50 protein-coding genes (2 of these 50 running past the window's edge) are annotated in these 57,671 nt (G+C 57.6%); 32 read left to right on the plus strand and 18 right to left on the minus strand.

What is annotated here, in order from left to right; translation table 11 throughout:
• Positions 1-442, plus strand: the 3' portion of a protein-coding gene (locus tag H7K56_RS14310; RefSeq protein WP_021507575.1) for an MFS transporter. Its footprint begins 740 nt before the window's first position; the window shows 442 of its 1,182 coding nt (coding positions 741-1,182); the start codon falls outside the window, past its left edge; the stop codon is at positions 440-442.
• A 153-nt stretch (positions 443-595) separates the two neighbouring features.
• Here the strand turns inward: H7K56_RS14310 and leuD are convergent, their stop codons facing one another.
• From leuD to leuL, 5 genes are all read right to left on the minus strand, one after another.
• Positions 596-1,201, minus strand: a complete 606-nt coding sequence (gene leuD, locus H7K56_RS14315) for a 3-isopropylmalate dehydratase small subunit (RefSeq protein ID WP_058759635.1) — start codon at positions 1,199-1,201, stop codon at positions 596-598.
• A gap of 3 nt (positions 1,202-1,204) precedes the next feature.
• Positions 1,205-2,611 (minus strand): 3-isopropylmalate dehydratase large subunit, encoded by a 1,407-nt coding sequence (gene leuC / locus H7K56_RS14320; RefSeq protein WP_150360689.1) that lies wholly within the window; start codon positions 2,609-2,611, stop codon positions 1,205-1,207.
• Between the two features lie 4 nt (positions 2,612-2,615).
• A complete protein-coding gene (gene leuB / locus H7K56_RS14325) occupies positions 2,616-3,707 on the minus strand; it encodes a 3-isopropylmalate dehydrogenase (protein ID WP_150360690.1) in 1,092 nt (363 codons plus the stop codon).
• Between the two features lie 2 nt (positions 3,708-3,709).
• Positions 3,710-5,272 carry a 2-isopropylmalate synthase gene (leuA, locus tag H7K56_RS14330; protein ID WP_021507571.1) on the minus strand — a complete coding sequence of 521 codons (1,563 nt, stop codon included), beginning with the start codon at positions 5,270-5,272 and terminating at the stop codon, positions 3,710-3,712.
• Between the two features lie 93 nt (positions 5,273-5,365).
• The gene (gene leuL, locus H7K56_RS23540) at positions 5,366-5,449 is read right to left on the minus strand and encodes a leu operon leader peptide (RefSeq protein ID WP_125308910.1); all 84 of its coding nucleotides are present in this window, start codon (positions 5,447-5,449) and stop codon (positions 5,366-5,368) included.
• A gap of 731 nt (positions 5,450-6,180) precedes the next feature.
• On the opposite strand from leuL, the gene ilvI reads away from it, so the two are divergent.
• The 21 genes from ilvI (at position 6,181) to secA (ending at position 31,454) form a co-directional block, all read left to right on the plus strand.
• A complete protein-coding gene (gene ilvI / locus H7K56_RS14340; protein WP_150360691.1) occupies positions 6,181-7,905 on the plus strand; it encodes an acetolactate synthase 3 large subunit in 1,725 nt (574 codons plus the stop codon).
• 2 nt (positions 7,906-7,907) lie between these two features.
• Positions 7,908-8,399: an acetolactate synthase small subunit gene (gene ilvN / locus H7K56_RS14345; protein ID WP_010615603.1), complete on the plus strand. Its 492-nt coding sequence runs from the start codon at positions 7,908-7,910 to the stop codon at positions 8,397-8,399.
• A gap of 197 nt (positions 8,400-8,596) precedes the next feature.
• Entirely contained in the window at positions 8,597-9,607 is a 1,011-nt protein-coding gene (gene cra / locus H7K56_RS14350) for a catabolite repressor/activator (RefSeq protein WP_010615604.1), read from the plus strand.
• 492 nt (positions 9,608-10,099) lie between these two features.
• On the plus strand, positions 10,100-10,558 hold the full coding sequence (mraZ, locus tag H7K56_RS14355) for a division/cell wall cluster transcriptional repressor MraZ (protein WP_021507569.1): 459 nt from the start codon (positions 10,100-10,102) through the stop codon (positions 10,556-10,558).
• A 2-nt stretch (positions 10,559-10,560) separates the two neighbouring features.
• Complete coding sequence (gene rsmH, locus H7K56_RS14360) at positions 10,561-11,502, plus strand: 16S rRNA (cytosine(1402)-N(4))-methyltransferase RsmH (RefSeq protein ID WP_021507568.1); 942 nt, start codon at positions 10,561-10,563, stop codon at positions 11,500-11,502.
• Positions 11,499-11,819 carry a cell division protein FtsL gene (gene ftsL / locus H7K56_RS14365; protein WP_021507567.1) on the plus strand — a complete coding sequence of 107 codons (321 nt, stop codon included), beginning with the start codon at positions 11,499-11,501 and terminating at the stop codon, positions 11,817-11,819. The genes rsmH and ftsL overlap by 4 nt, the downstream gene beginning before the upstream one ends.
• 16 nt (positions 11,820-11,835) lie before the next feature.
• Entirely contained in the window at positions 11,836-13,605 is a 1,770-nt protein-coding gene (gene ftsI, locus H7K56_RS14370; protein ID WP_150360692.1) for a peptidoglycan DD-transpeptidase PBP3, read from the plus strand.
• Positions 13,592-15,079, plus strand: coding sequence for a UDP-N-acetylmuramoyl-L-alanyl-D-glutamate--2,6-diaminopimelate ligase (gene murE / locus H7K56_RS14375; protein ID WP_150360693.1), 1,488 nt, complete (start codon positions 13,592-13,594; stop codon positions 15,077-15,079). The genes ftsI and murE overlap by 14 nt, the downstream gene beginning before the upstream one ends.
• On the plus strand, positions 15,076-16,437 hold the full coding sequence (murF, locus tag H7K56_RS14380; protein WP_104188111.1) for a UDP-N-acetylmuramoyl-tripeptide--D-alanyl-D-alanine ligase: 1,362 nt from the start codon (positions 15,076-15,078) through the stop codon (positions 16,435-16,437). The genes murE and murF overlap by 4 nt, the downstream gene beginning before the upstream one ends.
• Positions 16,431-17,513, plus strand: a complete 1,083-nt coding sequence (gene mraY, locus H7K56_RS14385) for a phospho-N-acetylmuramoyl-pentapeptide-transferase (protein ID WP_021507563.1) — start codon at positions 16,431-16,433, stop codon at positions 17,511-17,513. Before murF ends, mraY begins: the two co-directional genes overlap by 7 nt.
• A gap of 2 nt (positions 17,514-17,515) precedes the next feature.
• Positions 17,516-18,832, plus strand: coding sequence for a UDP-N-acetylmuramoyl-L-alanine--D-glutamate ligase (murD, locus tag H7K56_RS14390; RefSeq protein ID WP_058770622.1), 1,317 nt, complete (start codon positions 17,516-17,518; stop codon positions 18,830-18,832).
• The gene (ftsW, locus tag H7K56_RS14395) at positions 18,832-20,046 is read left to right on the plus strand and encodes a cell division protein FtsW (RefSeq protein ID WP_021507561.1); all 1,215 of its coding nucleotides are present in this window, start codon (positions 18,832-18,834) and stop codon (positions 20,044-20,046) included. The genes murD and ftsW overlap by 1 nt, the downstream gene beginning before the upstream one ends.
• Entirely contained in the window at positions 20,043-21,101 is a 1,059-nt protein-coding gene (murG, locus tag H7K56_RS14400) for an undecaprenyldiphospho-muramoylpentapeptide beta-N-acetylglucosaminyltransferase (RefSeq protein ID WP_150360694.1), read from the plus strand. Before ftsW ends, murG begins: the two co-directional genes overlap by 4 nt.
• A gap of 70 nt (positions 21,102-21,171) precedes the next feature.
• Entirely contained in the window at positions 21,172-22,647 is a 1,476-nt protein-coding gene (gene murC, locus H7K56_RS14405) for a UDP-N-acetylmuramate--L-alanine ligase (protein ID WP_150360695.1), read from the plus strand.
• On the plus strand, positions 22,640-23,560 hold the full coding sequence (locus H7K56_RS14410) for a D-alanine--D-alanine ligase (RefSeq protein WP_058770620.1): 921 nt from the start codon (positions 22,640-22,642) through the stop codon (positions 23,558-23,560). The genes murC and H7K56_RS14410 overlap by 8 nt, the downstream gene beginning before the upstream one ends.
• A gap of 1 nt (position 23,561) precedes the next feature.
• Positions 23,562-24,401 (plus strand): cell division protein FtsQ, encoded by an 840-nt coding sequence (gene ftsQ / locus H7K56_RS14415; RefSeq protein ID WP_058780440.1) that lies wholly within the window; start codon positions 23,562-23,564, stop codon positions 24,399-24,401.
• Positions 24,398-25,654, plus strand: a complete 1,257-nt coding sequence (ftsA, locus tag H7K56_RS14420) for a cell division protein FtsA (RefSeq protein ID WP_013507861.1) — start codon at positions 24,398-24,400, stop codon at positions 25,652-25,654. Before ftsQ ends, ftsA begins: the two co-directional genes overlap by 4 nt.
• 71 nt (positions 25,655-25,725) lie before the next feature.
• Entirely contained in the window at positions 25,726-26,880 is a 1,155-nt protein-coding gene (gene ftsZ / locus H7K56_RS14425) for a cell division protein FtsZ (RefSeq protein WP_021507556.1), read from the plus strand.
• Positions 26,881-26,981: 101 nt separating this feature from the next.
• Positions 26,982-27,899: a UDP-3-O-acyl-N-acetylglucosamine deacetylase gene (lpxC, locus tag H7K56_RS14430; protein WP_127833677.1), complete on the plus strand. Its 918-nt coding sequence runs from the start codon at positions 26,982-26,984 to the stop codon at positions 27,897-27,899.
• Positions 27,900-28,170: 271 nt separating this feature from the next.
• Positions 28,171-28,677: a secA translation cis-regulator SecM gene (gene secM / locus H7K56_RS14435; protein ID WP_058774823.1), complete on the plus strand. Its 507-nt coding sequence runs from the start codon at positions 28,171-28,173 to the stop codon at positions 28,675-28,677.
• 71 nt (positions 28,678-28,748) lie between these two features.
• Entirely contained in the window at positions 28,749-31,454 is a 2,706-nt protein-coding gene (gene secA / locus H7K56_RS14440) for a preprotein translocase subunit SecA (protein ID WP_059010287.1), read from the plus strand.
• Positions 31,455-31,494: 40 nt separating this feature from the next.
• On the opposite strand, the gene H7K56_RS14445 is transcribed toward secA, so the two are convergent.
• A complete protein-coding gene (locus H7K56_RS14445; protein ID WP_227746431.1) occupies positions 31,495-31,833 on the minus strand; it encodes a winged helix-turn-helix domain-containing protein in 339 nt (112 codons plus the stop codon).
• Positions 31,834-32,066: 233 nt separating this feature from the next.
• Between H7K56_RS14445 and mutT the strand changes: the two genes are divergently transcribed.
• Positions 32,067-32,462: an 8-oxo-dGTP diphosphatase MutT gene (gene mutT, locus H7K56_RS14450; RefSeq protein ID WP_058774821.1), complete on the plus strand. Its 396-nt coding sequence runs from the start codon at positions 32,067-32,069 to the stop codon at positions 32,460-32,462.
• Positions 32,463-32,488: 26 nt separating this feature from the next.
• Here the strand turns inward: mutT and yacG are convergent, their stop codons facing one another.
• From yacG to coaE, 3 genes are read right to left on the minus strand one after another with little or no spacing between them, the layout of a single operon-like run.
• On the minus strand, positions 32,489-32,686 hold the full coding sequence (gene yacG / locus H7K56_RS14455; protein ID WP_021507551.1) for a DNA gyrase inhibitor YacG: 198 nt from the start codon (positions 32,684-32,686) through the stop codon (positions 32,489-32,491).
• 8 nt (positions 32,687-32,694) lie between these two features.
• Entirely contained in the window at positions 32,695-33,438 is a 744-nt protein-coding gene (gene zapD / locus H7K56_RS14460) for a cell division protein ZapD (protein ID WP_150360696.1), read from the minus strand.
• Positions 33,439-33,442: 4 nt separating this feature from the next.
• On the minus strand, positions 33,443-34,051 hold the full coding sequence (coaE, locus tag H7K56_RS14465) for a dephospho-CoA kinase (protein ID WP_088516649.1): 609 nt from the start codon (positions 34,049-34,051) through the stop codon (positions 33,443-33,445).
• Between the two features lie 208 nt (positions 34,052-34,259).
• On the opposite strand from coaE, the gene H7K56_RS14470 reads away from it, so the two are divergent.
• The gene (locus H7K56_RS14470; RefSeq protein WP_150360697.1) at positions 34,260-35,300 is read left to right on the plus strand and encodes a GMP reductase; all 1,041 of its coding nucleotides are present in this window, start codon (positions 34,260-34,262) and stop codon (positions 35,298-35,300) included.
• Between the two features lie 30 nt (positions 35,301-35,330).
• Here H7K56_RS14470 and hofC read toward each other — a convergent pair whose 3' ends face one another.
• The 4 genes from hofC to nadC all read right to left on the minus strand — a co-directional run bounded on the left by hofC (position 35,331) and on the right by nadC (position 39,426).
• Positions 35,331-36,530, minus strand: a complete 1,200-nt coding sequence (hofC, locus tag H7K56_RS14475) for a protein transport protein HofC (RefSeq protein ID WP_021507547.1) — start codon at positions 36,528-36,530, stop codon at positions 35,331-35,333.
• On the minus strand, positions 36,523-37,911 hold the full coding sequence (gene gspE, locus H7K56_RS14480) for a type II secretion system protein GspE (RefSeq protein ID WP_058770613.1): 1,389 nt from the start codon (positions 37,909-37,911) through the stop codon (positions 36,523-36,525). Before gspE ends, hofC begins: the two co-directional genes overlap by 8 nt.
• Complete coding sequence (gene ppdD / locus H7K56_RS14485) at positions 37,904-38,353, minus strand: prepilin peptidase-dependent pilin (protein WP_058759497.1); 450 nt, start codon at positions 38,351-38,353, stop codon at positions 37,904-37,906. Before ppdD ends, gspE begins: the two co-directional genes overlap by 8 nt.
• Before the next feature lie 176 nt (positions 38,354-38,529).
• Positions 38,530-39,426 carry a carboxylating nicotinate-nucleotide diphosphorylase gene (nadC, locus tag H7K56_RS14490; protein WP_150360698.1) on the minus strand — a complete coding sequence of 299 codons (897 nt, stop codon included), beginning with the start codon at positions 39,424-39,426 and terminating at the stop codon, positions 38,530-38,532.
• A 182-nt stretch (positions 39,427-39,608) separates the two neighbouring features.
• On the opposite strand from nadC, the gene ampD reads away from it, so the two are divergent.
• Both ampD and ampE read left to right on the plus strand, forming a co-directional pair.
• Positions 39,609-40,160, plus strand: a complete 552-nt coding sequence (gene ampD / locus H7K56_RS14495; RefSeq protein ID WP_010618114.1) for a 1,6-anhydro-N-acetylmuramyl-L-alanine amidase AmpD — start codon at positions 39,609-39,611, stop codon at positions 40,158-40,160.
• A gap of 16 nt (positions 40,161-40,176) precedes the next feature.
• Positions 40,177-41,031: a beta-lactamase regulator AmpE gene (gene ampE / locus H7K56_RS14500; protein ID WP_150360699.1), complete on the plus strand. Its 855-nt coding sequence runs from the start codon at positions 40,177-40,179 to the stop codon at positions 41,029-41,031.
• Here the strand turns inward: ampE and H7K56_RS14505 are convergent.
• From H7K56_RS14505 to aroP, 3 genes are all read right to left on the minus strand, one after another.
• Positions 41,013-41,966, minus strand: a complete 954-nt coding sequence (locus tag H7K56_RS14505) for a glycoside hydrolase family 43 protein (RefSeq protein WP_150360700.1) — start codon at positions 41,964-41,966, stop codon at positions 41,013-41,015. The genes ampE and H7K56_RS14505 overlap by 19 nt on opposite strands.
• Positions 41,963-43,369, minus strand: a complete 1,407-nt coding sequence (locus tag H7K56_RS14510) for a glycoside-pentoside-hexuronide (GPH):cation symporter (RefSeq protein ID WP_031279699.1) — start codon at positions 43,367-43,369, stop codon at positions 41,963-41,965. Before H7K56_RS14510 ends, H7K56_RS14505 begins: the two co-directional genes overlap by 4 nt.
• A 154-nt stretch (positions 43,370-43,523) precedes the next feature.
• On the minus strand, positions 43,524-44,879 hold the full coding sequence (aroP, locus tag H7K56_RS14515; RefSeq protein WP_150360701.1) for an aromatic amino acid transporter AroP: 1,356 nt from the start codon (positions 44,877-44,879) through the stop codon (positions 43,524-43,526).
• Between the two features lie 512 nt (positions 44,880-45,391).
• On the opposite strand from aroP, the gene pdhR reads away from it, so the two are divergent.
• The 4 genes from pdhR (at position 45,392) to lpdA (ending at position 52,455) form a co-directional block, all read left to right on the plus strand.
• On the plus strand, positions 45,392-46,156 hold the full coding sequence (gene pdhR / locus H7K56_RS14520; RefSeq protein ID WP_021507539.1) for a pyruvate dehydrogenase complex transcriptional repressor PdhR: 765 nt from the start codon (positions 45,392-45,394) through the stop codon (positions 46,154-46,156).
• Positions 46,157-46,282: 126 nt separating this feature from the next.
• The gene (aceE, locus tag H7K56_RS14525) at positions 46,283-48,949 is read left to right on the plus strand and encodes a pyruvate dehydrogenase (acetyl-transferring), homodimeric type (RefSeq protein ID WP_150360702.1); all 2,667 of its coding nucleotides are present in this window, start codon (positions 46,283-46,285) and stop codon (positions 48,947-48,949) included.
• Between the two features lie 14 nt (positions 48,950-48,963).
• On the plus strand, positions 48,964-50,856 hold the full coding sequence (gene aceF / locus H7K56_RS14530; protein ID WP_058759501.1) for a pyruvate dehydrogenase complex dihydrolipoyllysine-residue acetyltransferase: 1,893 nt from the start codon (positions 48,964-48,966) through the stop codon (positions 50,854-50,856).
• 174 nt (positions 50,857-51,030) lie between these two features.
• The gene (gene lpdA / locus H7K56_RS14535; protein ID WP_021507536.1) at positions 51,031-52,455 is read left to right on the plus strand and encodes a dihydrolipoyl dehydrogenase; all 1,425 of its coding nucleotides are present in this window, start codon (positions 51,031-51,033) and stop codon (positions 52,453-52,455) included.
• 149 nt (positions 52,456-52,604) lie between these two features.
• On the opposite strand, the gene H7K56_RS23545 is transcribed toward lpdA, so the two are convergent.
• Positions 52,605-52,751, minus strand: coding sequence for a Hok/Gef family protein (locus tag H7K56_RS23545; RefSeq protein WP_021314460.1), 147 nt, complete (start codon positions 52,749-52,751; stop codon positions 52,605-52,607).
• 767 nt (positions 52,752-53,518) lie between these two features.
• Here H7K56_RS23545 and acnB point away from each other — a divergent pair.
• A complete protein-coding gene (gene acnB, locus H7K56_RS14545; RefSeq protein WP_141496256.1) occupies positions 53,519-56,116 on the plus strand; it encodes a bifunctional aconitate hydratase 2/2-methylisocitrate dehydratase in 2,598 nt (865 codons plus the stop codon).
• A 168-nt stretch (positions 56,117-56,284) separates the two neighbouring features.
• On the plus strand, positions 56,285-56,647 hold the full coding sequence (gene yacL / locus H7K56_RS14550) for a protein YacL (protein WP_058774816.1): 363 nt from the start codon (positions 56,285-56,287) through the stop codon (positions 56,645-56,647).
• Between the two features lie 39 nt (positions 56,648-56,686).
• Here yacL and H7K56_RS14555 read toward each other — a convergent pair whose 3' ends face one another.
• Positions 56,687-57,671 carry the 3' portion of an MFS transporter gene (locus H7K56_RS14555; RefSeq protein WP_059010392.1) on the minus strand. Its footprint extends 335 nt past the window's final position, so the window shows 985 of its 1,320 coding nt (coding positions 336-1,320); its start codon lies off the right edge, out of view — the gene reads right to left on this strand; its stop codon occupies positions 56,687-56,689.

A 57,671-nucleotide genomic window follows, 5' to 3' on the forward strand; every position in this document is an offset into this window, starting at 1 on the left:
CCTGCCGGAGAAGCTGGCGGGTCTGCTGATGGGCACCGCCGCCGGGCTGGAGATCCCGATCATGCTGCTGGCCGGCCATTACGCGAAGCGCTACGGCAAGCGCAAGCTGATGCTGCTGGCGCTGGTGGCGGCGATTGTATTTTATCTCGGGCTGGTGCTGTTCCGTTCTCAAACCGCGCTGATGGTGCTGCAGCTGTTTAACGCCGCGTTCATCGGCATCATCGCCGGCATAGGTATGCTGTGGTTTCAGGATTTGATGCCGGGCCGTGCCGGTGCGGCGACCACCATGTTCACCACCTCGATTTCAACCGGGTTGATTATCGCCGGCCTGATCCAGGGGATACTGAGTGAGCGCTTTGGTCATGAGTCGGTGTACTGGCTGGCGTTAGTGATGGCGGTGGTGGCGCTGGTGCTGGCGGCGCGGGTGCGCGATGCGCGGTGAGGGCGGTGTGGAGATTGAAGGTCGCCATCAATGGCGACCCAGCAGGGCATTGCGCATTTCGGGCATGTTTTGCACATTTTTGGTCGCCATAAATGGCGACCAAATTACTGACGCGTTTGCTGTAGGGTGCGCCTTGCTGCGCACCGGGTAACCTTAACGCAGAAACGCTGGCTGGCTGGATTCGTAGCTGGCGATGGACGCTTCATGCTGCAGCGTCAGGCCAATGCTGTCGAGGCCGTTGATCATGCAGTGACGGCGGAAGCTGTCGATTTCAAAGCTATAAACCTTGTCGCCGGCGGTGACGGTCTGCGCTTCGAGATCCACGGTGAAGCGGATGCCCGGTTGCGCGGCCACCAGTTTGAACATTTCATCGACCTGCTCTTCGCTCAGCTTCACCGGCAGCAGCTGGTTGTTGAAGCTGTTACCGTAGAAGATGTCGGCGAAACTCGGCGCAATCACCACGTGAAAACCGAAGTCGGTCAGCGCCCACGGCGCGTGTTCACGCGAGGAGCCGCAGCCAAAGTTCTCGCGCGCCAGCAGGATGCTGGTGCCTTTGAACTCCGGCTTATTCAGCACGAAGCTGGCGGTCGGCTGGGTGCCGGCGTCATCATCAAAACGCCAGTCGTGGAACAGGTGCGCGCCAAAGCCGGTGCGCGTTACTTTCTGCAAAAACTGCTTCGGGATGATGGCATCGGTGTCGACGTTGGCGGCATCCAGCGGGGCCACAATCCCGGTGTGTTGGGTAAATTTGTTCGCCATGGCTTAAGCTCCCTGAGTCAATTCACGAATGTCGGCAAAACGACCGGTTACCGCCGCCGCAGCAGCCATCGCCGGGCTCACCAGATGGGTGCGACCGCCGCGACCCTGGCGACCTTCAAAGTTACGGTTACTGGTTGAGGCACAGCGCTCGCCCGGATTCAGACGGTCGTTGTTCATCGCCAGGCACATCGAACAGCCCGGCAAACGCCACTCAAAACCGGCTTCGAGGAAGATTTTGTCCAGGCCTTCGGCTTCAGCCTGCGCTTTCACCGGACCGGAACCCGGCACCACCATCGCAACCACGCCCGGCGCCACTTTGCGGCCTTTGGCGATCGCGGCAGCCGCGCGCAAATCTTCAATACGTGAGTTGGTGCAGGAGCCGATAAACACTTTATCGATCGCCACATCGGTCAGTTTGATGCCCGGCTGCAGATCCATATAGGCCAGCGCCTTCTCGGCGGAAGCGCGTTCAACCGGATCGGCAAACGAGGCCGGATTCGGGATGGCCTGATCCACGGCCATCACCTGACCCGGATTGGTGCCCCAGGTGACCTGCGGCGCGATATCGGCAGCATTCAGCGTCACGACGGCGTCAAACTGCGCGTCGCTGTCGGACTTCAGGGTGCGCCAGTAAGCCACCGCCTGCTCCCACTGCTCGCCCTTCGGCGCAAACTGCTTGTCTTTCAGATAGGCAAACGTGGTGTCATCCGGTGCTACCAGACCCGCTTTGGCGCCCATCTCAATCGCCATGTTGCACAGCGTCATGCGGCCTTCCATGCTCAGCGCTTCAATCGCCGGGCCACAGAATTCAACCACGTGACCGGTGCCACCGGCGCTGCCGGTTTTACCGATGATCGCCAGTACGATGTCTTTGGCGGTGATGCCCGGCGCAGCTTCGCCCAGCACTTCAATCTTCATAGTTTTCGCCCGGCCCTGTTTCAGGGTCTGGGTGGCGAACACGTGCTCCACTTCGGAGGTGCCGATACCGAACGCCAGGGAACCGAAGGCGCCGTGCGTTGCGGTGTGCGAGTCGCCGCAAACGATGGTCATGCCCGGCAGCGTCATGCCCTGCTCAGGACCGATCACGTGCACAATGCCCTGGAACGGGTGGTTCAGGTCATACAGCTGAATGCCGAACTCAGCACAGTTCTTCATCAGCTCCTGCATCTGGATACGCGCCATTTCACCCGAGGCGTTGATGTCTTTGGTCTGGGTGGAAACGTTGTGGTCCATGGTGGCAAAGGTCTTCGACGGCTGACGCACTTTGCGGCCGTGCGCACGCAGACCGTCAAACGCCTGCGGCGAGGTGACTTCGTGAATCAGATGACGATCGATATACAGTAACGGCGTTTCGTCTGGCGCTTCGTGAACGACATGTGCATCAAATAACTTCTGGTATAAGCTTTTCATTTTGTTATTTTTCCTCGCTGATGTAACCGGCAATGATGCTGCCCATTTCATCGGTACTCACGGCAGGGCCGTCACCGGCCAAATCACGGGTGCGATGGCCCGCTTCCAGCGCACGGCTTACCGCGCGCTCAATGCTATCCGCAGCGGCGTCAGCATTCAGGCTGAAACGCAGCAGCATCGCCAGCGACAGAATCTGCGCAATCGGGTTGGCGATGTTCTGGCCGGCGATATCCGGTGCGGAACCGCCCGCCGGTTCGAACAGGCCGAATCCCTCTTCATTCAGGCTGGCCGAAGGCAGCATGCCCATCGAGCCGGTAATCATCGCGCACTCGTCCGACAGAATGTCACCAAACAGATTCGAGCAGAGTAAAACGTCAAACTGCGACGGATCCTTAATCAGCTGCATGGTGGCGTTGTCGATGTACATATGGCTCAGCTGCACATCCGGATAATCTTTTGCCACTTCGTTGACGATTTCACGCCACATCACCGAGGTCGCCAGCACGTTAGCTTTATCAACGGAAGTCACTTTATTACGGCGCTTGCGCGCAGCTTCAAAGGCGTTGCGGGCAATACGCTCGATTTCGAAACGGTGATAGACCTCGGTATCAAAAGCGCGTTCATGCGCGCCGCTGCCTTCGCGGCCTTTCGGCTGGCCGAAATAGATGCCGCCGGTCAGCTCACGCACGCACAGGATGTCGAAGCCGCGGGCGGCGATGTCGCTGCGCAGCGGGCAAAATGCTTCCAGACCTTTATACAGCGCCGCCGGGCGCAGGTTGCTGAACAGTTTGAAGTGTTTACGCAGCGGCAGCAGCGCACCGCGCTCAGGCTGGCCAGCTGGCGGCAGGTGTTCCCATTTTGGACCGCCGACCGAGCCGAACAGAATGGCATCAGCCTGCTCAGCACCGGCCACGGTGGCGGCGGGTAAAGGTTCACCGTGACGATCGATGGCGATACCGCCGACATCATATTCGCTGGTGGTGATGCGCATATCGAAGCGCGCGCGAATCACGTCGAGAACTTTCATGGCCTGCGCCATCACTTCCGGACCGATTCCGTCGCCTGGCATTACCGCAATATGATAAGACTGAGTCATAGTTACACCGTTTCCTTCTGATCTTTAAATTTACGCTGCAATTCTTTTTCGACCTGCTTTGCCCGCCAGATGTTGTTCAGGGCATTCACCATCGCTTTCGCCGAGGATTCGACGATATCGGTCGCCAGACCCACGCCGTGGAATTTACGCCCGTTGTAGTTGACCACGATATCGACCTGACCCAGCGCGTTTTCGCCGTGGCCTTTCGCGGTCAGCTTGTAGTTCACCAGCTCAGCATCGAAGCCGGTGATACGGTTAATAGCCTGGTAGACGGCATCAACCGGACCGTTACCGGTGGCGGCGTCGGCTTTGGCCTCTTCGCCGCAGCCCAGCTGCACCGACGCCGTCGCAGTGACGCTGGAGCCGGTCTGCACGTTGAATTCGTTCAGCTGGAAGTACTCCGGCTCTTCATTCTGCTTATTAATGAAGGCCAGCGCTTCCAGGTCGTAATCGAACACCTGGCCTTTTTTGTCCGCCAGCTTCAGGAAGGCGTCGTACAGCGTATCCAGGTTGTAATCGGACTCTTTGTAACCCATCTCTTCCATACGGTGCTTCACGGCGGCACGGCCGGAGCGGGAGGTCAGGTTCAGCTGAATTTTGTGCAGGCCAATCGATTCTGGCGTCAGGATTTCGTAGTTTTCGCGGTTCTTCAGCACGCCATCCTGATGAATGCCGGAGGAGTGGGCGAAGGCGTTGGAACCGACCACCGCTTTGTTGGCCGGGATCGGCATGTTGCAGATCTGGCTGACAATCTGGCTGGTGCGGTAGATTTCCTGATGATTGATATTGGTGTGCACGTTCATGATCTGCTGACGGGTTTTGATCGCCATGATCACCTCTTCCAGCGCACAGTTACCGGCGCGCTCGCCCAGGCCGTTCAGCGTGCCTTCGACCTGACGCGCACCGGCCAGTACCGCCGCAATGGCGTTACCGGTCGCCATGCCCAGATCGTCATGGGTGTGTACCGACAGAATCGCTTTGTCGATGTTCGGCACGCGCTGTACCAGCTGACCAATGATGTTGGCGTACTCGCCCGGCAGGGTGTAGCCCACGGTGTCCGGAATATTGATGGTGGTGGCACCGGCGTTGATTGCGGCTTCTACCATGCGGCACAGGTCGTCAATCGGCGTACGGCCACCGTCCTCGCAGGAGAACTCAACGTCATCGGTATAGTTGCGCGCCCGCTTAATCATGTGCACCGCGCGTTCAATCACTTCCGGCAGCGTGCTGCGCAGTTTAGTGGCGATGTGCATCGGCGAAGTGGCGATAAAGGTGTGAATACGGAAGGCGTCGGCCACGCGCAGCGATTCGTAAGCCGCGTCGATATCTTTCTCGACACAGCGCGCCAGACCACACACGCGGCTGTTTTTGATGGTCCGGGCAATGGTCTGCACGGATTCGAAATCACCCGGCGAAGAGACCGGAAAACCGACTTCCATTACATCCACGCCCATCCTTTCCAGCGCCAGGGCGATCTGCAGTTTTTCTTTAACACTCAGGCTGGCCTGTAATGCCTGTTCGCCGTCGCGCAGAGTGGTATCGAAAATTATTACTTGCTGGCTCATGGTCATCTTCCTTTTGCATTGACTTCGCCGGTGCTACGAGCATAAAAAAACCCGCGCAGTGGCGCGGGTTTTTTAACTTTCAGCAGGTTCGAATCAGTTGTTGATTTCGCCCACGAGTCTACCGCGCAAACTGGATGCGTTAAGTAGTAGACCGAGTAGACGAAAAGAACGTGACATGAATCAAACCTCGTAAAATGAGTGCTGCACATATTGGTACTGGATTCGCCTGGCGATGTCAACCCTAAGTGAAAGGGTATTTCTCTGGCCGGAAAAGGGTGATGTGCTGGGATTATCGGTCATCACAGAGCATTGCCATTAATTAACGGTGGCTTAGCGCGTTATGCCACTTAAAAAAATCTTTTAAAAAAGGCGGGTAATTTTAAGTTGCTGAATTATATGTTTTTAGTAAGGCTTATTCGTCAGGTGGAAAAACAAGATAAAGCTTGTTGTTTAGCAGATTGTGATGTGGAAGAGGGATTTAAGAGTTAATCACGCCAGAAACGCGGTAACGGAAAAAATTGTGGGCTAAACACGCTGGCAATATGAAAATCATATTTCTTACAACACGCTGTAAATAATCTGCAAACCAGCATTTTCCTCTGTCCTTATGCCATCGCATTAGTTTATTCCTCCCGGGCGATAATCACGCGTCAGTGCCTTTTTTGCCACTGACAGCGCCGTGCCGCCTTATGACGTTTGCAGGCCGGGTTTTCTGCGGTTATGGTAATCGGCCTACTCTCAAAAGAATCCACGCAGGTAGATTCCCTGTACCTGGAAGACGAAATGAATGGCGTCTTCTGAGCATAAACATAAGGTTTTGATCTTAATTGGCAATAAAGGGACAGATGCGAGCGGCACGCAGGATAGCGTTTGCTGGCGCAGCTGGCTCTCAAGCCTGGAGGCAGAAAATGGAGATGTTGTCAGGAGCCGAAATGGTCGTCCGTTCGTTAATCGATCAGGGCGTTAAGCAGGTATTCGGTTATCCGGGCGGTGCGGTGCTCGATATTTATGATGCGCTGCAAACGGTCGGTGGTATTGACCACGTGCTGGTGCGCCACGAGCAGGGCGCCGTACATATGGCGGATGGCCTGGCGCGCGCGACCGGCGAAGTCGGCGTGGTGCTGGTCACCTCAGGTCCTGGCGCCACCAACGCTATCACCGGTATTGCGACCGCTTATATGGATTCCATTCCGCTGGTGATCCTCTCCGGTCAGGTGCCGTCCTCGCTGATTGGCTATGACGCCTTCCAGGAGTGCGACATGGTGGGGATTTCGCGTCCGGTGGTGAAGCACAGCTTCCTGGTGAAAAGCACCGAAGAGATTCCGACAGTGCTGAAAAAAGCCTTCTGGCTGGCGGCCAGCGGTCGTCCGGGACCGGTGGTGATCGATCTGCCAAAAGATATTCTGAATCCGGCCAATAAGCTGCCGTACGTGTGGCCGGAAACCGTCAGCATGCGCTCTTACAATCCGACGCTGCAGGGCCACAAAGGCCAGATCAAGCGCGCGCTGCAGACGCTGCTGGCGGCGCACAAGCCGGTAATTTACGTCGGCGGCGGGGCCATTACTTCTGGCTGCGAGGCGGAACTGCTGCAGCTGGCAGAACAGCTGAATATTCCTGTCACCACTTCGCTGATGGGGCTGGGCGCGTTCCCGGGCACGCATCGCCAGTGTGTGGGCATGCTCGGTATGCATGGCACCTATGAAGCCAACATGACCATGCACAATGCCGATCTGATCTTTGGTATCGGCGTACGCTTTGACGACCGCACCACCAACAATCTGGCGAAGTATTGCCCGAATGCCACCGTGATGCACATTGACGTCGACCCGACTTCGATTTCCAAGACCGTCAGCGCCGATATTCCGATTGTCGGCGATGCCAGACAGACGCTGACGCAGATGCTGGAGCTGCTGGCGCAGAGCGAGGCGAAGCAGGAGCTCGACAGCCTGCGTGACTGGTGGCAGAGCATTGAAGGCTGGCGCAGCCGCAAGTGCCTGGAATTTGACCGTACCAGCGACAAAATCAAACCGCAGGCGGTGATCGAAACCATTTGTCGTCTGACGCACGGTGAGGCGTATGTGACCTCGGACGTCGGCCAGCACCAGATGTTCGCCGCGCTTTACTATCAGTTCGATAAACCGCGTCGCTGGATCAACTCCGGCGGCCTCGGCACCATGGGCTTTGGCCTGCCGGCGGCACTCGGCGTGAAGATGGCGCTGCCGCAGGAGACCGTAATTTGCGTGACCGGCGACGGCAGTATCCAGATGAACATTCAGGAGCTGTCGACCGCGCTGCAGTACGACCTGCCGGTGCTGGTGCTGAACCTGAACAACCGCTTCCTCGGCATGGTGAAACAGTGGCAGGACATGATTTACTCCGGCCGCCATTCACAATCTTATATGGAGTCGCTGCCGGACTTCGTGCGCCTGGCGGAAGCCTATGGCCACGTGGGCATCGCGATTCAGTATCCGGCTGAGCTGGAAGAGAAGCTGCAGCTGGCGCTTGATACGCTGGCGAAAGGGCGTCTGGTGTTTGTGGATGTCACGGTGGACGGCAGCGAGCACGTCTACCCGATGCAGATTCGCGGTGGCGCGATGGATGAGATGTGGTTGAGCAAAACGGAGAGGACTTAATTATGCGTCGTATTTTATCAGTTCTGCTGGAGAACGAATCCGGCGCATTGTCGCGCGTGGTGGGGCTGTTTTCCCAGCGCGGCTATAACATTGAGAGCCTGACCGTCGCGCCGACCGACGATCCTACCCTGTCGCGCATGACCATTCAGACCGTGGGCGACCAGAAAGTACTGGAGCAGATCGAAAAGCAGCTGCACAAGCTGGTGGACGTGTTACGCGTCAGCGAACTGGGGCAGGGCGCTTACGTCGAGCGTGAAATCATGCTGGTGAAGATTCAGGCCAGCGGGTACGGTCGCGAAGAGGTAAAACGCAGCGCGGAAATTTTCCGTGGGCAGATCATCGATGTGACGCCGACGCTGTACACGGTTCAGCTGGCCGGCACCAGCGATAAACTCGATGCGTTCCTCAACACCGTGCGCGAAGTGGCGGAAATCGTTGAAGTGGCGCGTTCCGGCATCGTCGGGGTATCACGTGGCGATCGCGTAATGCGTTAATACCGCAAAGTTATCATCGGTTTTCAAGCTAACCCGGCGGAATGCCGGGTTTTTTTATTTTATGCGCTTCGGCCGCTTGTGCATGAAAAGCGGTTGCTCAGCGTACTGTTCTGCGGTTAGATGTTACAAATGTTTTACCCTTAGCTACTCTGCGGACATTTTCGCCAGCCCTGGCTTATCAGAATTAAGGTGTCATCGTGAAACTGGATGAAATTGCGCGCCTGGCGGGCGTGTCGCGCACCACGGCGAGCTATGTCATCAATGGCAAAGCGCGGCAGTATCGTGTCAGCGACAAAACCGTTGAGAAAGTCATGGCGGTGGTGCGTGAGTACAACTATCACCCCAACGCGGTGGCTGCGGGCCTGCGCGCCGGACGCACCCGTTCGATTGGTCTGGTGATCCCCGATTTGGAAAACACCAGTTATACCCGCATCGCCAACTATCTCGAACGTCAGGCGCGTCAGCGCGGCTATCAGCTGCTGATTGCCTGTTCCGAAGATCAGCCGGATAACGAAATGCGCTGCATTGAGCACCTGCTGCAGCGTCAGGTGGATGCGATCATTGTCTCCACATCGCTGCCGCCGGAACATCCGTTCTATCAGCGCTGGGTCAACGATCCGCTGCCGATTATCGCGCTGGACCGCGCGCTGGATCGTGAACACTTCACCAGCGTGGTCGGTGCCGATCAGGATGACGCGCAGGCGCTGGCGGCTGAATTGCGTCAGCTGCCGGTGAAAAACGTGTTGTTTCTCGGCGCGCTGCCAGAGCTGTCGGTCAGCTTCCTGCGTGAAATGGGGTTCCGCGAGGCGTGGCAGGGTGATGAGCGCCCGATCGATTTCATTTATTGCAACAGCTTTGACCGCGCCGCAGCGGCGACGCTGTTTGAAAAATACCTCGAAGACCACGCGATGCCCGAAGCGCTGTTTACCACCTCGTTTGGCCTGCTGCAGGGGGTGATGGACGTGACGCTGAAGCGTGACGGCCGCTTGCCAACTGACCTGGCTATTGCGACTTTCGGCGACCACGAATTATTAGACTTTCTGGAGTGCCCGGTGCTGGCGGTAGGGCAGCGCCATCGCGATGTTGCTGAGCGTGTGCTGGAGCTGGTGCTGGCTTCGCTGGATGAGCCACGCAAACCGAAGCCAGGTTTAACCCGTATCCGCCGTAATTTATTCCGCCGCGGACAATTAAGTCGTCGCGCTAAATGAAGCGTCGGGCGAGACGTCGCCCGCGCTAATTTCTCTCATCCATATTTAACCAGACGCACACGGACGTAAAAAAGGGTAAATTATCATCGCTCCGGCTAACGAATTATCGGCGCTGGATTTTCTTATTTGTTTACATCTTCAGCAATCGCCTATAGCAGAGCTGACGCGATGGTGCTGGGCTTCCTTTCAGAAATCCCCTAAAATGCCGCCGCCGTCGCAGATTGGGGCAGAATAATCGCAGCGGTAAAATTGCGCTAATTTTCACCGATAAATCTGACGCAAATTTTTTTTATACTGTTATTCATCAGGTTAATTTTAAATTGACCATTCATTCTCCTCTTATTCTTCTCTCCGGTTAATTTCATTCGGTGTAAAGAGTGATATTCACTTGCCGTTGCGGCTTGACAAGGATTTCATCGGCTCCGTAAACTCGTTTCGTGGTAAAAAGTGGGATAAAGTGGTGAAAACGGGTAACTGAGGGGTAGGGCTGGCATGTTCCGTGGAGCAACGTTAGTCAATCTCGACAGCAAAGGGCGCCTGGCGGTGCCGACGCGTTATCGCGAATTGCTGCTCGCAGAGTCTCAGGGTCAAATGGTTTGCACCATTGACCTCCATCAGCCCTGCCTGCTGCTTTATACCCTGCCCGAATGGGAAATTATTGAGAAAAAACTGGCCCGGTTATCCAGTATGAATCCGAACGAGCGTCGCGTGCAGCGTCTGCTGTTAGGACATGCCAGCGAGTGCCAGATGGATAACGCAGGCCGTTTACTGCTGGCGAACACGTTGCGCCAGCATGCGAGCCTGACCAAAGAAGTGATGCTGGTTGGACAGTTCAACAAGTTTGAGCTGTGGGATGAACAGACCTGGTATCAACAAGTTAAGGACGATATTGACGCAGAACAGTCAGCTCAGGAGCCTTTATCTGAGCGGTTGCAGGACTTGTCGCTATAGCTATGCAGGAAAATTTTAAACACACCACGGTGCTGCTGGATGAGGCGGTTAACGGCCTTAATATCAGGGAAGACGGCATTTATATTGACGGCACCTTTGGTCGCGGCGGTCACTCACGCCTGATCCTGTCGCAGCTTGGCGCGCACGGACAGTTACTGGCGATCGACCGCGATCCGCAAGCCATAGCCGCAGCCGCTGAGATAAAAGATCCACGTTTCTCGATTGTGCACGGGCCGTTTTCAGCGCTGGCTGAGTATGTCGAAGAGCGCGGGCTGACCGGAAAAATCGACGGCGTACTGCTGGATTTGGGCGTCTCTTCGCCTCAGCTGGATGACGCCGAGCGCGGTTTCTCCTTTATGCGCGACGGGCCGCTGGATATGCGTATGGATCCAACGCGCGGTCAGTCGGCAGCCGAGTGGTTGCAGAGCGCGGAAGAGGCAGACATTGCGTTTGTGCTGAAAACCTACGGTGAAGAGCGCTTCGCAAAACGCATCGCCCGCGCCATTGTCGAGCGCAACCGGGAACAGCCGATGACGCGCACCAAAGAGCTGGCCGATCTGATTGCGGCGGCAACGCCGGTAAAAGATAAGTTTAAGCATCCGGCGACGCGCAGCTTCCAGGCGATACGCATCTGGATCAACAGTGAGCTGGAAGAGATCGATATCGCGCTGAAAGGGGCATTAACGGTGCTGGCACCGGGCGGGCGTTTATCCATCATCAGCTTCCACTCGCTGGAGGATCGGCTGGTGAAGCGCTTTATGCGTGACCAGAGCCGTGGTCCGCAGGTGCCGGCCGGGATTCCGATGACCGAGAGCCAGCTGAAAGCGCTGGGCGGACGTGAACTGAAAACCCTCGGCAAGCTGATTCCTGGCGAAGCCGAAGTCAAAGACAACCCGCGCGCGCGCAGTTCGGTCCTGCGTATCGCTGAGAGAACCGCATCGTGATTGGCAATGAGCGTCACAGCCTGCCCGGCGTCATTGGTGGCGATCTGCTGCGTTTTGGCAAGATCCCGCTGCTGCTGCTGATCGCCGTGCTGGTTTCTTCGGTGCTGGTGGTGACCACCACGCATAAGACCCGTCTGCTGACGGCGCAGCGTGAGCAGCTGGTGCTGGAGCGTGATGCGCTGGATATCGAATGGCGCAACCTGATCCTCGAAGAGAATGCGCTGGGCGATCACAGCCGGGTAGAACGGATAGCAACCGATAAGCTGCAGTTGCAGCATGTTGATCCTTCACAGGAAAATATTGTGGTGCAGAAATAAGGAATCGCAGACCTCAATGAGCGGCGCAGGCAAAACGCTGAAGTTAAGAAAACAGGAAGATAAGGCCAGCTTTGTAAGCTGGCGTTTTGCGTTGCTGTGCGGCTGTATTCTTCTGGCGCTGGGCGGATTGCTGTCGCGCGTGGCGTGGCTGCAGGTCATCAGCCCGGATAAGCTGGTGAAGGAAGGCGATTTACGTTCGCTGCGCGTGCAGGAAGTGCCTACCGCACGCGGCATGATCAGCGATCGCGCCGGACGCCCGCTGGCAGTAAGCGTGCCGGTTAACGCCATCTGGGCCGATCCCAAAGAGCTGACCGAGCACGGCGGCGTCACCGTTGATAGCCGCTGGAAAGCCTTGTCGGATGCGCTGTCGATCCCGCTGGATCAGCTGGCGGCGCGCGTCAACGCCAACCCAAAAGGGCGCTTTATTTACCTCGCCCGTCAGGTTAACCCGGCGATTGGCGAATACGTGAAAAAGCTCAAGCTGCCCGGTATTTACCTGCGCCAGGAGTCGCGCCGCTACTATCCCGCCGGTCAGGTCACTGCCCACCTGATTGGCTTCACCAACATTGACGGCCAGGGCATTGAAGGCATCGAGAAGAGCTTTGATAAATGGCTGACCGGCGAGCCGGGCGAACGTACCGTGCGCAAAGACCGCTACGGGCGGGTGATTGAAGATATCTCCTCGGTCGATAGCCGCGCCGCGCACAACCTGACGCTGAGCATCGACGAGCGCCTGCAGGCGCTGGTGTACCGCGAACTGAACAATGCCGTTGCCTTCAACAAAGCCGAATCTGGCACTGCGGTGCTGGTGGACGTGAACACCGGCGAAGTGCTGGCGATGGCCAACAGCCCGGCTTACAACCCCAATAATCTCAACAACACGCCGAAAGACGTCATGCGTAACCGCGCTATTACCGACATCTTCGAGCCGGGTTCCACCGTGAAGCCAATGGTGGTGATGACCGCACTACAGCGCGGCGTGGTGAAAGAGAACAGCGTTCTGAACACCGTGCCGTATCGCGTCAATGGTCATGAGATCAAAGACGTGGCGCGCTATAACGAATTGACCCTTACCGGGGTTCTGCAGAAGTCGAGTAACGTCGGGGTTTCGCGCCTCGCGTTAGCGATGCCCTCCTCAGCGCTGGTAGAAACTTACGCGCGCTTTGGCCTGGGTAAACCGACCAATTTGGGGCTGGTCGGGGAAAGTAGTGGCTTATACCCTCAAAAACAACGGTGGTCTGACATAGAGAGGGCCACCTTCTCTTTCGGCTATGGGCTAATGGTAACGCCGTTACAGTTAGCGCGAGTCTACGCAACCATTGGCAGCTACGGCATCAACCGCCCGCTGTCGATTACCAAAGTTGACCCGCCGGTGGCGGGCGAGCGCGTTTTCCCGGAAGACCTGGTGAAAACCGTGATGCACATGATGGAAAGCGTGGCGCTGCCGGGTGGCGGTGGTGTTAAAGCCGCCATCAAGGGCTATCGCATCGCGATCAAAACCGGTACCGCGAAAAAAGTCGGGCCGGACGGACGCTACGTCAATAAATACATTGCTTACACCGCGGGCGTTGCGCCTGCCAGTCGCCCGCGTTTTGCGCTGGTGGTGGTGATCAACGATCCCCAGGCCGGTAAATATTATGGTGGTGCGGTTTCTGCACCGGTGTTTGGCGCCATCATGGGCGGTGTCCTGCGCACCATGAACATTGAACCGGATGCGCTGCCAACGGTGGATAAAAACGAGTTGGTGAAGAATAAGAGAAGTGAGGAATCAAGTGACAGATCGTAACCTGCGCGACTTGCTGGCCCCGTGGGTGCCTGGCGCGCCGGCGCGTCCACTCCGTGACATGACACTGGACAGCCGCGCTGCGGCTGCTGGCGATCTGTTTATCGCCGTGGCGGGCCATCATGCTGATGGACGTCGATTTATTCCACAGGCCATCGCCCAGGGTGTGGCGGCGGTCATTGCCGAGGCTGAAGGCGAAGCCAGCGATGGTGATATCCGCGAGATGCACGGCGTCCCGGTCATCTATCTGGCCCAGCTGCCGCAGCGCCTTTCCGCGCTGGCCGGGCGTTTCTACCAGCAGCCGGCTGACAAATTAAAGCTGATTGGTGTGACCGGCACTAACGGCAAAACCACCACCACGCAGCTGATCGCGCAGTGGGCCAACCTGCTGGGCGAAACCGGCGCGGTGATGGGCACGGTGGGCAATGGCCTGTACGGTCAGCTGGTGCCGAGTGAAAACACCACCGGTTCGGCGGTGGATGTACAGCATATTCTGCACGACCTGGTCGGGCAGGGCGCCACCGTGGCCGCCATGGAAGTCTCCTCGCATGGTCTGGTGCAGCATCGCGTGGCCGCGCTGCCGTTTGCCGCCGCGGTATTTACCAATCTGAGCCGCGATCACCTTGATTATCACGGTGACATGCAGGGCTACGAATCGGCCAAGTGGCTGCTGTTCTCTGAGCATCAGGTGGGCGAGGCCATCATCAACGCTGATGATGAAGTGGGCCGCCGCTGGCTGGAAAAATTACCGGATGCCGTGGCCGTTACGCTGGGCAACAATCTGCAGCCCGGCTGTCGTGGCCGCTGGCTGCAGGCGACGGCGATCGATTATCACGACGGCGGCGCACACGTGCAGTTCAGTTCGAGCTGGGGCAAAGGCGAGTTTGACAGCCGCCTGATGGGCGCCTTTAACGTCAGCAATCTGCTGCTGGCGCTGGCGACACTGCTGACGCTGGATTATCCGCTCGACACGCTGGTGGCCAGTGCCAGCCAGCTGCAGCCGGTGTGCGGTCGTATGGAAGTGTTCACCGCCGCGCACAAGCCGACGGTGGTGGTGGATTACGCACATACGCCAGACGCGCTGGAAAAAGCGCTGGAAGCGGCCCGGCTGCACTGCAAGGGTCAGCTGTGGTGCGTATTTGGCTGCGGTGGCGACCGTGACAAAGGCAAACGTCCCCTGATGGGCGCGATTGCCGAACAGTTTGCCGATATCGTGGTGATCACCGATGACAATCCGCGGAGCGAAGAGCCGACGGCGATTGTTAACGACATTCTCACCGGCCTGCTCGATCCGGGCCGGGCCCGCGTCATAGCAGGACGAGCGCAGGCGGTCACTCATGCGGTAATGCAGGCCAGCGCCGACGAAATCGTGCTGGTGGCCGGTAAAGGCCATGAAGATTATCAAATCATCGGCAACCGCCGCCTTGACTACTCTGACCGCGACACCGTCGCCCGTTTGCTGGGGGTAATGGCATGATTCCGGTTACGCTGAAAACTCTGGCAGAGATTAGCGGTGGGCAACTGCACGGCAGCGATCTCACTATCGCTGATGTCACCACGGATACCCGTAAAGTCACTCCAGGCAGCCTGTTTGTCGCGCTGGTGGGTGAACGTTTTGATGCGCACGATTTTGCCGCCGACGCTATCGCCAGTGGCGCTCAGGCGCTGCTGGTGAACCGTCGTTTAGCGGTTGACGTGCCGCAGGTGGTGGTCGCTGACACGCGTATCGCTTTTGGTCAGCTCGGCGCCTGGGTGCGTCAGCAGGCGAAAGCGCGCGTGGTGGGGCTGACCGGCTCCTCCGGTAAAACCTCCGTGAAAGAGATGACCGCGGCGATTCTGCGCCAGTGCGGTGAAACGCTGTATACCGCCGGTAATCTCAACAACGATTACGGCGTGCCGATGACGCTGCTGCGTCTTACCCCGCAACACGCGTATGCCGTGATTGAAATGGGCGCGAATCATCAGGGTGAAATCGCCTACACCACCAATCTGGTGCGTCCGGAAACCGCGCTGGTTAACAATCTGGCGGCGGCGCATCTGGAAGGCTTCGGTTCACTGGCGGGCGTGGCAAAAGCCAAAGGCGAAATCTTTGGCGGCTTACCGGTACACGGCACCGCAATCATCAACGCTGACAGCAACGATCTGCCCAACTGGCAGCCGCAGTTTGCTGATAAAACCCTGTGGCGCTTTTCGCCGCAGCCGATGGCAGACGCGGAGTTCCGCGCCAGCGATATCGTGCTGCGCGCTGACGCCACGCTGTTTACCCTGCACACGCCGCGCGGTGACATCGCCGTCGAGCTGCCGCTGCCGGGCCGGCACAATATCGCTAATGCGCTGGCTGCTGCCGCGCTGGCGCTGTCGGTTGACGCGCCGTTAACCGCTATCCAGTCTGGCCTTAAAACCTTACAGCCCGTTCCTGGGCGCCTGTTCCCGATTCGCCTCGCCGGTAATCAGCTGCTGCTGGATGACAGCTACAACGCCAACGTCGGTTCGATGACCGCCGCTGCGCAGGTGCTGGGCGATATGCCGGGCTTCCGCGTCATGGTGGTGGGTGACATGGGTGAGCTGGGCGAAGAAGCCGAAGCCTGTCATCGTCAGGTGGGCGAAGCGGCGAAAGCCGCCGGTATTGATTGTGTGCTGAGCACCGGCAGCTTCAGCCATTTGATTAGTGAAAGCAGCGGCCGGGGCGAACATTTCGCCAGTAAAGCTGAACTGACTGAACGTTTACGCACGCTGCTGTCCCAACATGCGGACATCACTATTTTGGTTAAAGGTTCACGTAGTGCCGCCATGGAGCAGGTAGTACAGAGCTTACAGGAGAAAGGAACATGCTAGTCTGGCTGGCCGAACATCTGGTCGCATTTTATTCCGGCTTTAACGTCTTTTCCTATCTGACGTTTCGCGCCATTGTCAGCCTGCTGACCGCTCTGTTCATCTCTTTATGGATGGGCCCGCGCCTGATCGCCTGGCTGCAGAAACTGCAGATTGGCCAGGTGGTACGTAACGATGGTCCGGAGTCGCACTTCAGCAAGCGCGGCACGCCGACCATGGGCGGCATAATGATTCTGACCTCCATCACGGTTTCGGTGCTGATGTGGGCTTATCCGTCCAATCCTTACGTCTGGTGCGTGCTGGTGGTGCTGGTCGGTTTTGGCGTAATTGGCTTTGTTGATGACTATCGCAAAGTGGTGCGTAAAGACACTAAGGGCCTGATCGCGCGCTGGAAATATTTCTGGATGTCGGTGATTTCGCTCGGCGTGGCGTTCGCGCTGTTCATCGCCGGTAAAGATACGCCTGCCACACAGCTGGTGGTGCCGTTCTTCAAAGATGTTATGCCGCAGCTCGGCCTGTTCTACGTGGTGCTGGCCTACTTTGTGATTGTCGGAACCGGTAATGCGGTAAACCTGACAGACGGTCTGGATGGTCTGGCCATCATGCCAACGGTGTTTGTCGCGGCGGGATTTGCACTGGTGGCCTGGGCGACCGGTAACGTGAAATTTGCCGAGTATCTGCACATTCCGTATCTGCGTCACGCCGGTGAGCTGGTGATTGTCTGTACCGCGATTGTCGGGGCCGGTCTCGGCTTCCTGTGGTTCAACACCTATCCGGCGCAGGTCTTTATGGGCGACGTGGGTTCGCTGGCGCTGGGTGGCGCACTGGGTACGCTGGCAGTGCTGCTGCGTCAGGAATTTTTGCTGGTGATCATGGGCGGCGTATTTGTGGTCGAGACGCTGTCGGTGATTCTGCAGGTGGGTTCGTTCAAGCTGCGCGGTCAGCGTATTTTCCGCATGGCACCGATTCACCACCACTATGAACTGAAAGGCTGGCCGGAGCCGCGCGTGATCGTGCGCTTCTGGATTATTTCGCTGATGCTGGTGCTGATTGGCCTGGCAACGCTCAAGGTACGTTAATCATGGCTGACTATCGGGGCAGAAAAGTCGTCATCATTGGATTAGGCATCACCGGCCTGTCCTGTGTTGATTTCTTCCTCGCGCAGGGCGTAACGCCCCGCGTGATGGATACCCGTGTGTCACCGCCGGGGCTGGACAAACTGCCAGAGCAGGTGGAGCGCCACGTTGGCGGTATCAACAGCGACTGGCTGCTGGCATGCGATCTGATCATCGCCAGCCCGGGCATCGCGCTGGCGCACCCGGCGCTGAGCGAAGCGGCCGACGCCGGCATTGAAATTGTCGGCGATATCGAACTGTTCTGCCGTGAAGCGCAGGCGCCGATTGTGGCGATCACCGGTTCCAATGGCAAAAGTACCGTCACCACGCTGGTGGGCGAAATGGCGCGCGCCGCGGGCTGGCAGGTGGGCGTAGGCGGCAACATTGGGCTGCCAGCGCTGACGCTGCTCAAATCGCCGGCGCAGCTGTATGTGCTGGAGCTTTCCAGCTTCCAGCTGGAAACCACCCACAGCCTGAAAGCGGCGGCGGCAACCATCCTCAACGTCACTGAGGATCATATGGATCGCTATCCGCTCGGCATGCAGCAGTACCGCGCCGCTAAATTACGCATCTATGAAAACGCGGATATCTGCGTGGTGAATGCCGACGATGGCATGACCATGCCGGTGCGCGGTGCCGATCGCCGCTGCGTCAGCTTTGGCATCGACGTTGGCGATTATCACCTCAACCAGCAGCAGGGCAGTACCTGGCTGCGGGTGAAGGGCGAGAAAGTCCTTAATACCGACGAGATGAAGCTGGTCGGGCAGCACAATTACACCAATGCGCTTGCCGCGCTGGCGCTGGCCGATGCGGTGAATATCCCGCGCGCCTCCAGCCTGAAAGCGTTAACCACCTACAGCGGCCTGCCGCATCGCTTCCAGCTGGTGCACGAAGCGCATGGCGTGCGCTGGATTAATGATTCGAAAGCCACCAACGTGGGCAGCACCGAAGCCGCGCTTAACGGCCTGCAGGTGAAAGGTACGCTGTGGCTGCTGCTGGGTGGCGATGGCAAAGGGGCGGACTTTACGCCGCTGGCGCGCTATCTGCAGGGCGACAACGTGCGGCTGTTCTGCTTTGGCCGCGACGGCGATGCGCTGGCCGCGCTGCGTCCGGCAGTGGCGACGCGCACCGACACGCTCGAACAGGCGATGACGCAGATTGCCGCGCAGGTGCAGGCGGGCGACCTGGTGCTGCTGTCACCGGCGTGCGCCAGCCTCGACCAGTTCCGTAATTTTGAACAGCGCGGCGATCGCTTCGCGCAACTGGCGAAGGAGCTGAGCTGATGCGTATTCCCGGAGCCAGTATCGCCAGTTTTATTTCGCTGCGCCTGCGTGATTGGGTGATGGGCGCGCGCGACAACGACGACGCGCCGGTGGTGCTGTATGACCGCACGCTGCTGTGGCTGACATTTGGCCTGGCGATTATCGGTTTTGTCATGGTCACCTCGGCGTCGATGCCGGTTGGACAGCGTCTTAACGACGATCCGTTCTACTTTGCCAAGCGAGATGCCTTTTATATCGCACTGGCGCTGGGGATGGCGTTAGTGACGCTGCGCGTACCGATGGATTTCTGGCAGCGCTACAGCAACGCGATGCTGATGGCCTCGGTGGCGATGCTGCTGATCGTACTGGTGGTCGGTAGCTCGGTTAACGGCGCATCGCGCTGGATCGCGCTCGGGCCGCTGCGTATTCAGCCAGCGGAGTTATCCAAGCTGTCGCTGTTCTGCTATCTCGCCAGTTATCTGGTGCGCAAAGTGGAAGAGGTGCGTAACAACTTCTGGGGCTTCTGTAAGCCGATGGGCGTGATGGTGGTGCTGGCGGTGCTGCTGCTGGCCCAGCCAGACCTCGGCACCGTGGTAGTGCTGTTTGTTACCACGCTGGCGATGCTGTTCCTGGCGGGCGCCAAACTGTGGCAGTTCCTGGCGATTATCGGCTCCGGCATTTTCGCCGTGGTGCTGCTGATTATCGCGGAACCTTACCGTATGCGCCGCGTAACCTCCTTCTGGAACCCGTGGGAAGATCCGTTCGGCAGCGGCTACCAGCTGACTCAGTCGCTGATGGCGTTTGGCCGCGGTGAGTTCTGGGGGCAGGGCCTGGGCAACTCGGTGCAGAAACTGGAGTATCTGCCGGAAGCGCACACCGACTTTATCTTCTCAATTATCGGTGAAGAGTTGGGTTATGTCGGTGTGGTTTTGGCGCTGTTGATGGTATTCTTCGTCGCTTTTCGCGCAATGTCGATTGGCCGTCGCGCGCTGGAGATCGACCAGCGTTTTTCCGGCTTCCTCGCCTGTTCCATTGGCGTGTGGTTTAGCTTCCAGGCGCTGGTTAATGTTGGTGCGGCGGCGGGTATGCTGCCGACCAAGGGCCTGACGCTGCCGCTGATCAGTTACGGTGGATCGAGTCTGATCATTATGTCGACCGCCATCGTGTTTTTATTGCGCATAGATTATGAAACACGTCTGGCAAAAGCCCAGGCGTTTACCCGAGGTGCCCGATGAGTGGTAAACGGCTGATGGTCATGGCAGGGGGTACCGGCGGACATGTGTTCCCCGGACTGGCCGTGGCGCATCATCTGATCGAACAAGGCTGGCAGGTGCGCTGGCTGGGAACGGCAGACCGGATGGAAGCCGATCTGGTGCCAAAGCATGGCATCGACATCGACTTCATCCGCATCAGCGGATTGCGCGGTAAAGGCGTAAAGGCCCTGCTGCTGGCACCGGTGCGCATCTTCAATGCGTGGCGCCAGGCGCGCCGCATCATGAAAAACTGGCAGCCGGATGTGGTGCTGGGCATGGGCGGTTATGTTTCCGGTCCGGGCGGCCTTGCGGCGTGGAGTTGCGGCATCCCGGTGGTGCTGCACGAGCAGAACGGCATTGCCGGGCTGACCAATAAGTGGCTGGCGAAAATCGCCACCACAGTGATGCAGGCCTTTCCGGGCGCGTTCCCCACTGCCGAGGTGGTGGGCAACCCGGTGCGTAATGATGTGCTGGCGCTGCCGCTTCCGGCGCAGCGTCTGGCACACCGCAGCGGGCCGATTCGCGTGCTGGTGATTGGCGGTAGTCAGGGCGCGCGCATCCTCAATCAGATCGTGCCGCAGGTCGCCGCCGAACTGGGTGACGCCATCACGTTGTGGCATCAGACCGGCAAAGGCGCACGGGAGACCGTGCAGCAGGCGTATCAGGCCGCTGGCCAGCCGCAGCACAAGGTCACCGAGTTTATCGATGACATGGCGCAAGCCTATGCGTGGGCCGATGTGGTGGTGTGCCGCTCCGGCGCGCTGACCGTCAGTGAAGTGGCGGCGGCGGGTTTACCGGCGATTTTCGTGCCGTTCCAGCACAAAGATCGTCAGCAGTACTGGAATGCGCTGCCGCTGGAAAAAGCCGGCGCGGCCAAAATTTTCGAGCAGCCGCAGTTTACTGCTGCGGCCGTCGCAGACACGCTGCGCCACTGGGATCGCGCCACGCTGCTGGCGATGGCGAAAAAAGCCCGCCAGGTCGCGATTCCTGATGCGACCGAACGGGTGGCACAAGAGGTTGCGCGCGTCGCGAAGTAAGTTAACCGGTCAGTTTGACTGGCCTGCATCTGAATGCAGGTGCAAACGGGAAAACAGGTAACAGAGACAGATGAATACACAACAATTGGCAAAACTGCGTTCTATTGTGCCCGAGATGCGTCGCGTCCGGCACATCCACTTTGTCGGCATCGGCGGTGCCGGCATGGGCGGTATTGCCGAGGTGTTGGCGAACGAAGGCTATCACATTAGCGGCTCCGATCTGGCGCCCAATCCGGTTACGCAGCATCTGGCCTCGCTGGGCGCGACCATTTACTTCAACCATCGCCCGGAAAATGTTACCGACGCCAGCGTCGTCGTGGTTTCCACCGCCGTGGCGCAGGACAACCCGGAGCTGGTGGCGGCGCGTGAGCAGCGTATCCCGGTGATCCGCCGGGCGGAGATGCTGGCTGAGCTGATGCGTTTCCGTCACGGCATCGCGATTGCCGGCACGCACGGTAAAACCACCACCACTGCGATGGTGACCAGTATTTATGCGGAAGGCGGTCTCGATCCGACGTTCGTCAATGGCGGTCTGGTTAAAGCGGCGGGTACGCACGCGCGCCTCGGCAGCAGCCGTTATCTGATTGCGGAAGCGGACGAAAGCGACGCGTCTTTCCTGCATCTGCAACCGATGGTGGCGATTGTCACTAACATCGAAGCGGATCACATGGATACCTATCAGGGCGATTTTGAGAACCTGAAGCAGACGTTTATTAACTTCCTGCACAACCTGCCGTTTTACGGGCGCGCGGTGATGTGCGTGGACGATGTGGTGATTCGCGATCTGATTCCGCGCGTGGGCCGTCAGGTCACCACCTATGGTTTCAGCGACGATGCGGATGTGCGGGTCGAAAACTACGAACAGCGCGGCGCGCAGGGCCACTTCACCCTGATTCGTCAGGACAAGCCGGTGCTGCACGTGACGCTGAATGCGCCGGGTCGCCATAACGCGCTGAACGCCGCGGCAGCCGTGGCGGTTGCCAGCGAAGAGGGCATTGACGACAACGCTATTCTGGCGGCGCTGGAGAGTTTCCAGGGCACCGGTCGACGTTTCGACGTGCTGGGCGAGTTTGACACCGCAGCCGTTAACGGTAAGCCAGGCAGCGCGATGCTGGTCGACGATTATGGCCATCATCCGACCGAAGTGGATGTCACCATCAAAGCGGCGCGCGCCGGCTGGCCAGAGAAAAAGCTGGTGATGGTGTTTCAGCCGCATCGCTACACGCGCACCCGCGACCTGTTCGATGATTTCGCCAATGTGCTGTCACAGGTGGATGTGTTACTGATGCTGGATGTCTACCCGGCGGGCGAAGCCGCTATTCCGGGCGCGGACAGCCGTTCACTGTGCCGTGCCATCCGCAATCGCGGCAAGGTCGATCCGATTCTGGTCTCCGAGCACGAAGCGCTGCCGGATGCGCTGGCACCGCTGCTGTCCGGCGACGATCTGGTGATTGTGCAGGGCGCCGGCAACATCGGCAAAATTGCCCGCAAGCTGGCTGGGATTCAGCTACAGCCGGCTCTGAACACGGAGGCGCGCCATGGCTGAGAAAGTCGCGGTATTGATGGGCGGTACCTCCGCCGAGCGCGAGGTGTCACTGATGTCCGGCAGCGCGGTGCTGGCGGGACTGCGTGAGATGGGCATTGATGCGCACGGTGTCGACACCCGTGACGTCTCAGTGCTGGACCTCCGGCAGCAGGGCTTTGCCAAAGCGTTTATCGCGCTGCACGGTCGCGGTGGCGAAGATGGCACGCTGCAGGCGCTGCTGGAGTTTCTGCAACTGCCCTACACCGGCAGCGGCGTCATGGCGTCGGCCATCACCATGGATAAACTGCGCAGCAAACTGCTGTGGCAGGGCAGGGGATTGCCGGCGGGCAAATTTGTCTGGCTGACGCGCCAGCAGTATGAGCAGGGGCTGGATGCTGCAGCGCAGGCGTCGATTGACGCGCTCGGACTGCCGCTGTTTGTGAAGCCAAGCTGTGAAGGTTCCAGCGTTGGCATCAGCCGCGTGAACCAGGCGGAAGCGCTGCCAGCCGCGCTGCAGGAGGCGTTTCGCCATGATGATGACGTGCTGGTGGAAGCTTTTCTCAGCGGTGCCGAATACACCGTGGGCATCGTCGGCGACGAAATTCTGCCGTCAATCAGAATTCAGACCGCCAGCGAGTTCTATGACTATGAAGCAAAATACATTTCTGACGATACTCAATACTTCTGCCCGAGCGGCCTGAGTGCGGAGAAAGAGGCGGAACTGCAGACATTAGTGCTGGCGGCGTGGCGCGCGTTAGGCTGCAGCGGCTGGGGACGGGTTGATGTGATGGTCGACGGTGACGGCAATTTCCAGCTGCTGGAAGTTAACACCTCGCCTGGCATGACCAGCCACAGCCTGGTGCCGATGGCGGCGAAGCAGGCGGGATACAGCTTCCCGCAACTGGTGGCGCGCATTCTGGAGCTGGCTGACTGATATGTCTCAGGCGGCACTGCGCGTTAGAAATCGCGAACCTCAGGAGCGTGCGCGCTCCGGACGGAGCAACGGAGCACGGCTGTTTGGCATCGTGTTCCTGCTGCTGGTGATGGGCATCATGGTGGCTGGCGGCCTCGTGGTGCTGAAGTGGATGAATGATGCGTCGCGTCTGCCGCTGTCGAAGCTGGTGGTGACGGGCGAAACCCACTACACCACGCACGATGATATTCGTCAGGCGATTTTATCGCTCGGCGCGCCGGGAACGTTCATGTCGCAGAACGTGGACATTATCCAGCAGCAGATCGAGCGTTTACCGTGGATTAAACAGGTTAGCGTGCGCAAGCAGTGGCCTGATGAGCTGAAGATAAACCTGGTGGAGTTTGTCCCGGTGGCACGCTGGAATGACTCGCACATGGTGGACGCCGATGGCGTTTCCTTCAGCGTCCCGGCCAGCCACATCGGCAAAGAGACGTTGCCGATGCTATATGGGCCGGAGGGCAGTGAGAAAGAGGTATTGGCCGGCTATCACACCATGAGTGATGTGCTGCGGGCCAGTAAGTTTACCCTGAAGGTCGCGTCGATGACGGCGCGGCGCTCGTGGCAGCTGGTGACCAGCGACGATGTGCGCATCGAACTGGGGCGCAGCGACACCATGAAGCGTCTGAACCGTTTTATTGAGCTCTATCCGGAGTTGCAGCAGCAGGGCCAGAGTCAGAACCAGCGCATCAGCTATGTTGATCTACGCTATGACTCCGGCGCCGCAGTAGGCTGGGCACCGGCACCGATTGAGCCACAGGACAGTAATCAGCAACAAAACCAGGCACAGGCTAAACCACAATGATCAAGGCAACGGACAGAAAACTGGTAGTAGGACTTGAAATCGGCACTGCGAAGGTCGCCGCCCTGGTTGGGGAAATTCTGCCCGATGGTATGGTCAACATTATTGGCGTCGGCAGCTGCCCGTCCCGCGGTATGGACAAAGGCGGCGTGAACGATCTGGAGTCGGTGGTGAAGTGCGTTCAGCGCGCCATCGACCAGGCGGAATTGATGGCAGACTGCCAGATTTCGTCGGTATACCTTGCTTTATCGGGCAAACATATTAGTTGTCAGAACGAAATCGGGATGGTTCCGATTTCCGAAGAGGAAGTCACTCAGGATGATGTGGAAAACGTGGTGCATACGGCGAAATCCGTTCGCGTGCGCGACGAACATCGTATTCTGCATGTGATTCCACAGGAATACGCCATCGATTATCAGGAAGGCATCAAAAATCCGGTTGGCCTTTCCGGCGTGCGTATGCAGGCCAAGGTGCATCTCATCACCTGCCACAACGATATGGCAAAAAATATCGTGAAAGCCGTTGAACGTTGTGGCCTGAAAGTTGACCAACTGATTTTTGCCGGACTGGCATCCAGTTTTTCGGTGCTGACCGAAGATGAACGTGAGCTGGGAGTCTGTGTTGTTGACATCGGTGGCGGTACAATGGATATCGCGGTGTACACCGGCGGCGCGCTGCGTCATACCAAAGTGATTCCCTATGCCGGGAACGTGGTGACCAGTGATATCGCCTATGCCTTTGGCACACCGCCAACTGACGCCGAAGCGATTAAAGTGCGTCATGGTTGTGCGCTGGGTTCGATTGTCGGCAAAGACGAAAACGTCGAGGTGCCGAGCGTGGGTGGACGTCCACCGCGCAGCCTGCAGCGCCAGACGCTGGCAGAAGTGATTGAGCCGCGTTACACCGAACTGCTGAATCTGGTGAACGACGAGATTCTGCAACTGCAGGAGCAACTGCGCCAGCAGGGCGTGAAGCACCATCTGGCAGCCGGTATTGTGCTGACCGGCGGTGCGGCGCAGATTGAAGGTCTGGCGGCCTGTGCACAGCGGGTGTTCCACACTCAGGTGCGCATCGGTCAGCCGCTTAACATCACCGGCCTGACGGATTATGCGCAGGAGCCGTACTACTCGACGGCGGTTGGCCTGCTGCATTACGGCAAAGAGTCACACATGAACGGTGATGCAGAAACGGAAAAACGTGCTTCAGTGGGCAATTGGTTTAAACGCATCAACAGCTGGCTGAAGAAAGAGTTTTAATTTTTTGAAAAAGGAGATCATCAGGCAATGTTTATGATCTCCAGGCGACAGGCACATAACGGAGAGAAATCATGTTTGAACCTATGGAATTAACCAATGACGCGGTGATTAAAGTCATCGGCGTCGGCGGTGGCGGTGGCAACGCCGTAGAGCACATGGTACGCGAGCGTATCGAAGGTGTGGAATTCTTCGCTGTGAATACCGACGCGCAGGCGTTGCGTAAAACGGCGGTCGGCCAGACGATTCAGATCGGGACCAATATCACCAAAGGTCTCGGTGCGGGTGCTAACCCGGAAGTCGGTCGTACCTCGGCGGAAGAGGATCGCGAAGCACTGCGTTCTGCGCTGGAAGGGGCAGACATGGTGTTTATCGCCGCGGGCATGGGTGGCGGTACCGGTACCGGTGCAGCTCCTGTGGTGGCTGAAGTAGCCAAAGATTTAGGTATCCTGACGGTTGCGGTGGTGACGAAGCCCTTCAACTTCGAAGGGAAAAAACGCATGGCGTTTGCTGAGCAGGGTATCGCTGAGTTGTCCAAGCATGTTGATTCACTGATCACCATTCCTAACGACAAGCTGCTGAAAGTGCTGGGCCGTGGTATCTCTCTGCTGGATGCCTTCGGTGCGGCTAACGACGTGCTGAAAGGTGCGGTGCAGGGTATCGCAGAACTGATTACCCGTCCGGGTCTGATGAACGTCGACTTCGCCGACGTGCGTACCGTGATGTCAGAAATGGGTTACGCGATGATGGGTTCTGGCGTTGCCTGTGGTGAAGACCGTGCCGAAGAAGCGGCCGAAATGGCGATCTCTAGCCCGCTGCTGGAAGATATCGATCTGTCGGGTGCGCGTGGCGTGCTGGTCAACATCACGGCGGGCTTCGACCTGCGCCTGGATGAGTTCGAAACCGTGGGTAACACCATCCGCGCCTTCGCCTCGGACAACGCGACCGTGGTTATCGGTACCTCGCTGGATCCAGAGATGAACGACGAGCTGCGCGTCACCGTGGTGGCGACCGGTATCGGCATGGACAAGCGTCCGGAAATCACCCTGGTGACTAACAAACCTGCGACTCAGCCGGTCATGGATCATCGCTACCAGCAGCACGGCATGGCGCCGCTGCCGCAGGAGCAGAAACCGGCCGCGAAAGTGGTGAATGACCAGCCAGCGTCATCCAGCAAAGAGCCTGACTATCTTGATATTCCAGCCTTCCTGCGTAAACAGGCAGACTAAGAATATCCTGAGAATTGGGATTCTCCGCTCTTTGTGCTAAAGTATTCGCCCGCCGGTAATTTATACTGGCGGTCGGATGGGTAATATTGCGAGATAATGCGATGATCAAACAAAGGACATTAAAACGTATTGTTCAGGCGACTGGCGTCGGTTTGCATACCGGCAAAAAAGTCACGCTGACTTTACGCCCTGCGTCGGCTAATACCGGGGTCATCTATCGTCGCACTGACTTGAATCCACCGGTTGATTTCCCGGCTGATGCAAAATACGTGCGCGACACCATGCTGAGTACCTGCCTGGTGAATGATGAAGGCGTGCGTATTTCGACGGTTGAACACCTGAATGCTGCATTGGCAGGTCTGGGTATCGACAACATTATTGTTGAAGTCGATGCGCCAGAAATTCCGATCATGGATGGCAGTGCCGCGCCTTTTGTTTATTTGCTGATGGATGCCGGTGTCGAAGAGCTGAACAGCGCGAAGAAATTCGTGCGCGTGAAGCAAGCGGTACGGGTAGAAGATGGCGATAAGTGGGCCGAGATCAAACCGTACAATGGTTTTTCACTCGACTTCACCATCGACTTCAAACATCCGGCGATCGACTCAAGCTCGCAGCGTTACCAGCTCAATTTCTCGGCTGAATCCTTTGTGCGTCAGATTAGCCGTGCGCGCACCTTCGGCTTTATGCGTGAAATCGAATATCTGCAGTCTAAAGGCCTGTGCCTGGGCGGTAGTTTAGATTGTGCGATTGGCCTCGATGACTTCCGCGTATTGAATGAAGATGGCCTGCGCTTTGAAGATGAGTTCGTGCGTCACAAAATGCTGGACGCCATCGGCGACTTGTTCATGTGTGGTCATAACGTGATTGGCGCATTCTCTGCGTTCAAGTCCGGCCATGCGCTGAACAATAAACTGTTGCAGGCGGTACTGGCGAAGCAGGAAGCCTGGGAATGGGCGACCTTCGAAGACGAAGCTGAACTGCCACTGGCCTTCAAAGCGCCAAATTTAGTGCTGGCTTAATTAGTCAGCCATCAAACGGCGGGCTTCCCTGACACCCTCTCCGGTCAGTGGAACCCGCCGTTTTTTATTGCCCGCCGCTAAGCTGTAATCCCGCTCGCAAAACCCTGTTGCCAGCGACCAAACCCTGCGCAAAAAAACGTGAAATCCGCCGTAAGCCCTTTAATCCCTGATGTCGAAGCCCCACATAAGTGCTATTATCTGGCGCTCATGTAAGCAGGGTGCGTAACGCAACTCTGGCTTAGCGCTTAATGACTGGCATGATGGACGAAAGGTGATCGGGATTTTCTCACGCTGGCGACAACTCGGCAGACGCTATTTCTGGCCTCATCTCCTGTTGGGAATGGTGGCGGCCAGTCTCGGCCTGCCTGCCTGTGCACAAAGCGCAGAACCCACCAGCAGCGATTCGCCGGTCAGCAGCCTGTTTACCGGCAAGGTGGTGCGGTTTGATCACCTGATTCGCCTGCAGGAAAGCGCGCGTCGCCCCAGTTTCAACGTTGATTACTGGCATCAGCACGCCATCCGCACCGTCATTCGCCATCTCTCATTCAGCATGACGCCGCCCGCAACAGCGGAAGCGGAACATGCATTGCCGCTGGCGGCGCAAAAGCTGGCGCTGATTGACTCGCTGCAGGCGCTGCTGACTTCACCCGCGCAACCTTTAGCCACGATGGCACCGCCGTCGCGAGCGCATCATGTTTCGCCCAACGTTCACTCTTCTGCTGACTGGCAGGCTGCTATTCATGGCATCCGCGCCGGACCTTTCATTGCTCAAAGCTAACGTTATTTTCCTGTTTCTGTTTTTTGCCTTTGCAGCCCGTATTGTTACGGCTGAATTGAGATAAATTTATTATGTTAATCAAATTGTTAACGAAAGTTTTTGGTAGCAGCAATGATCGTACTCTGCGCCGCATGCGTAAAGTGGTCGATGTCATCAACAAGATGGAGCCGGAGTTCGTCAAACTGTCTGACGACGAACTGAAAGCGAAAACCGATCAATTCCGCGAGCGCCTGAAAAAAGGTGAAACGCTGGAGAGCCTGATTCCCGAAGCCTTCGCCACCGTGCGTGAAGCCAGTAAGCGCGTGTTTGGCATGCGCCACTTTGACGTGCAGCTGATCGGCGGCATGGTGCTCAACGAACGCTGCATCGCGGAGATGCGCACCGGTGAGGGTAAAACCCTGACTGCGACGCTGCCGGCTTACCTGAACGCGCTGAGCGGCAAGGGCGTGCACGTTGTGACCGTCAACGACTATCTGGCGCAGCGTGACGCCGAAAACAACCGTCCGCTGTTTGAGTTCCTTGGTCTGACAGTCGGTATCAACCTGCCGGGCATGCCGGCGGTGGCTAAGCGCGCTGCGTATGCAGCCGATATCACCTACGGCACCAACAACGAATACGGCTTCGATTATCTGCGCGATAACATGGCCTTCAGTCCGGAAGAGCGCGTACAGCGTAAACTGCACTATGCGCTGGTGGATGAGGTGGACTCGATCCTGATCGATGAAGCGCGTACCCCGCTGATTATCTCGGGTCCGGCCGAAGACAGCTCCGATCTCTACATCAAGGTCAACAAAATCATCCCGCACCTGGTGCGCCAGGAAAAAGAAGACTCGGATAACTTCCAGGGCGAAGGTGACTTCTGGGTAGATGAAAAAGCCCGTCAGGCGCACATGACCGAGCGCGGTCTGGTGAAAGTGGAAGAGCTGCTGGTCAGTCAGGGCATCATGGATGAGGGCGAATCACTCTACTCGCCGACCAACATCATGCTGATGCACCACGTGACGGCAGCGCTGCGCGCCCATGCACTGTTCACCCGCGACGTTGACTATATCGTGAAGGACGGCGAGGTGATCATTGTTGATGAACACACCGGCCGTACCATGCAGGGACGTCGCTGGTCTGATGGCCTGCACCAGGCGGTCGAAGCCAAAGAAGGTGTGGAGATCCAGAATGAAAACCAGACGCTGGCTTCCATCACCTTCCAGAACTACTTCCGTATCTACGAGAAACTGGCCGGTATGACCGGTACCGCTGATACTGAAGCGTTTGAATTCAGCTCCATCTACAAGCTCGATACCATCGTGGTGCCGACCAACCGTCCGATGGTGCGTAAAGATATGGCCGATCTGGTCTACATGACCGAGAAAGAGAAGATTGACGCCATTATCGAAGATATTCGCACCTGTACGGCTAACGGGCAGCCGGTACTGGTGGGCACCATCTCGATTGAAAAATCGGAAGTGGTATCCCAGGAGCTGACGCGCGCGGGTATTAAGCACAGCGTACTGAACGCCAAGTTCCACGCCAGCGAAGCGGATATCGTGGCGCAGGCAGGTCAGCCAGCCGCGGTAACCATCGCGACCAACATGGCCGGTCGTGGTACGGACATCATGCTCGGCGGTAGCTGGCAGGCGGAAGTGGCCGCGCTGGAAAACCCGACGGAAGAGCAGATTGAAGCCATCAAGGCGGCGTGGAAACTGCGCCATGATGCGGTGCTGGCGGCAGGCGGTTTGCACATTATCGGTACCGAACGCCACGAATCACGCCGTATCGATAACCAGCTGCGCGGCCGTGCGGGCCGTCAGGGTGACGCCGGTTCTTCGCGCTTCTATCTGTCGATGGAAGATGCGCTGATGCGTATCTTTGCCTCCGATCGTGTGTCCAACATGATGCGTAAGTTGGGTATGAAGCCGGGTGAAGCGATTGAACATCCGTGGGTAACCAAAGCGATTGCTAATGCGCAGCGCAAAGTGGAAAGCCGCAACTTCGATATCCGTAAACAGCTGCTGGAATACGATGACGTGGCTAACGATCAGCGCCGCGCCATTTACAGCCAGCGTAACGAACTGCTGGATGTCTCTGACGTGTCGGACACCATCAATAGCATCCGCGAGGATGTGTTCAAAGCCACTATCGACACTTACATTCCGCCGCAGTCTCTGGAAGAGATGTGGGACGTCCCGGGGCTGGAAGAGCGTCTGCGCAATGATTTCGATCTGGATCTGCCGATTGCCGAGTGGCTGGATAAAGAGCCGGATCTGCATGAAGAGACGCTGCGTGAGCGCATCATGAGCCGCGCCAGCGAAAACTATGCGGCGAAAGAAGAAGTGGTCGGCGCAGAAATGATGCGCAACTTCGAAAAAGGCGTGATGCTGCAAACGCTCGACTCGCTGTGGAAAGAGCATCTGGCGGCGATGGACTATCTGCGCCAGGGTATCCATCTGCGTGGCTATGCGCAGAAGGATCCGAAGCAGGAGTACAAACGTGAATCTTTCGCCATGTTTGCCGCGATGCTGGAGTCGCTGAAGTACGAAGTGATCAGCACCCTGAGCAAAGTGCAGGTGCGGATGCCGGAAGAAGTGGAAGCGATGGAGCAGCAGCGTCGTGAAGAAGCAGAGCGTCTGGCACAGCAGCAGCAGCTCAGTCACGTCGATGACGACACCGCAGCGGCCGCTGCACTGGCGGCACAGGGCGGTGAGCGGAAAGTGGGACGTAACGATCCGTGCCCATGCGGCTCAGGTAAAAAATACAAACAGTGTCACGGTCGTCTGGCCTGATAACAAAAAGGAGCCCGCGGGCTCCTTTTTCTTTGGCTGATTAGCGGGTAATCGCCATCAGCTTCTCCTCATTCAGCCGCACGCCATGATAGGGCAGCGTAACCAGCAGCCCATCCGGCAAACCATAGCGTTTCAGCAACGCCCGGCTCTGAAACAGCAATTGGTGATAGTTGTTGTCGCTGATCCCCGGATAGCTCTCATTCCATACCGTGGCAATAATCTGCCGTTTCGACGTGATGCGCAGCAGCAGGCAGGAGAAGAAGCGCTTCTGCGCTTCATTAAGCGGGATGGTCTTCTGTTCTGGCCACCAGGTTAAGGTGTTTTGCGCGCTGTCGAGCGTCAGGATGTCGTGAAAAACCAAATGGCGTAAGGTATTCATCTGTTTCTGTGCGTCTTGCGCCAGAAACGTTGTTAGTTTGCGTTCCATGTGTAGTCGGCCTGGCTAGAGTAAAGTGGCTGCGAGTATTCCCAACATGGCGCCGTGCGATCATTACGACCTGTCTTAATAACTGGAATCTGTGCGACAGGATCGCGGTGAAGCCGACAGCAGTTAACATCGTCCGGCGTCTGCTTTAAAATCAGCGCTCACTCACTACAAGCGGAATCCAGCTTATGAAACACCTGCAGGTGGCGGTGGGCATCATTCGCAATGCCAGTCGTCAGATCTTTCTTGCCCAGCGCGCAGCAAGCTCCCACATGGCCAACAAATGGGAGTTCCCGGGCGGAAAAATTGAACAGCACGAAAGCGCAGAACAGGCGTTAAAACGTGAGCTGATGGAAGAAACCGGTATTGAGGTGACGGCGGCGAAAGCGATTGGTCAGGCCGACCACAGTTACGATGACCTGCGTGTTACGCTGCATTTCTTCCTGGTGGAGGGCTGGCAGGGTGAGCCGTGGGGACGCGAAGGTCAGCCGCAGCGTTGGGTCGAGCAGCGTGATTTGTTGGCCGATGAATTTCCACCTGCCAACCACGCCCTGATTGCCCGCTTAGTGGCGGGCGAGATTTAAACTCAGGGGCCGCGTGCCCCTGCCGATCACGACTGCTCTTCACTCCAGTCGTCACTCTCCGTCATGTCTCCGCTGCTTGGAATGCGTTTCTCCTCAGCGGCCCACTCGCCCAGGTCGATCAACTGACAGCGTTTGCTGCAAAACGGGCGCCACGGGCTGAGTTCATCCCACATCACGGCTTTACCGCAGTTGGGGCAAGGTACGGTAATCATCTCTTCCTGCATAACATCCTCTAACAACAGGCTAATTCAAAATTCAGTCGCGCCGGCACTTCGCCGCGTTCGCTATCGAGCGGTAAAAAGCGGATGGCATAACGGCTTTTATGACCAGAGATCTGCGGATAGAGCGCATCTTCCAGCGTCAGCTGCAGGCGCAGCAGGTCGGACCCTTCGGCGTTATCCTGATAAAAGCCGTTGAGGCTGGTCTGATGGCGAAACACGCCCGACTGACGAATCAGGTTGAGGATCATCGTCAGGCTGTTGCGCAGCGGATCGAGCGAGGCCAGCCAGCTATTCACCAGGGTATCGCGCAGCGCCTGTGGCTGGTGCAGCCAGATGTGTAAACCCGGCAGATCAAAACTGCAGCAGCCGCCGGGAATGCTCAGGCGCTGACGTACGGAGGCAATCAGCCGGTCTTCGCGCAGCTGCTGGCCCATGCGCGGCGCAGCCATCAGCTCGCTGGATTGCTGCTTCAGCTGTTCGCGCAGCTGGCTGACGGTGTGTTCATCGACACCCGGCACATCCAGCCAGGCACGCAGTTTTTGCTGCTGACGCTCCAGCTCTTTTAACAGCTCGGTGCGCATATCGCCGCGTTCGAAGATATCCAGCAGGTCGCCAATAATACGAAATACACCGAGTGCGGCAACCGAGCTGTTAACCGGCAGCGTTTCGTGCAGCTGGTTAATCAAAAACTCCACGCGCAGCCAGGTGCGCATTTTCTCATTCAATGGGTGTTCAAACAGAACCACTGTGCTCATGATATTAATCCCGTCCGGTTGCTGCCAGGCGTAAATAGCGCTGGTGAAGTTCAGCAACGCGCGGCAAAGCCTGTTCCGGCGTGCCGCTGTTATCTATGATGTCATCCGCGCAGGCTAAACGCTGCTGACGGCTGGCCTGCGCGGCAAGAATCCGTTGCGCCTGGCTGAGAGAGATACCATCACGCTGGCGGGTGCGCTGCAACTGCGTGGCCTCATCGACATCCACGACTAATACCCGATCAGCCTGATGCTGCAGACCATTTTCTACCAGCAGCGGCACTACCCACATGACGTAAGGCGAAGCCGCCTGCGCCTTCAGCTGCTGGGTACGGGCGTTAATCAGCGGGTGCAGCAGTTGATTGAGCCAGTTTTTCTCTTGCGGCTGCTGGAAAATAATTTCCCGCAGCCGCGCGCGATAAAGCGTGCCTTCTGCGGTCAGAATCGATTCTCCGTGGCGTTTCACAATCGCATTGAGCGCAGGTGTGCCCGGTTCAACCACCTCGCGGGCAATCACATCGGCATCAATGATGTCGACGTTCAGCGCGGCAAAAGCATTAGCAATGGTGCTTTTACCACTACCAATGCCGCCGGTCAGTGCAACGGTAAAAGGCATAGCGTTCTCTCAACATTTTTCTCATCTGCCGCAGCGTGATGAGAGCCCGATCACAATCGGTTTTCTCAGCTAAATTTAACGGATTGTAGCTTAAATAAAGTGAAATTCGCAGTCTTGTCGCGGAACGAATGGCGCGTATGATAACGACACTGGAGCCGTGAGCGCTACCCGAACTGCGGTTCGTCGTCACTAACCAGGACACTCTGCTATGCGTATCGAAGAAGATGTAAAACTGGGCTTTAAAGATGTATTGATCCGCCCGAAACGCTCCACGCTGAAAAGCCGTTCCGAGGTTGAGCTGGAACGTACGTTCACCTTCAAACATTCAGGCCTCGCCTGGTCCGGCGTTCCGGTGATTGCCGCCAACATGGATACCGTCGGCACCTTTACCATGGCCGAAGCGCTGGCTGGCTTTAACGTGCTGACCGCCGTTCACAAGCACTACAGTGTTGAAGCGTGGCAGACCTTTATCCAGCACGTACCGGCCACGGTGCTCAGCCACGTGATGGTCTCCACCGGCACCTCAGAAGCAGATTTCACAAAGTTAAGCGCGATCCTCGCGCTGTCGCCCCAACTCAATTTTATCTGTATTGATGTGGCAAACGGCTACTCCGAGCACTTTGTTGCCTTCCTGCAGCGCGCGAGGGAAAGCTTCCCGGGGAAAACCATTTGCGCCGGGAATGTGGTGACCGGTGAAATGGTCGAGGAGCTGATTCTGTCCGGTGCCGACATTGTGAAGGTGGGAATCGGTCCGGGTTCGGTCTGCACCACACGCGTCAAAACCGGCGTTGGCTACCCGCAACTCTCTGCGGTGATTGAGTGTGCTGATGCGGCGCACGGCCTCGGCGGGCAGATTGTCAGTGACGGCGGTTGCGCCGTGCCGGGCGATATCGCCAAGGCGTTCGGCGGCGGCGCTGACTTCGTGATGCTCGGCGGCATGCTGGCGGCACACGATGAGTGCGAAGGCACTCTTGTTGAAGAGCAGGGCGAGCAGTTTATGCTGTTCTACGGCATGAGCTCCGAATCCGCGATGAAACGTCATGTGGGCGGTGTGGCGGGCTACCGCGCCGCAGAAGGTAAAACCGTTCGTCTGCCGCTGCGTGGACCGGTCGCGGAGACGGTGAAAGATATCCTCGGCGGACTGCGTTCGGCCTGTACTTACGTCGGCGCAGAGCGCCTGAAAGAGCTGACCAAACGCACCACCTTTATTCGTGTGGCAGAACAGGAAAACCGCGTCTTTAACCGCTGATGTGCCGCAACGGGCGCCGCGTGCGCCCGTTTAACGTATGGCGTCTCCCAGACCAAATACCGGCAGATACATGGCAATCACCAGCGTGCCGACAATGCCGCCGATCACCACCATCATTAATGGCTCCAGCGAAGCGGCGAGGCTGTCTGCGCGCGTCAGCGTTTGCGCTTCGTGCCACTCCGCCAGTCGCGCCAGCATCACATCCAGCGCACCGGCCTCTTCACCAACGCGGATCAACTGAGCGCACAGCGGTGTAAACAGCGGATGTCCCTGTAGCGCCTGATGCAGCGGTGCGCCAGCGGCAATGTGCTGCTGTAACGCCACGATGGCATCGCGCCACAGTCGCGCGGCCAGCGTCACTTCCACCGCCTGCAGGCTTTGCAGCAGCGTCAGTCCGGCCTGCTGCGTCAGTTGCAGAATCGCATATATCTGGCTGAGCTGACCGCCGCGCCACAACGGGGCCAGCAGCGGAAGCCGCAGCAGCCACTGCTGGCAGCGCTTTTGCCACGCAACGGATCGTCGGTAGGTCAGACGCGCCAGCCACCCGGACGCCACACCGCACAACAGCAGCGGCAGCGCCGCCTGCTGCAACAGTGCCGACAGCGCCATCACGCCGGCGGTAAAGGCCGGCAGCGGTGCGTCAAAGCTGGCGTACACCGCAACAAATTCCGGCAGTACAAACAGCAGCATCCCGGCGCTGACCGCCAGCGCCACCAGCAGGATAAACAGCGGATAGCGCAACGCTTTCACCACCTTTTGGCGCAGAAACTGTTGCCTGCTCTGCTGTAGTGCCAGCTGGCGGCAACACTCGTCCAGTTGCCCGGTCAGCTCACCTACCTGCATCAGTGCCGGAAACAGCGGCGGGAAGATATCCGGCCAGGCGCGCAGCGCCTGTGAAAACGGCTCACCGGCCATGACCCGCTGTTGCAGAAGGCTCAGCAGCACGCGCCAGCCTGCATGAGGATGGCCGCTGGCCAGCAATGTCAGACTCTCCGCCAGCGGCAGCCCGGCTTTCAGCAACGTCGCCAGCTGGCGCATCAGGTCAATTTTCTGCTGCCACTTCCAGTCGCGCGCGCGCCAGCATTTCCCGCGCTGCCAGCTCACCACCAGCATGCCGCGATCGCCCAGCTGACCGAGCAGGGCATCCTGCGTGGGCTGCAGCGACTCTCCCTCCTGCAGCAGGCCCATACTGTCCAGTGCCTGCCAGTGAAACTGGTAGCGATTAGCCATTGCCAAGGCCCACCACGCGCTGCATCTCCTCGAATGAGGTGTCACCGCGGCTCACCGCTTCCAGCCCGGCGGTCAGCAGCGTTTTCATTCCCTGTTCCGCAGCCAGCGTCAGCAGGTGCTCCAGCGGCATATCAGCCGAGATGGCGTTCTGCAACCTGCTGCTCATCGGCAGGATTTCAAACAGCGCCAGGCGGCCGTAATAACCCGAGAAGCAGTGATCGCAGCCGGGCGCACGCCAGGTTTGCAGCGTGCCGGGCCACATGTCGCCGGGCAGATGGGCAATCGCCTGGCCCGGCTGACGGCAGTGCACGCACAAACGGCGCACCAGCCGCTGCGCCACCACCAGCTGTAACGCCGGGCCAAGCAGATAGCCGGGAATGTCCATCTGCCGTAAGCGGGTCAGGGTTTCGGCCGTCGAGTTGGTGTGCAAGGTTGAGAGCACCAGATGTCCGGTCTGCGCCGCTTTTACGGCGATGCTGGCGGTTTCGGCATCACGGATTTCGCCGATCATAATGACGTCCGGATCCTGCCGCAGCAGCGCGCGCAGGACGCGGTTAAAGTCGAGACCGCTCCGTGGCTGTACCTGCGTCTGGTTAATCCCCTGTAGCGGAATTTCCAGCGGGTCCTCCACGCTGCAGACGTTTTTCTCCGGCACGTTGAGGGCGCTCAGGCTGCTGTACAGCGTAAAGGTTTTGCCGCTGCCGGTTGGGCCGGTGACCAGAATCAGCCCCTGCGGTTTGGCCAGCGCGTTTTTCAGCAGACGCAGCTGTGGTACCGGCATGCCCAGCTTATCGAGCGCAATGGCGCTGTTTTCGCTTTGCAGCAGGCGCACCACCGCTTTTTCCCCCTGGCTGACCGGCAGGGTCGACAGGCGGAACGCCGCCGGTTTGTCATCCATCTCCAGACTGAACTGGCCATCCTGCGGCAGCCGACGCTCCGCGATATCCAGACCGCCGAGGATTTTCAACCGTGCCAGCACGGCGGCGGGTGGGGCATCCGGTAACTGCGGCAGCGGATGCAGCACGCCGTCAATCCGCAGCCGTACGCGCAGCCCGTGACGCTGCGGTTCAAAGTGCACATCGGAGGCGCGTCGCTGTATGGCCTGGCGCAGAATCTGATCCACCGCGTGGATGGCGGACTCGGCGCTGGCCTGTTCGCGCGGTGCCGCACTGCTTTCGGGCTGGTGCAGCAGCTGCTCCAGCCGTGCGGCGGGCCAGCATTCGACCTCGACTGCGCACTGGCTGGCAAACTGCAGCGCCTCTAACAACAGCGGGTCTGGCGCGTCCGCGACCGCCACGCGCAAGTGCGTGGCGTCATGGTGCAGTATCACGGCCTGATAGCGGGCACACAGCGCCTGCAGGGTGCTATCCGGCTTATCCATTGTTTTCTTCCTTGTCGGCAAAGCGGAACTGCTCGAGACAGCTGTCGCGCAGGCTGGTGTTGTCGCTGGTGCAGCTGCGTTGCCAGCTGAGTGCGCCTTCCGCCGCATTCCATATCGGCAACATTGCAACGGTTAACCCCGTCAGGCTCTCCTGGCCGGTCAGCGTAATGGCACCATTGACCACGCTCAGGTTCGCCACATAGCGCGAGCCTTTGGCGGCGGGAATACCGCGCTCGCCGGCCTGACACTGCGCCGGTCCGCCGCGCTCAATGGCGCACAGCTCCACGGCAGTTTTATAGGGCACCATGGTTTGCAGCATGTCGGTCAGCGCGGCACGTTGCAGATAATTTTGGTAAGCGGGCAGGCCAATGGCGCTGAGGATGGCGACGATACCGATGACAATCATCAGCTCGATCAGGGTAAAACCGCGTTGTTTATCCATAATGAGGCTCCTTGTTGTGGAGCCGCAACGGTAAGAAAGGGCGGGGAAAAGCGGAAGGGGGCGCGTTTCAATCCCGGAAAGGGGCGCGCAGACAATGTAGCGCGTTACAGGCGAAGCCACATGATGATGGAAGCCGGCTCGCAATTTGCCGCCAGCGCCGGCGGCATGGCCTTACGTCAGACTTCGCGAAAACGCATCGACAGATCCAGCGCCTGCACGTGCTTAGTCAGCGCGCCCACCGAGACATAATCCACTCCGGTGGCGGCGATCTGCGGCAGCGTCGTCTCCGTCACGTTGCCGGACACTTCCAGCAGCGCGCGCTTCGCCGTCAGCGTAACCGCCTGCTGCATCATCGCCAGCGTGAAGTTATCCAGCATGATGATGTCGGCACCGGCCACCAGCGCCAGTTGCAGTTCGCTGAGATTTTCCACTTCCACCTCGACCGGCACATCCGGGTGCAGCCACAGGGCTTTCTCCACCGCTTTACTGACAGAACCGCTGGCAATGATGTGGTTTTCTTTGATCAGGAAAGCGTCGGACAGGCCCAGGCGATGATTCTGCCCGCCGCCGCACAGCACCGCATACTTGAGCGCGGTGCGCAGCCCGGGCAGGGTTTTACGCGTATCCAGCAGCTGGGTATTGCTGCCAGATAAGAGCGCCACATAGCGGTTCACGGCTGTCGCTACGCCGGAGAGCGTCTGCACAAAGTTTAACGCGGTGCGTTCTGCCGTCAGCAGCAATCGTGCCGGTCCCTGTAATTCAAACAGTAGCTGATCGGCCACCAGCGGTTGGCCGTCTTCGATGTGCCAGGTAATGGAAACGTTATTGCCCAGCTGGATAAACACTTCTTCCACCCAGCGTTTACCACAGAAAACACCGGCTTCGCGGGTGATAACGCGCGCTTCAGCCTGCGCCGCCTGCGGCAACAGCTGAGCGGTGATGTCGCGGTCCGCGTCAACGTCACCGCCTAAATCCTCCTGAAGCGCGCGCGCCACAGTTTCCGGGATATCCAGCTGAATACGTTTAAGCAATTCCTGACGACGATGTTCGGGATTATAACGACGCGACACCATGATTTTGCGGCTCCACCCTGCGGATTACGTGCGCTAACCTTAGCCTGATTTTGCAGCTATTGCCAGACACGCCAGGTGAAATGTTTAGTATCCTTAACTTGCTGATGCCATAACGCATTAAGTCACAAGCAGTGAGGTGGAATCATGGTATTCTCAGCCAGATTTTGTTCAGGATAACAGGCATGAAACTGGAACACGGCTGGATCACGAGCGCACGCAAGGTGCCGTCGCCGCACTTTAATGCGCGGCCGGATAACGAAGCGCCGTCGCTGCTGATCATTCATAACATCAGTCTGCCGCCGGGCGAATTTGGCGGTCCGTGGATTGACCGGCTGTTCACCGGTACGCTACCGGCTGATGCGCATCCCTATTTTGCGGATATCGCCCAGTTACGCGTGGCGGCGCACTGTCTGATTCGCCGTGACGGTGAACTGGTACAGTATGTTTCCTTTGACCAGCGCGCCTGGCATGCCGGCATTTCGCAGTTTGCCGGACGGGAAAACTGCAACGATTTTTCCATGGGCATTGAGCTGGAAGGCACTGACACGCTGCCCTACACCGATGCCCAGTACGCTACGCTGCAGCAGGTTACCCGCCTGCTGATGCAGCATTATCCGCTGACGCCGCAGCGTATCACCGGTCACAGCGATGTTGCGCCGGAACGCAAGACCGATCCCGGTCCGGCATTTGACTGGATACGCTATAAACAGGCTATCGGGCAGGAGCACCCCTGACACCGCAGGAGCAGGTATGACGTTGTTTAGTTTGTTGTTAGTTTTGGGTTGGGAACGCCTTTTTAAATTAGGTGAACACTGGCAGCTGGATCATCGGCTTGAGCCGCTGTTTCGCGGTCGCCAGCGCTTCTCGTTGCTGCGTACGCTGCTGATGACCGTGATCGCCATGCTGCTGGTCTGGGTGGTGGTGTGGAGCCTGAAGGGCATTCTGTTTGGCGTGGCGCAGCTGCTGTTCTGGATTGTGGTCGGTTTGCTGTGCATTGGTGCCGGCTCGGTGCGGTTGCATTACCACCAGTATCTTAAAGCGGCGAGCCACGATGATGAAGCGGCCCATCAGGCGATGGCGGCAGAGCTGACGCTGATTCACGGCGTGCCGGTTGACTGTAGCGAGCGCGAATTTCTGCAGGCGCTGCAAAACGCGCTGATCTGGATTAATTTCCGCTTCTATCTTGCGCCGCTGTTCTGGTTTGTGGTCGGTGGCCCTTACGGGCCAGTGCTGCTGGTGGGGTATGCGTCTCTGCGCGCCTGGCAGAGCTGGCTGGCAAAACACCGTTCCTCGCTGGAACGCGCACAGTCCGGCATCGATCGCATTCTGCACGTGCTGGACTGGATTCCTGTGCGGCTGGCCGGTGTGGCTTATGCGCTACTCGGCCACGGCGAGCGTGCGCTGCCGGCATGGTTTGCTGCGCTCAGCGATGTGCATCGTCCACAGTATCAGGTGCTGACCAGCCTGGCGCAGTTCTCGCTGGCGCGCGATCCGCATCTGGATAAAGTGGAAACGCCACGGGTCGCCGTGGCGCTGGCCAAACGCGTTTCGCTGGTACTGGTCGTGGTAGTGGCGCTGCTGACCATCTACGGCACGTTAGTGTGATCGGCAGGCGGCACGCCGAAATCCGGTGTGCCGTCTTCGCGCCAGGCAAAATATTTAAGCCGCGTATGGCGGTTGGGATCCCACAGCGGATCGCCCTCAATTTCGGTGTAATTCCGCGCGTGATACACCAACACGTCCTGTCCTGCTTCATCCACGGTAAAACTGTTATGCCCCGGACCGTACTGGTGATTATCCCAGCTGGTGGCAAATACCGGCCGCGCCGATTTATGCCATGCGCTGATGTCGAGCGGATCGGCCTGCGCATCAATACTCAGTATGCCGAGGCAGTAATTTTCGTCCGTGGCGCTGGCTGAGTAGGTGACAAACAGCCGCTCGCCATGGCGAATCACCGCCGGTCCCTCATTAACGCTAAAGCCGGCACACTCCCACTCATACTCCGGCCGGCTGAGCATCAGCGGCTGGGTTTTCAGCGTCCACGGATTCAGTAATTCCGCCAGATACAGGTTGGAGTTACCGGGAATGGCCGGGTCTTTTTGCGCCCACAGATACCAGTTTTTGCCCTGATGCACGAAGTGGGTGGCGTCGAGGGCGAAGGTATCGAGGTGGGTTTGCACGCGGCGGCACGGCTGCCAGTGACCGCTGAGCGGATCGGCATCATCACATACCAGCGCGTACATACGGTGCTGAAACAGCCCCTCTTTGATTTCGCGGGACGGCGCGGCGGCGAAGTAAATCACCCACTGGCCATTAATTACGTGCAGTTCCGGTGCCCAGATCAGGGCGCTGCAGGGACCACTGTCCGGTTTATGCCACACGGTTGTGGCCGGGGCGGTAATCAGGCCGTTAAGCGTGCTGGCATAGCGCAGCTCCAGCCGATCGTACTCGGGCACCGAAGCGATAAAATAGTAGCCATCGCCGTGGCGCAATATAAACGGATCGGCACGTTGCGTAATAAACGGGTTAGGCCAGCTCATTTAATTTCTCCTGGTTGTGAGGTTGCGCGGCGAACAGGGGCGGACAGGTCATGGAAGTTGGCGCGACGCAGCGCGAGATCCTGCTGGATGGTGCGCATCAGCGCGCGGTCCACTTTCAGCAGGCGCACTACGCCGGCGGTGATCAGATAGCCGACGCCGGGGATCAGGGTAAACAGCAGCACAATGCCGTTAAGCGCGCTGGCAGACTGCTGTTTCGCCGCTGCGTCATAGCCATACATCGACAATAAAAACCCGACCATGGCACCCGCTACCGCCAGTCCGACCTTGAGGAAAAACAGGTTGCCGGAGAAGCTGATCCCGGTGATGCGTTTACCGGTTTTCCATTCGCCGTAGTCATCGACATCAGCCATCAGTGACCAGTGCAGCGGCGACGGGATTTGGTGCAGGATGTTCAGCAGGAAATAAGCGATCACCACGGTGACGGTGGCGTGCGGATCGATCCAGTAAAAGCCGCTGGAGAACAGCGCCAGCGCAATGTTGGTCCAGAAAAACACCTTGAGCTTGCACCAGCGATCGGTGAGGACTTTCGCCAGTGTGCTGCCCAGCATCATGCCGATGACGCCCAGGCTGATAAACAGCGTCGCAAAGTGCGTCGACTGGCCCATCACCCAGGTGACGTAGTACATGGTGGCGGCCATGCGAATAAAACCGGGACAGACATTACAGAACGTCAGCAGCAGAATGCGCACCCACTGATCGTTCTTCCATACATCGCGCAAATCTTTCTTCAGATCATCGTTGCTCGGTACCGCCGGGCGAATACGCTCGCGCACCGTGGCAAAACAGAACAGAAACATCACCAGGCCAATCAGCGCCAGCACGCTCATTGCCAGCTGATAGCCGCGCGCTTTGTTGTCGCCGCCAAACCACTCGGCCATCGGCAGCAGCGACAGCGAGAGGATCAGCGTGGCGATGCCCACCATGACAAAGCGGTATGACTGGCAGGAGACGCGTTCACCGGGATCGTTAGTGATGACGCCGCCCAGCGAGCAGTAAGGAATATTGATGGCGGTGTAGGTCAGCGACATCAGGAAATAGGTGACAAATGCCCAGATCACCTTGTTGTCGTAGCTCCAGTCCGGGGTGGTAAACATCAGCACGCTGAACAGCACGTAGGGCAGCGATATCCACAGCAGCCATGGGCGAAAGCGTCCCCAGCGGCTCTGTGTGCGGTCGGCAATTGCGCCCATTATCGGGTCGGTCACCGCATCCAGCACCCGTACTGACAGTAACAGCGTGCCGACCAGCGCCGGGGCGAGGCCAAATACGTCGGTGTAGAAGTAGTTGAGGAACAGCATGATGGCACCGCCGATCATGTTGCATCCGGCGTCACCCATGCCGTATCCCAGTTTTTCTCTGAACGAGAGGGCTGCTCCTTTCATCAGTCGTCTCCTGCGACAAGTGGAGCAAAAATTATCAGCGTTAAATCAGTAACCTGGTGGGGAACAATCGGTCAGGATGATGGACAAAATACGCGGGCGGGGAAAAGTGTGAAGCGGATCGGCCCGGCAGCAGCGTGCCGGGCCCGGTGAAGCATCAGGCTTTCTGCACCCGATTTTTAACGGTATAACCCACGGCCAGCACCAGCAGCCACACCGGAATCAGCCACACTGAAATCGCCATGCCTGGCGTCATCAGCATGATCACCAGAATGGCCGCCAGGAACAGCAGGCAGATCCAGTTACCCAGCGGATACAGCACCGCCCTGAAACGGGTGGTCACGCCCTGCTGGTCTTTTTTCTTGCGGAATTTCAGGTGCGCGAGGCTGATCATCGCCCAGTTGATGACCAGCGCGGAGACCACCAGCGACATCAGCAGGCCGAAGGCTTCGCCCGGCATCAGATAGTTAATCAACACGCACAGCGCAGTGGCTACCGCCGAGACCAGAATGGTCGCCACCGGCACACCACGACGATCCACTTTCAGCAGCGCTTTTGGCGCGTTGCCCTGCTGCGCGAGGCCGAACAGCATGCGGCTGTTACAGTAAACACAGCTGTTATACACCGACAGCGCGGCGGTCAGGATCACCACGTTGAGCGCATTCGCCACCAGCGCATCGCCCAGTTCGTGGAAGATCAGCACAAACGGGCTGGTCTCTTCGGTGACGCGCGTCCATGGCAGCAGCGAGAGCAGCACCGCCAGTGAGCCGATGTAGAAAATCAGGATACGCCACAGCACCTGGTTGGTGGCTTTAGGGATGCTCTCTTGTGGATTGTCGGCTTCTGCGGCGGTGATCCCCACCAGTTCAAGGCCGCCGAAGGAGAACATGATGATCGCCATCATCATCACCAGCCCGCTGAAGCCGTGCGGCAGGAAACCGCCCTGGTTCCACAGGTTGCTGACGCTGGCCTGTGGGCCGCCGTTGCCGCTAAACAGCAGCCAGCCGCCAAACAGGATCATACCGATGACCGCCACCACTTTGATAATCGCGAACCAGAACTCCATCTCACCGAACACTTTAACGTTGGTCAGGTTGATGGCGTTGATCACCACAAAGAAGATAGCCGCAGTGGCCCAGGTGGGGAATTCCGGCCACCAGAACTGAATATATTTGCCGACGGCGGTGAGTTCAGCCATCGCCACCAGCACATACAGCACCCAGTAGTTCCAGCCGGAGGCAAAGCCGGCAAAGTTGCCCCAGTATTTATAGGCGAAGTGGCTAAAGCTGCCGGCCACCGGCTCTTCCACCACCATTTCACCGAGCTGGCGCATGATCAGGAAGGCAATAAAACCGGCGATGGCATAGCCGAGAATCACGGCCGGACCGGCCGATTTAATCACTGATGCGCTGCCCAGAAACAGACCGGTACCGACGGCACCGCCCAGCGCAATCAGCTGAATATGGCGATTTTTCAGGCCGCGATGCAGCGTTTCGCCATGCTGTTGTTCCATACAAACCTCATGATGTTGTTATTGTGCACCTGCAGTGCGCGCACTGTAAGGCTGTTCTATCTGTGTACGTTTTTCTTTACGGTATCCGGCGGGCTGTGTGCAAGCCTGAGCTACCCTGGCGACCAGAATAGTGATAAGCGCGCCGCTTTGCACCTGCTTTTGCTTTTTGTGCTGAGAGATGGCTGAAAAAGCAGCAGCATCCTCTGCGCTTCCCTTGCGCTATTTCTGCCATGAATAAGGCTTAAACACGAATAGCATTCGCTTATGGCTACGCAGCCTGATGCGCGCTAATGCAGTGTAAGGTTTGGTAAAAGTGAAATCTGTTAACATTTGCCGCGCTGAGACGCTTTTCTGCCAGATCCCGGTAAGTTAGCGCACGGTAACCGGTGTCTGCGGTGAAAGTGTGCCGGGGGCCATATAGACACAAGGTGAATACTTTGTTACTTTACGGGCACCATTTTTCAATTGGTATTACCAATTTACTCCGGACGTTTGGCTCATAAGAAGGGATGATGGCCTACAGTAAAATTCGCCAACCCAAGCTCTCCGATGCAATCGAGCAGCAGCTGGAATCCCTGATTATGGAAGGGACGCTCCAGCCGGGTGAAAAACTGCTTCCCGAGCGTGAACTGGCCAAACAGTTTGATGTCTCACGTCCATCGCTGCGCGAAGCGATCCAGAGTCTGGAAGCTAAAGGCCTGCTGCTGCGCCGTCAGGGTGGTGGCACCTTCGTACAGCAGAATCTCTGGCAAAGCCTGAGCGACCCGCTGGTCGGCCTGCTTGCTGAACATCCTGAATCCCAGTTTGACCTGCTGGAAACCCGCCATGCGCTGGAAGGCGTTGCGGCCTACTACGCTGCGCTGCGCGGCACCGATGAAGACCTGCAGCGTATTCGCGACTGTCACGTCAACATCCAGCAGGCGCAGGACAGCGGCGATTTAGATGCTGAGGCCGATGCGGTCATGAAGTATCAGATCGCTGTCACAGAAGCCGCCCATAATGTGGTGCTGCTGCATTTGCTGCGTTCGATGGGCCCTATGCTGGAACAGAACGTCCGTCAGAATTTCGAATTGCTCTACGCTCGCCGCGAAATGCTGGCGAAAGTGAGCGGTCACCGCGCCAGTATCTTTGAGGCGATTGTGGCTCGTGAGCCAGAACAAGCACGCGAGGCATCCCATCGTCACCTGGCGTTCATTGAGGAAATCTTGCTGGACAGAAGTCGGGAGCAGAGCCGTCGTGAACGCTCCCTGCGTCGTTTACAGCAACGTAAGGAATAACGCACGGCAATGAACGTGCGACATAAACGACGGGCCTGTCTTCTTGTGCTGTGAATCAGAAGCAAAGCACAAGCAGACAGGCTCCTGATAATTCAACGTATTAGACACAGATAAGGAATACACCCCATGTCAGAACGTTTACAGAATGACGTGGATCCGATCGAAACTCGTGACTGGCTACAGGCGATCGAATCGGTCATCCGTGAAGAAGGTGTTGAGCGCGCGCAGTATCTGATTGATCAGGTATTGAGTGCTGCACGCAAAGGCGGTGTGAAAGTGGCAGCGGGCGGCAACGCCGTCAGCAACTACATCAACTCCATTGCGGTCGAAGATGAGCCGGAATATCCGGGTAACACCTCTCTTGAACGTCGTATCCGTTCCGCAATCCGCTGGAACGCCATTATGTCGGTTCTGCGTGCGTCGAAGAAAGATCTGGAGCTGGGTGGTCACCTGTCGTCTTTCCAGTCTTCTGCCACCATTTATGAAGTGTGCTTCAACCACTTCTTCCGCGCGCGTAGCGAGCAGGATGGCGGCGATCTGGTCTATTTCCAGGGCCACATTTCTCCGGGCATCTACTCGCGTGCGTTCCTTGAAGGACGCCTGACTGAAGAGCAGATGAACAACTTCCGTCAGGAAGTCCACGGCAACGGTCTCTCTTCCTATCCGCATCCAAAACTGATGCCGGACTTCTGGCAGTTCCCGACCGTGTCGATGGGTCTCGGCCCACTGAACGCCATCTATCAGGCGAAGTTCCTGAAATATCTGGAACACCGCGGCCTGAAAGATACTTCTAAGCAGACCGTTTACGCCTTCCTTGGCGATGGCGAGATGGACGAACCAGAATCCAAAGGGGCGATCACCATCGCTACCCGTGAGAAGCTGGATAACCTGGTGTTCATCATCAACTGTAACCTGCAGCGTCTCGACGGTCCGGTCACCGGTAATGGTAAGATCATCAACGAGCTGGAAGGCATCTTTGCCGGTGCTGGCTGGAACGTGATCAAAGTGATCTGGGGCGGACGCTGGGACGAGCTGCTGAAGAAAGATACCAGCGGCAAGCTGATTCAGCTGATGAACGAAACCGTTGACGGCGACTATCAGACCTTCAAATCACGCGACGGTGCGTACGTGCGCGAGCACTTCTTCGGTCAATACCCGGAGACCGCAGCGCTGGTGAAAGACTGGTCAGACGAAGAGATCTTCGCCCTGAACCGTGGTGGTCACGATCCGAAGAAAATCTACGCGGCACTGAAGAAAGCGCAGGAGACCAAAGGTCAGCCAACGCTGATCCTGGCGCATACCATCAAAGGCTATGGTATGGGTGACACCGCGGAAGGTAAGAACATCGCGCACCAGGTTAAGAAGATGAACATGGATGGCGTTCGCTACATCCGCGATCGCTTCAACGTGCCAGTGGCTGACGACAAGATCGAACAGCTGCCGTATGTGACCTTCGAAAAAGGCTCAGAAGAGTACAACTACCTGCACGGCCAGCGCGAGAAGCTGGGTGGCTATCTGCCAACCCGTCAGGCTGAGTTCAGCGAAAAGCTGGAAATGCCGGCGCTGGAAGAGTTCAGTGCGCTGCTGGAAGAGCAGAGCAAAGAGATCTCTACCACCATCGCCTTCGTGCGTGCGCTCAACGTGATGCTGAAGAACAAGTCGATCAAAGATCGTCTGGTGCCGATCCTCGCAGACGAAGCGCGTACCTTTGGTATGGAAGGTCTGTTCCGTCAGATTGGTATCTACAGCCCGAACGGCCAGCAGTATACGCCGCAGGACCGTGAGCAGGTTGCTTACTATAAAGAAGACGAGAAAGGCCAGATTCTGCAGGAAGGGATCAACGAGCTGGGCGCAGGGTCTTCCTGGCTGGCGGCGGCGACCTCTTATAGCACCAACAACCTGCCGATGATTCCGTTCTACATCTATTATTCGATGTTTGGTTTCCAGCGCATCGGCGATCTGATGTGGCTGGCAGGCGACCAGCAGGCGCGCGGCTTCCTGGTGGGCGGCACCTCTGGTCGTACCACGCTGAACGGCGAAGGTCTGCAGCACGAAGATGGTCACAGCCACATTCAGTCGCTGACTATCCCGAACTGTATCTCTTACGATCCGTCTTACGCGTACGAAGTGGCAGTCATCATGCATGACGGTCTGGTACGTATGTACGGCGAAGCGCAGGAAAATATTTACTACTACATCACCACGCTGAATGAAAACTACCACATGCCTGCGATGCCGCAGGGTGCGGAAGAGGGTATCCGTAAGGGTATCTACAAGCTGGAGACGGTAGAAGGCAGCAAAGGTAAAGTGCAGCTGCTGGGCTCAGGTTCTATCCTGCGTCACGTGCGCGAAGCGGCACAGATCCTGGCGAAGGATTACGGCATCGGTTCTGACGTCTATAGCGTGACCTCGTTCACCGAACTGGCACGCGACGGTCAGGATTGTGAGCGCTGGAACATGCTGCACCCAACGGAAACTCCACGCGTACCGTACATCGCTCAGGTGATGAACGACGCGCCGGCGGTGGCATCGACCGACTACATGAAGCTGTTCGCAGAGCAGGTTCGCAGCTACGTGCCAGCCAGCGATTATCGCGTGCTGGGTACCGATGGTTTCGGCCGTTCAGACAGCCGCGAAAACCTGCGTCACCACTTCGAAGTGGATGCGTCATACGTAGTGGTTGCAGCCCTGGGTGAACTGGCTAAACGCGGCGAAATCGAGAAGAAAGTGGTGGCGGATGCGATCGCGAAATTCAACATCGATGCCGATAAAGTTAACCCGCGTCTGGCTTAAGAGGTAAGAGAGTAATGGCTATCGAAATTAACGTTCCGGATATCGGGTCAGACGAAGTTGAAGTCACCGAGATTCTGGTCAAGGTGGGCGACAAGGTTGAAGCCGAACAGTCGCTGATCACCGTGGAAGGCGATAAAGCCTCGATGGAAGTGCCTTCGCCGCAGGCCGGCGTGGTCAAAGAGATCAAAATCGCGACCGGTGACAAAGTGAATACCGGTTCACTGATCATGATTTTCGACGCCGAAGGTGCAGCTGCTGCGGCACCGGCCGCCGAAGAGAAACCAGCGGAAGCCGCACCTGCTGCGGCTGCCGCCAGCGAAGCGAAAGACGTTAACGTACCGGATATCGGCGGCGACGAAGTCGAAGTCACCGAAATTCTGGTTAAAGTGGGCGACAAAGTGACGGCAGAACAATCGCTGATCACCGTCGAAGGCGACAAAGCCTCCATGGAAGTGCCTGCACCGTTTGCCGGTGTGGTGAAAGAGATCAAAATCGCCACGGGCGACAAGGTGAACACCGGTTCACTGATCATGATCTTTGAAGCCGAAGGCGCGGCGCCAGCAGCAGCTGCCAAACCTGCAGTGAAAGAAGCGGCGGCCTCTGCGCCAGCCGCGGCAGCGGGTGCCAAAGACGTTAACGTCCCGGATATCGGCGGCGACGAAGTGGAAGTCACCGAAGTGCTGGTCAAAGTAGGCGATAAAGTTGAGGCTGAGCAGTCACTGATCGTGGTGGAAGGCGATAAAGCGTCAATGGAAGTTCCGGCGCCGTTTGCCGGTACGGTTAAAGCGCTGAAAGTGGCTACCGGCGATAAAGTCAGCACCGGTTCGCTTATCATGGTGTTCGAAGTAGAAGGTGCTGCGCCGGCTGCTGCGGCACCAGCAGCGAAACAGGAAGCCGCCCCCGCTGCAGAAGCCAAACCGGCTGCTGCACCTGCGCCAGCAGCGGCGAAAGCCGATGCGAAGAGCGAGTTTGCTGAAAATGATGCTTACGTGCACGCCACGCCGGTGATTCGTCGCCTGGCGCGCGAGTTCGGTGTTAACCTGGCGAAAGTCAAAGGCACCGGCCGTAAAGGTCGCATCCTCAAAGAGGACGTGCAGGCTTACGTGAAAGACGCGGTGAAACGCGCTGAAGCGGCACCGGCTGCGGCCGCAGGCGGCGGTATTCCGGGCATGCTGCCATGGCCGAAAGTGGACTTCAGCAAGTTCGGTGAAATCGAAGAAGTGGAACTGGGTCGTATCCAGAAAATCTCGGGTGCTAACCTGAGCCGTAACTGGGTAATGATTCCGCATGTAACTCACTTCGACAAAACCGATATCACCGATCTGGAAGCGTTCCGTAAGCAGCAGAATGCGGAAGCCGAGAAGCGCAAGCTGGATGTGAAGTTCACCCCGGTGGTGTTCATCATGAAAGCGGTCGCCGCGGCACTGGAGCAGATGCCACGTTTCAACAGCTCGCTGTCGGAAGATGGCCAGAAGCTGACGCTGAAAAAGTACATCAACATCGGTGTGGCGGTCGATACGCCAAACGGTCTGGTGGTTCCGGTGTTCAAAGACGTGAACAAGAAAGGCATCACTGAGCTGTCGCGTGAGCTGATGGCGACGTCGAAGAAAGCGCGTGATGGCAAACTGACCGCCAGCGATATGCAGGGCGGCTGCTTCACCATCTCCAGCCTTGGCGGCCTCGGCACCACGCACTTCGCGCCAATTGTTAACGCGCCGGAAGTGGCTATCCTCGGGGTGTCTAAGTCGGCGATGGAGCCGGTGTGGAACGGCAAAGAGTTCGCTCCGCGCCTGATGATGCCGATTTCGCTGTCGTTCGACCACCGCGTCATCGACGGTGCGGATGGTGCGCGCTTCATCACCATCATTAACAATATGCTGTCTGATATTCGCCGTCTGGTGATGTGACGTTAATCAAGGCCGGCAAATGCCGGCCTTGTTGTAAGCATTCGGAGTTGCCGCGGTTGGCAGTTTGTTAACAATTCTGTAAACTCTCGCGGTGAAATGTCCCGGTGGAGATAGGGCATCAAGAGCCTGGGAAAGGGTCGCTTTTGACCGCCGGCAATCTAACAAGAGGTCATGATGAGTACAGAGATTAAAACTCAAGTCGTGGTACTTGGGGCAGGTCCTGCAGGTTACTCTGCAGCCTTCCGTTGCGCTGATTTAGGTCTGGAAACCGTACTGGTAGAGCGCTACAGCACCCTCGGCGGTGTCTGTCTGAACGTCGGCTGTATCCCGTCAAAAGCGCTGCTGCACGTGGCGAAAGTCATCGAAGAAGCTAAAGCTCTGGAAGAGCACGGTATCGTGTTTGGCCAGCCGCAGACTGACATCAACAAAATCCGTACCTGGAAAGAGAAAGTCATCACTCAGCTGACCGGCGGTCTGGCTGGCATGGCAAAAGGCCGCAAAGTGAAAGTGGTCAACGGTCTGGGTAAATTCACCGGCGCCAATACGCTGGTGGTAGAAGGGGAAGGTGGCGCAACCACCATCAACTTCGATAACGCCATCATCGCTGCAGGCTCGCGTCCTATCGAACTGCCTTTCATTCCACATAACGATCCGCGCGTGTGGGACTCTACTGATGCGCTGGAGCTGAAAGAAGTTCCGAAGCGTCTGCTGGTTATGGGCGGTGGCATCATCGGTCTGGAGATGGGTACCGTCTACCATGCGCTGGGTTCAGAGATCGACGTGGTCGAGATGTTTGACCAGGTGATCCCGGCCGCCGATAAAGACGTGGTGAAAGTGTTCACCAAGCGTATCAGCAAGAAATTCAACCTGATGCTGGAAACCAAAGTCACCGCGGTAGAAGCGAAAGACGACGGTATCTACGTATCCATGGAAGGTAAAAAAGCGCCGGCTGAACCACAGCGTTACGACGCAGTGCTGGTGGCGATTGGCCGTGTACCGAACGGTAAAGGTCTGGATGCTGGTAAAGCAGGCGTGGAAGTGGACGATCGCGGCTTTATCCGCGTCGACAAACAGATGCGCACCAACGTGCCACACATCTATGCTATCGGTGACATCGTCGGTCAGCCAATGCTGGCGCACAAAGGCGTGCACGAAGGTCACGTGGCGGCAGAAGTGATTTCCGGTCTGAAGCACTACTTCGACCCGAAAGTGATCCCTTCTATCGCCTACACCGAGCCAGAAGTGGCCTGGGTGGGTCTGACCGAGAAAGAAGCCAAAGAGAAAGGCATCAGCTACGAAGTGTCCACCTTCCCGTGGGCGGCATCGGGCCGTGCTATCGCGTCTGACTGTGCAGACGGTATGACCAAACTGATCTTCGACAAAGAGACGCACCGTGTTATTGGTGGCGCGATTGTCGGTACCAACGGCGGCGAGCTGCTGGGTGAAATCGGTCTGGCTATCGAGATGGGTTGTGATGCCGAAGATATCGCGCTGACCATCCACGCGCACCCAACCCTGCACGAATCGGTTGGCCTGGCGGCGGAAGTGTTTGAAGGTAGCATTACTGACCTGCCAAATCCAAAAGCGAAAAAGAAATAATTTCGCCTGAGGCTTAGGTTAATTAACGGCTCCTGTAAGGAGCCGTTTTTTTATTAATTGAAAAAGTAAGTTGAATAGATAAAAGCGGGCGCAGGAGCAACACGTTAAACGATGCCGGAATAGCGGAGGAAACCCTCCGCTATTGAAGTTTACTGTTGTGCTTCGTAAGCCATGACAGCCGATAATTCAGCCGCGAATATCCGCAATCGTAATTCACACAGTGAACTGCGATTTGCCAGGCATAAACCTAACAGGATGAGCCCGCTGATAATCAGCGTGCTGAATTTCACCTTCATAATCACTTACTCCTTGCATTAGCACGAGCAAGCCACTACCCTGACACTGTCTGGGTGTTTTGGGTAGTGGCTCACCCGTGCGGTTAATGAAAATTAATCGCACGGTTCACCTTCCACCATCCACCCCAATTTCTTTTGCAGATCTTAAGGCAGATAGCCTCAAGCGCCCGCAGGCAGTCTACGCTATTTATTTATCATTTCCTCTTTTATTTTTTATCTCTTTTTTGAATCGCAGTTATTTTTTAAGGGTGTATTTTAATTGGATGACTAAGTTTAAAGATTCATTTAAATCGGCACTGCGTTGATAATTAATTAAATGCGCGCAAGGCATCACATTCAATATTTATTAGGTGATGTAGTATTAATTTTTCCTCAGGAAAACGTGTGTGGGAAGCTGAACGGTAGCCGTTTAGTGCAAGCGCATCAGCACATAACCAAAAGTGAATGAACCGGCATGAAAGGGGATTGCAGGTTATGGATTCGCGGTGTGAAGGCCGGATGCGACAAATTACGCGCTAAAACCTGGCTCCACTGGCTACCGGCACAGGCGCGAACAGGCACTACCAGAGCCGCTCTGGCTTCTCTTCTGGCGCAAAGCGCAGACAAATCTGCTAAATAACGCGCGGATGTTGCTTTTTTGTAAACGGATTAACAATCAGCCGAAATCCTGCTATGCTGGCCGACGCAGAACCGGGCACCTCACCCTACTGTTTGACAGCATCAACAGGTGCACCGGAAAGCTATACAATGAGAGCGAGGAGAACGTCGTGCTAGAAGAATACCGTAAGCACGTTGCCGAGCGTGCTGCCCAGGGAATCGTACCTAAGCCGTTAGATGCTTCCCAGATGGCCGCGCTGGTTGAACTGCTGAAAAACCCGCCAGCGGGTGAAGAAGAATTCCTGACTGACCTGCTGGTCAACCGTGTCCCGCCGGGTGTTGATGAAGCGGCGTATGTAAAAGCCGGATTCCTGGCAGCTATCGCAAAGGGCGAAGCCCACTCTCCTCTGGTCACTCGTGAAAAAGCAGTCGAACTGCTGGGCACCATGCAGGGCGGCTACAACATCCATGCGCTGATCGAGGCGCTTGACGATGAGGCTCTGGCACCGATTGCCGCTGAAGCACTGTCCCACACGCTGCTGATGTTCGATAACTTCTACGACGTCGAAGAGAAAGCCAAAGCGGGTAATCCCCACGCGAAGAAAATCCTCCAGTCCTGGGCTGATGCAGAATGGTTCCTCAAGCGTCCTAAGCTGGCAGAAAAAATCACCACCACCGTGTTCAAAGTGACCGGCGAAACCAACACCGACGACCTCTCTCCGGCGCCGGATGCATGGTCACGTCCGGATATTCCACTGCACGCGCTGGCGATGCTGAAAAACCCACGTGACGGCATCGAACCCGACGATGCTGGCAACGTTGGCCCGATCAAACAGATTGAAGCACTGCAGCAGAAAGGCTTCCCGCTGACCTACGTCGGTGATGTGGTTGGTACCGGTTCTTCACGCAAGTCCGCGACCAACTCAGTGCTGTGGTTCATGGGTGACGACATTCCGTATGTGCCGAACAAAAAAGGCGGCGGTCTGTGCCTCGGCGGTAAAATCGCGCCGATCTTCTTCAACACCATGGAAGATGCCGGCGCGCTGCCGATCGAACTCGACGTCGAGCGCCTGAACATGGGCGATGTGATTGACGTTTACCCATACAAAGGTGAAGTACGCAATCACGAGACCAATGAACTGCTGGCGACCTTTGCGCTGAAAACTGACGTGCTGCTGGATGAAGTGCGCGCCGGTGGCCGTATTCCGCTGATTATCGGTCGCGGCCTGACCACCAAAGCGCGTGAGTCGCTGGGTCTGCCGCACAGCGATGTGTTCACCAAAGCCAAAGATGTGGCCGAAAGCAACCGTGGTTACTCGCTGGCGCAGAAAATGGTGGGCCGCGCCTGCGGCGTGGCAGGGATTCGTCCTGGCGCCTACTGTGAACCGAAAATGACCTCGGTCGGCTCTCAGGACACCACCGGTCCAATGACCCGTGATGAACTGAAAGATCTGGCGTGTCTGGGCTTCTCCTCCGATCTGGTGATGCAGTCCTTCTGTCACACCGCCGCTTATCCGAAGCCGGTCGATGTCACTACACACCACACGCTGCCGGACTTCATCATGAACCGTGGCGGTGTTTCGCTGCGTCCAGGCGATGGCGTGATTCACAGCTGGCTGAACCGTATGCTGCTGCCGGATACCGTCGGCACCGGCGGTGACTCACACACCCGCTTCCCGATTGGCATCTCGTTCCCGGCCGGTTCTGGTCTGGTGGCGTTTGCCGCAGCGACGGGCGTTATGCCTCTGGATATGCCGGAGTCAGTGCTGGTGCGCTTCAAAGGCGAAATGCAGCCGGGCATCACGCTGCGCGATCTGGTGCACGCGATTCCGCTGTACGCCATCAAGCAGGGCCTGCTGACCGTTGAGAAGAAAGGCAAGAAAAACATCTTTTCCGGTCGCGTGCTGGAAATCGAAGGTCTGCCGAAGCTGAAAGTTGAGCAGGCGTTTGAGCTGACCGATGCCTCGGCCGAGCGTTCTGCGGCGGGTTGTACCATCAAGCTGGATAAAGAGCCGATCATCGAGTATCTGAACTCCAACATCGTACTGCTGAAGTGGATGATCTCCGAAGGCTACGGCGACCGTCGTACGCTGGAGCGCCGTATCCAGGGCATGGAAAAATGGCTGGCCGATCCGCAACTGCTGGAAGCCGATGCCGATGCGGAATACGCAGCGGTGATCGAAATCGATCTGGCGGAAATCAAAGAGCCCATCCTGTGTGCGCCGAACGATCCGGACGACGCACGCTGGCTGTCTGACGTGCAGGGCGAGAAGATCGACGAAGTATTCATCGGTTCGTGCATGACCAACATCGGTCACTTCCGTGCGGCAGGTAAACTGCTGGACGCGCACAAAGGCCAGCTGCCGACCCGCCTGTGGGTAGCGCCGCCAACCAAGATGGATGCCGCGCAGCTGACAGAAGAGGGCTACTACAGCGTCTTTGGTAAGAGCGGTGCGCGTATCGAGATTCCGGGCTGTTCACTGTGCATGGGTAACCAGGCGCGCGTGAAAGACGGCGCGACGGTGGTTTCAACCTCGACCCGTAACTTCCCGAACCGTCTGGGTACCGGTGCCAATGTGTTCCTGGCATCAGCCGAGCTGGCCGCGGTCGCTTCCCTGCTGGGTAAACTGCCTACGCCGGACGAGTATCAGCAGTTTATGGTGCAGGTGGATAAAACCGCTGCCGACACCTACCGCTACCTGAACTTCGATCAGCTGGGCCAGTACACCGAAAAAGCGGATGGAGTGATTTTCCAGACCGCGGTGTAAAATACGCCTGCCAGTGAAAAAGGGACGAGCGCATCGTCCCTTTTTTTATGCGCTTTTTTCCCTCGCCGTCTCCAGGCATAATGCGAGCGCGATCCCACTTTCTTGCGCGCGCTGCGCACAAAATGCACGAAAGCGTGCCGTCTGGCGCGCCACAGGTATGAGGCCAACATGGAATATGAATTTCTGCGTGACGTGACCGGTCAGGTCCGGGTACGCATGTCGATGGACCACGAAGCGGTGGGGCACTGGTTCAATGAAGAGGTGAAAGAGAACTTTGCGCTGCTGGATGAAGTCGAAGCCGCGGTGCGTACAGTCAAAGGCACGCAGCAGCAGTGGCAGCGCGTCGGGCACGAATATACGCTGTGGCTGGATGAAGAAGAGGTGATGATCCGCGCCAATCAGCTGGCGTTAGAGGATGACGGCCTGGAAGAGGGCATGACTTATTACGATGAGGAGAGCCTGTCGTTCTGCGGCGTGGAGGATTTTCTCGCGGTGATTGCTGCTTATCGCCGGTTTATGGCCGGCCGCTAACGGGCGCCCGCAGCCGGGGCGCCACTGCCGTTGCGCTGGTTACACGCCGTTAATGGCGGAACGGGCGTGGGATAAAGGTTCCTCATCCACAATCGGTTCGACCTTGCCGAGCAGGAACAGGTAGTTAAGGATTCCGATCACCACCAGCACCGCCGAGAACACCAGCGCCCAGGTAAAGTGGCCGGTGGCACCAACGATAGCGCCGGTAATGATTGGCCCGACCGCGCCGCCCATATTGGAGACGGTATTCTGCAGCCCGGCAACAATTGACACGCTGTTGGTGGGCGCAACATCGCCCGGCAGCGCCCACACCTGAGATGCCGCGACGGTGGTGCCGGACTTAGCAATACACAGCAGCAGCACCGTCATGAACACGGAATCGGTGAATGGCGCGAACCCGATGCACAGCGCCATCAGCAGGCCAATCGTCAGGAACAGCTTGCGCGTGGCGGTCAGCGACAGCACTTTTTTATGCACCATACGGTCCGACGCCCAGCCCGCCAGCACCTCAATCACCATACCGCAGATCAGCGGCAGCGCCGCCACCATGCCCATTTTCAGGAAATCCATCCCTTTGTCTTTCACCAGGTAGGTTGGCAGCCAGGTGATAAAGAAGTAGGAGGTGTAATTGATGGTGAAGAAGCCAATACACATCGCCCAGATGTTGCGGTAGCGCAGCAGCTTGTACCACTTCATCGGCCGCACGTTCTTATCGCCGTGCTTCTGTGCCTGGCCATTGCGGATCAGGCGTACTTCATCTGCGCTGATCGCTTTGTGGTCTTCCGGGTTCTCGGCATAAATGAAGTACCAGGCGATGACCCAAATCAGCCCGACGGCACCAATCGCCAGAAAGGTCAGACGCCAGTCGAACAGCGCGATCATAAAGACGATCAGCGGCATGGCGACGGCCCCGCCAAATTTTGATGCGCTGTCGAACAGGCCGGAGACGGTGGCGCGCTCGCGATCCGGGAACCAGCGCGCGGTAATACCGGCGTTGCTGGGATAAGCCGCCGCTTCACCCACG

The organism is Pantoea dispersa, from assembly GCF_014155765.1.
Classification (GTDB): domain Bacteria; phylum Pseudomonadota; class Gammaproteobacteria; order Enterobacterales; family Enterobacteriaceae; genus Pantoea; species Pantoea dispersa.

Coding starts and splice junctions, on each gene's coding strand:
- H7K56_RS14505 (WP_150360700.1), bottom strand. CDS start 41,966: ATGAGCTGGCCTAACCCGTTTATTACGCAACGTGCCGATCCGTTTATA.
- ftsQ (WP_058780440.1), top strand. CDS start 23,562: ATGTCTCAGGCGGCACTGCGCGTTAGAAATCGCGAACCTCAGGAGCGT.
- leuD (WP_058759635.1), bottom strand. CDS start 1,201: ATGGCGAACAAATTTACCCAACACACCGGGATTGTGGCCCCGCTGGAT.
- aceE (WP_150360702.1), top strand. CDS start 46,283: ATGTCAGAACGTTTACAGAATGACGTGGATCCGATCGAAACTCGTGAC.
- leuA (WP_021507571.1), bottom strand. CDS start 5,272: ATGAGCCAGCAAGTAATAATTTTCGATACCACTCTGCGCGACGGCGAA.
- gspE (WP_058770613.1), bottom strand. CDS start 37,911: ATGGATAAGCCGGATAGCACCCTGCAGGCGCTGTGTGCCCGCTATCAG.
- zapD (WP_150360696.1), bottom strand. CDS start 33,438: ATGAGCACAGTGGTTCTGTTTGAACACCCATTGAATGAGAAAATGCGC.
- lpdA (WP_021507536.1), top strand. CDS start 51,031: ATGAGTACAGAGATTAAAACTCAAGTCGTGGTACTTGGGGCAGGTCCT.
- yacG (WP_021507551.1), bottom strand. CDS start 32,686: ATGCAGGAAGAGATGATTACCGTACCTTGCCCCAACTGCGGTAAAGCC.
- murD (WP_058770622.1), top strand. CDS start 17,516: ATGGCTGACTATCGGGGCAGAAAAGTCGTCATCATTGGATTAGGCATC.
- ppdD (WP_058759497.1), bottom strand. CDS start 38,353: ATGGATAAACAACGCGGTTTTACCCTGATCGAGCTGATGATTGTCATC.
- ftsW (WP_021507561.1), top strand. CDS start 18,832: ATGCGTATTCCCGGAGCCAGTATCGCCAGTTTTATTTCGCTGCGCCTG.
- lpxC (WP_127833677.1), top strand. CDS start 26,982: ATGATCAAACAAAGGACATTAAAACGTATTGTTCAGGCGACTGGCGTC.
- secA (WP_059010287.1), top strand. CDS start 28,749: ATGTTAATCAAATTGTTAACGAAAGTTTTTGGTAGCAGCAATGATCGT.
- H7K56_RS14410 (WP_058770620.1), top strand. CDS start 22,640: ATGGCTGAGAAAGTCGCGGTATTGATGGGCGGTACCTCCGCCGAGCGC.
- leuB (WP_150360690.1), bottom strand. CDS start 3,707: ATGACTCAGTCTTATCATATTGCGGTAATGCCAGGCGACGGAATCGGT.
- rsmH (WP_021507568.1), top strand. CDS start 10,561: ATGCAGGAAAATTTTAAACACACCACGGTGCTGCTGGATGAGGCGGTT.
- coaE (WP_088516649.1), bottom strand. CDS start 34,051: ATGCCTTTTACCGTTGCACTGACCGGCGGCATTGGTAGTGGTAAAAGC.
- ilvN (WP_010615603.1), top strand. CDS start 7,908: ATGCGTCGTATTTTATCAGTTCTGCTGGAGAACGAATCCGGCGCATTG.
- aceF (WP_058759501.1), top strand. CDS start 48,964: ATGGCTATCGAAATTAACGTTCCGGATATCGGGTCAGACGAAGTTGAA.
- leuL (WP_125308910.1), bottom strand. CDS start 5,449: ATGTCACGTTCTTTTCGTCTACTCGGTCTACTACTTAACGCATCCAGT.
- ftsA (WP_013507861.1), top strand. CDS start 24,398: ATGATCAAGGCAACGGACAGAAAACTGGTAGTAGGACTTGAAATCGGC.
- leuC (WP_150360689.1), bottom strand. CDS start 2,611: ATGAAAAGCTTATACCAGAAGTTATTTGATGCACATGTCGTTCACGAA.
- yacL (WP_058774816.1), top strand. CDS start 56,285: ATGGAATATGAATTTCTGCGTGACGTGACCGGTCAGGTCCGGGTACGC.
- mraZ (WP_021507569.1), top strand. CDS start 10,100: ATGTTCCGTGGAGCAACGTTAGTCAATCTCGACAGCAAAGGGCGCCTG.
- ampD (WP_010618114.1), top strand. CDS start 39,609: ATGAAACTGGAACACGGCTGGATCACGAGCGCACGCAAGGTGCCGTCG.
- murF (WP_104188111.1), top strand. CDS start 15,076: ATGATTCCGGTTACGCTGAAAACTCTGGCAGAGATTAGCGGTGGGCAA.
- murG (WP_150360694.1), top strand. CDS start 20,043: ATGAGTGGTAAACGGCTGATGGTCATGGCAGGGGGTACCGGCGGACAT.
- ilvI (WP_150360691.1), top strand. CDS start 6,181: ATGGAGATGTTGTCAGGAGCCGAAATGGTCGTCCGTTCGTTAATCGAT.
- murC (WP_150360695.1), top strand. CDS start 21,172: ATGAATACACAACAATTGGCAAAACTGCGTTCTATTGTGCCCGAGATG.
- mutT (WP_058774821.1), top strand. CDS start 32,067: ATGAAACACCTGCAGGTGGCGGTGGGCATCATTCGCAATGCCAGTCGT.
- mraY (WP_021507563.1), top strand. CDS start 16,431: ATGCTAGTCTGGCTGGCCGAACATCTGGTCGCATTTTATTCCGGCTTT.
- ftsI (WP_150360692.1), top strand. CDS start 11,836: ATGAGCGGCGCAGGCAAAACGCTGAAGTTAAGAAAACAGGAAGATAAG.
- H7K56_RS14445 (WP_227746431.1), bottom strand. CDS start 31,833: ATGAATACCTTACGCCATTTGGTTTTTCACGACATCCTGACGCTCGAC.
- H7K56_RS14470 (WP_150360697.1), top strand. CDS start 34,260: ATGCGTATCGAAGAAGATGTAAAACTGGGCTTTAAAGATGTATTGATC.
- nadC (WP_150360698.1), bottom strand. CDS start 39,426: ATGGTGTCGCGTCGTTATAATCCCGAACATCGTCGTCAGGAATTGCTT.
- hofC (WP_021507547.1), bottom strand. CDS start 36,530: ATGGCTAATCGCTACCAGTTTCACTGGCAGGCACTGGACAGTATGGGC.
- aroP (WP_150360701.1), bottom strand. CDS start 44,879: ATGGAACAACAGCATGGCGAAACGCTGCATCGCGGCCTGAAAAATCGC.
- ftsZ (WP_021507556.1), top strand. CDS start 25,726: ATGTTTGAACCTATGGAATTAACCAATGACGCGGTGATTAAAGTCATC.
- H7K56_RS14510 (WP_031279699.1), bottom strand. CDS start 43,369: ATGAAAGGAGCAGCCCTCTCGTTCAGAGAAAAACTGGGATACGGCATG.
- H7K56_RS23545 (WP_021314460.1), bottom strand. CDS start 52,751: ATGAAGGTGAAATTCAGCACGCTGATTATCAGCGGGCTCATCCTGTTA.
- pdhR (WP_021507539.1), top strand. CDS start 45,392: ATGGCCTACAGTAAAATTCGCCAACCCAAGCTCTCCGATGCAATCGAG.
- ampE (WP_150360699.1), top strand. CDS start 40,177: ATGACGTTGTTTAGTTTGTTGTTAGTTTTGGGTTGGGAACGCCTTTTT.